59 protein-coding genes, 4 tRNA genes and 1 pseudogene (2 of these 64 only partly in view) are annotated in these 57671 nt (G+C 40.8%); 21 read left to right on the plus strand and 43 right to left on the minus strand.

Annotated features, from left to right (window positions below; genetic code table 11):
- The 3 genes from ACFWMP_RS19305 to ACFWMP_RS19315 form a co-directional block, all read right to left on the minus strand.
- Positions 1–702, minus strand: the 5' portion of a protein-coding gene (locus tag ACFWMP_RS19305; protein ID WP_379424504.1) for a helix-turn-helix domain-containing protein. The gene continues 1509 nt to the left of window position 1, outside the view; 702 of the gene's 2211 nt are visible here — the first part of the coding sequence; the start codon lies at positions 700–702; its stop codon lies beyond the left edge, outside the window.
- 280 nt (positions 703–982) lie between these two features.
- Positions 983–1828: an NAD-dependent epimerase/dehydratase family protein gene (locus ACFWMP_RS19310; RefSeq protein ID WP_379424505.1), complete on the minus strand. Its 846-nt coding sequence runs from the start codon at positions 1826–1828 to the stop codon at positions 983–985.
- Between the two features lie 84 nt (positions 1829–1912).
- Positions 1913–5806 carry a X2-like carbohydrate binding domain-containing protein gene (locus tag ACFWMP_RS19315; RefSeq protein WP_379424602.1) on the minus strand — a complete coding sequence of 1298 codons (3894 nt, stop codon included), beginning with the start codon at positions 5804–5806 and terminating at the stop codon, positions 1913–1915.
- Positions 5807–6137: 331 nt separating this feature from the next.
- Between ACFWMP_RS19315 and ACFWMP_RS19320 the strand changes: the two genes are divergently transcribed.
- Together ACFWMP_RS19320 and ACFWMP_RS19325 are read left to right on the plus strand one after the other, a co-directional pair.
- Positions 6138–6944, plus strand: coding sequence for a DNA-binding protein (locus ACFWMP_RS19320; RefSeq protein ID WP_379424506.1), 807 nt, complete (start codon positions 6138–6140; stop codon positions 6942–6944).
- Positions 6945–7268: 324 nt separating this feature from the next.
- Positions 7269–8342: a Gfo/Idh/MocA family oxidoreductase gene (locus tag ACFWMP_RS19325; protein WP_379424507.1), complete on the plus strand. Its 1074-nt coding sequence runs from the start codon at positions 7269–7271 to the stop codon at positions 8340–8342.
- A gap of 148 nt (positions 8343–8490) precedes the next feature.
- Here the strand turns inward: ACFWMP_RS19325 and ACFWMP_RS19330 are convergent, their stop codons facing one another.
- The gene (locus ACFWMP_RS19330; protein ID WP_076284726.1) at positions 8491–8913 is read right to left on the minus strand and encodes a hypothetical protein; all 423 of its coding nucleotides are present in this window, start codon (positions 8911–8913) and stop codon (positions 8491–8493) included.
- Between the two features lie 56 nt (positions 8914–8969).
- Between ACFWMP_RS19330 and ACFWMP_RS19335 the strand changes: the two genes are divergently transcribed.
- A complete protein-coding gene (locus ACFWMP_RS19335; RefSeq protein ID WP_339266494.1) occupies positions 8970–9092 on the plus strand; it encodes a hypothetical protein in 123 nt (40 codons plus the stop codon).
- A 259-nt stretch (positions 9093–9351) separates the two neighbouring features.
- Here ACFWMP_RS19335 and ACFWMP_RS19340 read toward each other — a convergent pair.
- The 12 genes from ACFWMP_RS19340 to ACFWMP_RS19395 form a co-directional block, all read right to left on the minus strand.
- Positions 9352–9426, minus strand: a tRNA-Leu gene (locus ACFWMP_RS19340).
- A 232-nt stretch (positions 9427–9658) separates the two neighbouring features.
- Positions 9659–10204: a hypothetical protein gene (locus ACFWMP_RS19345; RefSeq protein WP_379424508.1), complete on the minus strand. Its 546-nt coding sequence runs from the start codon at positions 10202–10204 to the stop codon at positions 9659–9661.
- A gap of 139 nt (positions 10205–10343) precedes the next feature.
- Entirely contained in the window at positions 10344–11177 is an 834-nt protein-coding gene (locus ACFWMP_RS19350) for a hypothetical protein (RefSeq protein ID WP_379424509.1), read from the minus strand.
- Complete coding sequence (locus tag ACFWMP_RS19355; protein WP_379424510.1) at positions 11174–12796, minus strand: AAA family ATPase; 1623 nt, start codon at positions 12794–12796, stop codon at positions 11174–11176. The genes ACFWMP_RS19350 and ACFWMP_RS19355 overlap by 4 nt, the downstream gene beginning before the upstream one ends.
- Positions 12797–13463: 667 nt before the next feature.
- Positions 13464–15515: a caspase family protein gene (locus tag ACFWMP_RS19360; RefSeq protein WP_379424511.1), complete on the minus strand. Its 2052-nt coding sequence runs from the start codon at positions 15513–15515 to the stop codon at positions 13464–13466.
- A gap of 61 nt (positions 15516–15576) precedes the next feature.
- Entirely contained in the window at positions 15577–16161 is a 585-nt protein-coding gene (locus tag ACFWMP_RS19365; protein ID WP_379424512.1) for a hypothetical protein, read from the minus strand.
- A 49-nt stretch (positions 16162–16210) separates the two neighbouring features.
- The gene (locus ACFWMP_RS19370) at positions 16211–17833 is read right to left on the minus strand and encodes a hypothetical protein (RefSeq protein ID WP_379424513.1); all 1623 of its coding nucleotides are present in this window, start codon (positions 17831–17833) and stop codon (positions 16211–16213) included.
- Positions 17834–17884: 51 nt separating this feature from the next.
- Positions 17885–19744 carry an ATP-dependent helicase gene (locus ACFWMP_RS19375; protein ID WP_379424514.1) on the minus strand — a complete coding sequence of 620 codons (1860 nt, stop codon included), beginning with the start codon at positions 19742–19744 and terminating at the stop codon, positions 17885–17887.
- A 2-nt stretch (positions 19745–19746) separates the two neighbouring features.
- Positions 19747–21675, minus strand: a complete 1929-nt coding sequence (locus tag ACFWMP_RS19380) for an ATP-dependent nuclease (RefSeq protein WP_379424515.1) — start codon at positions 21673–21675, stop codon at positions 19747–19749.
- Positions 21676–21943: 268 nt separating this feature from the next.
- On the minus strand, positions 21944–22942 hold the full coding sequence (locus tag ACFWMP_RS19385; protein WP_379424516.1) for an Ig-like domain-containing protein: 999 nt from the start codon (positions 22940–22942) through the stop codon (positions 21944–21946).
- A 42-nt stretch (positions 22943–22984) separates the two neighbouring features.
- On the minus strand, positions 22985–23626 hold the full coding sequence (locus ACFWMP_RS19390; protein WP_379424517.1) for a hypothetical protein: 642 nt from the start codon (positions 23624–23626) through the stop codon (positions 22985–22987).
- 18 nt (positions 23627–23644) lie between these two features.
- Positions 23645–23803 (minus strand): hypothetical protein, encoded by a 159-nt coding sequence (locus ACFWMP_RS19395; RefSeq protein ID WP_379424518.1) that lies wholly within the window; start codon positions 23801–23803, stop codon positions 23645–23647.
- Positions 23804–24088: 285 nt separating this feature from the next.
- On the opposite strand from ACFWMP_RS19395, the gene ACFWMP_RS19400 reads away from it, so the two are divergent.
- From ACFWMP_RS19400 to ACFWMP_RS19420, 5 genes are all read left to right on the plus strand, one after another.
- On the plus strand, positions 24089–24430 hold the full coding sequence (locus ACFWMP_RS19400; protein ID WP_379424519.1) for a helix-turn-helix domain-containing protein: 342 nt from the start codon (positions 24089–24091) through the stop codon (positions 24428–24430).
- 130 nt (positions 24431–24560) lie between these two features.
- Entirely contained in the window at positions 24561–24707 is a 147-nt protein-coding gene (gene sda / locus ACFWMP_RS19405; protein ID WP_379424520.1) for a sporulation histidine kinase inhibitor Sda, read from the plus strand.
- A 16-nt stretch (positions 24708–24723) separates the two neighbouring features.
- A complete protein-coding gene (locus ACFWMP_RS19410; protein WP_379424521.1) occupies positions 24724–25122 on the plus strand; it encodes a hypothetical protein in 399 nt (132 codons plus the stop codon).
- A gap of 95 nt (positions 25123–25217) precedes the next feature.
- Positions 25218–25352 carry a hypothetical protein gene (locus ACFWMP_RS19415; RefSeq protein ID WP_379424522.1) on the plus strand — a complete coding sequence of 45 codons (135 nt, stop codon included), beginning with the start codon at positions 25218–25220 and terminating at the stop codon, positions 25350–25352.
- Between the two features lie 223 nt (positions 25353–25575).
- Positions 25576–26175 carry a JAB domain-containing protein gene (locus tag ACFWMP_RS19420; RefSeq protein ID WP_379424523.1) on the plus strand — a complete coding sequence of 200 codons (600 nt, stop codon included), beginning with the start codon at positions 25576–25578 and terminating at the stop codon, positions 26173–26175.
- A 345-nt stretch (positions 26176–26520) separates the two neighbouring features.
- On the opposite strand, the gene ACFWMP_RS19425 is transcribed toward ACFWMP_RS19420, so the two are convergent.
- Complete coding sequence (locus ACFWMP_RS19425) at positions 26521–26757, minus strand: hypothetical protein (protein ID WP_379424524.1); 237 nt, start codon at positions 26755–26757, stop codon at positions 26521–26523.
- Between the two features lie 105 nt (positions 26758–26862).
- On the minus strand, positions 26863–27210 hold the full coding sequence (locus ACFWMP_RS19430; RefSeq protein ID WP_379424525.1) for a helix-turn-helix domain-containing protein: 348 nt from the start codon (positions 27208–27210) through the stop codon (positions 26863–26865).
- 413 nt (positions 27211–27623) lie between these two features.
- Between ACFWMP_RS19430 and ACFWMP_RS19435 the strand changes: the two genes are divergently transcribed.
- The 4 genes from ACFWMP_RS19435 (at position 27624) to ACFWMP_RS19450 (ending at position 32962) form a co-directional block, all read left to right on the plus strand.
- Positions 27624–27950, plus strand: coding sequence for a hypothetical protein (locus tag ACFWMP_RS19435; protein WP_379424526.1), 327 nt, complete (start codon positions 27624–27626; stop codon positions 27948–27950).
- Positions 27951–29350: 1400 nt separating this feature from the next.
- On the plus strand, positions 29351–30172 hold the full coding sequence (locus ACFWMP_RS19440) for a helix-turn-helix transcriptional regulator (RefSeq protein ID WP_379424527.1): 822 nt from the start codon (positions 29351–29353) through the stop codon (positions 30170–30172).
- A gap of 593 nt (positions 30173–30765) precedes the next feature.
- Positions 30766–31791: a hypothetical protein gene (locus ACFWMP_RS19445; RefSeq protein ID WP_379424528.1), complete on the plus strand. Its 1026-nt coding sequence runs from the start codon at positions 30766–30768 to the stop codon at positions 31789–31791.
- A gap of 853 nt (positions 31792–32644) precedes the next feature.
- On the plus strand, positions 32645–32962 hold the full coding sequence (locus ACFWMP_RS19450) for a hypothetical protein (RefSeq protein WP_379424529.1): 318 nt from the start codon (positions 32645–32647) through the stop codon (positions 32960–32962).
- A 132-nt stretch (positions 32963–33094) separates the two neighbouring features.
- Here ACFWMP_RS19450 and ACFWMP_RS19455 read toward each other — a convergent pair whose 3' ends face one another.
- The 4 genes from ACFWMP_RS19455 to ACFWMP_RS19470 all read right to left on the minus strand — a co-directional run bounded on the left by ACFWMP_RS19455 (position 33095) and on the right by ACFWMP_RS19470 (position 35690).
- Entirely contained in the window at positions 33095–34036 is a 942-nt protein-coding gene (locus tag ACFWMP_RS19455; RefSeq protein ID WP_379424530.1) for a tyrosine-type recombinase/integrase, read from the minus strand.
- 173 nt (positions 34037–34209) lie between these two features.
- Positions 34210–34295, minus strand: a tRNA-Leu gene (locus tag ACFWMP_RS19460).
- A gap of 161 nt (positions 34296–34456) precedes the next feature.
- Positions 34457–34927: a hypothetical protein gene (locus ACFWMP_RS19465; protein ID WP_042190773.1), complete on the minus strand. Its 471-nt coding sequence runs from the start codon at positions 34925–34927 to the stop codon at positions 34457–34459.
- Between the two features lie 76 nt (positions 34928–35003).
- Positions 35004–35690 carry a M15 family metallopeptidase gene (locus ACFWMP_RS19470; protein WP_379424531.1) on the minus strand — a complete coding sequence of 229 codons (687 nt, stop codon included), beginning with the start codon at positions 35688–35690 and terminating at the stop codon, positions 35004–35006.
- Positions 35691–35988: 298 nt separating this feature from the next.
- On the opposite strand from ACFWMP_RS19470, the gene ACFWMP_RS19475 reads away from it, so the two are divergent.
- The gene (locus ACFWMP_RS19475; RefSeq protein ID WP_197071245.1) at positions 35989–36153 is read left to right on the plus strand and encodes a hypothetical protein; all 165 of its coding nucleotides are present in this window, start codon (positions 35989–35991) and stop codon (positions 36151–36153) included.
- Here ACFWMP_RS19475 and ACFWMP_RS19480 read toward each other — a convergent pair.
- Positions 36150–36485 (minus strand): YolD-like family protein, encoded by a 336-nt coding sequence (locus tag ACFWMP_RS19480; RefSeq protein WP_042130171.1) that lies wholly within the window; start codon positions 36483–36485, stop codon positions 36150–36152. The genes ACFWMP_RS19475 and ACFWMP_RS19480 overlap by 4 nt on opposite strands.
- Positions 36486–36867: 382 nt before the next feature.
- Complete coding sequence (locus ACFWMP_RS19485) at positions 36868–37428, minus strand: hypothetical protein (protein ID WP_042190778.1); 561 nt, start codon at positions 37426–37428, stop codon at positions 36868–36870.
- A gap of 117 nt (positions 37429–37545) precedes the next feature.
- On the opposite strand from ACFWMP_RS19485, the gene ACFWMP_RS19490 reads away from it, so the two are divergent.
- A complete protein-coding gene (locus ACFWMP_RS19490; RefSeq protein WP_042190780.1) occupies positions 37546–38034 on the plus strand; it encodes a PH domain-containing protein in 489 nt (162 codons plus the stop codon).
- An 82-nt stretch (positions 38035–38116) separates the two neighbouring features.
- Here the strand turns inward: ACFWMP_RS19490 and ACFWMP_RS19495 are convergent, their stop codons facing one another.
- The gene (locus ACFWMP_RS19495; protein ID WP_379424532.1) at positions 38117–39592 is read right to left on the minus strand and encodes a glycosyl hydrolase; all 1476 of its coding nucleotides are present in this window, start codon (positions 39590–39592) and stop codon (positions 38117–38119) included.
- Positions 39593–39766: 174 nt separating this feature from the next.
- Positions 39767–40183 carry a cytidine deaminase gene (locus tag ACFWMP_RS19500; RefSeq protein WP_042194350.1) on the minus strand — a complete coding sequence of 139 codons (417 nt, stop codon included), beginning with the start codon at positions 40181–40183 and terminating at the stop codon, positions 39767–39769.
- 107 nt (positions 40184–40290) lie between these two features.
- On the opposite strand from ACFWMP_RS19500, the gene ACFWMP_RS19505 reads away from it, so the two are divergent.
- Positions 40291–40722, plus strand: coding sequence for a NucA/NucB deoxyribonuclease domain-containing protein (locus ACFWMP_RS19505; RefSeq protein ID WP_379424603.1), 432 nt, complete (start codon positions 40291–40293; stop codon positions 40720–40722).
- Between the two features lie 78 nt (positions 40723–40800).
- Here ACFWMP_RS19505 and ACFWMP_RS19510 read toward each other — a convergent pair whose 3' ends face one another.
- Positions 40801–40950 carry a hypothetical protein gene (locus tag ACFWMP_RS19510; RefSeq protein WP_179281775.1) on the minus strand — a complete coding sequence of 50 codons (150 nt, stop codon included), beginning with the start codon at positions 40948–40950 and terminating at the stop codon, positions 40801–40803.
- A 149-nt stretch (positions 40951–41099) separates the two neighbouring features.
- Here ACFWMP_RS19510 and ACFWMP_RS19515 point away from each other — a divergent pair, with 149 nt between their 5' ends.
- From ACFWMP_RS19515 to ACFWMP_RS19525, 3 genes are all read left to right on the plus strand, one after another.
- A complete protein-coding gene (locus ACFWMP_RS19515; RefSeq protein ID WP_283908573.1) occupies positions 41100–41276 on the plus strand; it encodes a YjfB family protein in 177 nt (58 codons plus the stop codon).
- A 149-nt stretch (positions 41277–41425) separates the two neighbouring features.
- Complete coding sequence (locus tag ACFWMP_RS19520; protein WP_379424604.1) at positions 41426–41959, plus strand: ImmA/IrrE family metallo-endopeptidase; 534 nt, start codon at positions 41426–41428, stop codon at positions 41957–41959.
- Between the two features lie 76 nt (positions 41960–42035).
- The gene (locus ACFWMP_RS19525) at positions 42036–42197 is read left to right on the plus strand and encodes a hypothetical protein (protein ID WP_170880221.1); all 162 of its coding nucleotides are present in this window, start codon (positions 42036–42038) and stop codon (positions 42195–42197) included.
- Positions 42198–42321: 124 nt separating this feature from the next.
- On the opposite strand, the gene ACFWMP_RS19530 is transcribed toward ACFWMP_RS19525, so the two are convergent.
- On the minus strand, positions 42322–42495 hold the full coding sequence (locus ACFWMP_RS19530; RefSeq protein ID WP_379424533.1) for a hypothetical protein: 174 nt from the start codon (positions 42493–42495) through the stop codon (positions 42322–42324).
- 108 nt (positions 42496–42603) lie between these two features.
- Between ACFWMP_RS19530 and ACFWMP_RS19535 the strand changes: the two genes are divergently transcribed.
- From ACFWMP_RS19535 to ACFWMP_RS19545, 3 genes are all read left to right on the plus strand, one after another.
- On the plus strand, positions 42604–42936 hold the full coding sequence (locus ACFWMP_RS19535; RefSeq protein ID WP_379424534.1) for a DUF3139 domain-containing protein: 333 nt from the start codon (positions 42604–42606) through the stop codon (positions 42934–42936).
- Positions 42937–43112: 176 nt separating this feature from the next.
- Positions 43113–43607: an RNA polymerase sigma factor gene (locus tag ACFWMP_RS19540; RefSeq protein ID WP_339243095.1), complete on the plus strand. Its 495-nt coding sequence runs from the start codon at positions 43113–43115 to the stop codon at positions 43605–43607.
- Positions 43604–44593 (plus strand): hypothetical protein, encoded by a 990-nt coding sequence (locus tag ACFWMP_RS19545; protein ID WP_379424535.1) that lies wholly within the window; start codon positions 43604–43606, stop codon positions 44591–44593. Before ACFWMP_RS19540 ends, ACFWMP_RS19545 begins: the two co-directional genes overlap by 4 nt.
- A gap of 335 nt (positions 44594–44928) precedes the next feature.
- Here the strand turns inward: ACFWMP_RS19545 and ACFWMP_RS19550 are convergent, their stop codons facing one another.
- From ACFWMP_RS19550 to carA, 15 genes and pseudogenes are all read right to left on the minus strand, one after another.
- The gene (locus tag ACFWMP_RS19550) at positions 44929–45432 is read right to left on the minus strand and encodes a DUF2798 domain-containing protein (RefSeq protein WP_379424536.1); all 504 of its coding nucleotides are present in this window, start codon (positions 45430–45432) and stop codon (positions 44929–44931) included.
- 549 nt (positions 45433–45981) lie between these two features.
- Positions 45982–46047: pseudogene (locus tag ACFWMP_RS19555) on the minus strand (YjcZ family sporulation protein); the annotation flags it as partial.
- Between the two features lie 223 nt (positions 46048–46270).
- On the minus strand, positions 46271–46375 hold the full coding sequence (locus ACFWMP_RS19560; RefSeq protein WP_231573505.1) for a YjcZ family sporulation protein: 105 nt from the start codon (positions 46373–46375) through the stop codon (positions 46271–46273).
- 30 nt (positions 46376–46405) lie between these two features.
- Positions 46406–46555 (minus strand): dihydroorotate dehydrogenase, encoded by a 150-nt coding sequence (locus ACFWMP_RS19565; protein ID WP_197071333.1) that lies wholly within the window; start codon positions 46553–46555, stop codon positions 46406–46408.
- A gap of 540 nt (positions 46556–47095) precedes the next feature.
- Positions 47096–47698, minus strand: a complete 603-nt coding sequence (locus ACFWMP_RS19570; RefSeq protein ID WP_379424605.1) for a restriction endonuclease — start codon at positions 47696–47698, stop codon at positions 47096–47098.
- 41 nt (positions 47699–47739) lie between these two features.
- Positions 47740–48216, minus strand: coding sequence for a GNAT family N-acetyltransferase (locus ACFWMP_RS19575; RefSeq protein ID WP_379424537.1), 477 nt, complete (start codon positions 48214–48216; stop codon positions 47740–47742).
- 76 nt (positions 48217–48292) lie between these two features.
- Positions 48293–48748, minus strand: coding sequence for a GNAT family N-acetyltransferase (locus tag ACFWMP_RS19580; protein ID WP_042190795.1), 456 nt, complete (start codon positions 48746–48748; stop codon positions 48293–48295).
- Between the two features lie 725 nt (positions 48749–49473).
- Positions 49474–49547, minus strand: a tRNA-Ile gene (locus ACFWMP_RS19585).
- Positions 49548–49591: 44 nt separating this feature from the next.
- A tRNA-Met gene (locus ACFWMP_RS19590) sits at positions 49592–49668 on the minus strand.
- Between the two features lie 82 nt (positions 49669–49750).
- Positions 49751–49915, minus strand: coding sequence for a hypothetical protein (locus ACFWMP_RS19595; protein ID WP_019909365.1), 165 nt, complete (start codon positions 49913–49915; stop codon positions 49751–49753).
- Between the two features lie 112 nt (positions 49916–50027).
- Entirely contained in the window at positions 50028–51515 is a 1488-nt protein-coding gene (locus tag ACFWMP_RS19600; protein ID WP_379424538.1) for an ABC transporter substrate-binding protein, read from the minus strand.
- A 564-nt stretch (positions 51516–52079) separates the two neighbouring features.
- Positions 52080–52718 (minus strand): orotate phosphoribosyltransferase, encoded by a 639-nt coding sequence (gene pyrE / locus ACFWMP_RS19605; RefSeq protein ID WP_042190802.1) that lies wholly within the window; start codon positions 52716–52718, stop codon positions 52080–52082.
- Positions 52715–53461, minus strand: a complete 747-nt coding sequence (gene pyrF, locus ACFWMP_RS19610) for an orotidine-5'-phosphate decarboxylase (RefSeq protein WP_379424539.1) — start codon at positions 53459–53461, stop codon at positions 52715–52717. The genes pyrE and pyrF overlap by 4 nt, the downstream gene beginning before the upstream one ends.
- Positions 53462–53571: 110 nt before the next feature.
- Positions 53572–56799, minus strand: a complete 3228-nt coding sequence (gene carB, locus ACFWMP_RS19615; RefSeq protein WP_379424540.1) for a carbamoyl-phosphate synthase large subunit — start codon at positions 56797–56799, stop codon at positions 53572–53574.
- A gap of 1 nt (position 56800) precedes the next feature.
- Positions 56801–57671 carry the 3' portion of a glutamine-hydrolyzing carbamoyl-phosphate synthase small subunit gene (gene carA, locus ACFWMP_RS19620; RefSeq protein ID WP_042190808.1) on the minus strand. It continues 308 nt past the right edge of the window, so 871 of the gene's 1179 nt are visible here — the last part of the coding sequence; its start codon lies off the right edge, out of view; the stop codon is at positions 56801–56803.

Consider the following 57671-nt stretch of genomic DNA (forward strand, 5'->3'; position numbering starts at 1 on the left):
ATCGTCTTCATAGAACTGACTAACCTTGTTTTTATCAAATTCCGAATCAGCGGTCATATGGGCCATTTTCTGCTCATCACTTCCCTGCAGGACAATCGTATTTCCTTCAGCATCGCTGATATGAACCCAGCCTCCGTAACGCTCAGTTAGACCAGATAACAGACTAGAAATGATTTTCTCGTCTATGATCACTACCGCGACAGCTGGTGAGGAATCGTTGAAACTATCCAGAGGGAGTGACTGCATATAGGTAATAACGGAGGTTTGCATGCCCCTGCTAACATAGTCACTGAGTGGCTTGATTTCACTGCGGTGGGTTTTCTCAAGCACTTCTTTGGTCCAATCCTGTAGCGAAAGATCCTTATAGTTGAAATTAGAGTAGTAATGTTCCGGTCGGTAAGAAGAACCTGGGGTTAGAATAAGATTATAATTGGCGAGGTAAATATAATAGTTTTGCAAAAAATCATTCGTCTGACCGAAAGTCAGGACATTCCGCATCGTTCTCCAAATGCCATACACGTTCGTCTCATTGTCTCTTTCATTCATCAGAACGTTTAGCTCTTGGTTGACTGCCAATTGCCTGGTAAACCCTTCTACTTCCGCCATGCGGCGCTCCAATATTTCCTGACTTTTCTGGAGCTGGGTGACCCCGTTCTCAATAGAGATAGACTCTGTCACAGAAATCGAAGTCAGATAGGACATATATCCGCCAATGCTGGGAATGACCAAAATGACTACATAGGAGATTAAGAATTTACGAAAGATATTGGAATATTTAAGCGTAGTGACCCCTCCCCTAATATCATTTCGATAGCGCTATCATTACCATAGATTAAAACATTTTACTTAATAGTCAAGTGTGCAAACCCAATTTTACAGGTGTTAAAACTTTCAGAACTGGATAAAAAGCAGCGATATACGCCGTTATCACTGCTTTTTATTCACCATCCGAATTTTTTATCTTTCCAGTATGTTAACCCTTCTAAGTTGTACCCATCGTATGGCGGGTAGAACGTGAAGGCACAAAACCGAATTCCTCCTTGAAACGATCCATAGCATACAAGGGCTTATATTCTTGACCGGAAAAATGATAATAATCCAAATGATAATCATTCCCCACCAACGGGGTAAGGAGCTCAGCCACTGGCAAATTGCTGCTAGCATCCGGCCCAACCAGATTGAGAGTTCTTACCCCCGGCTTAAGTGGAGATTCCAGTGCCGCAGTAATTCCCTCCACCACATCCTCAGCATGGACATGCCCCAGTGTGATGAACGGGAGCGTTGGCTTGGATCCTGTCTTCAAGATAGGAGGAATCCAGCCTGGGGAGGCTACAGCTCCAAAGCGAAGATTGATAAAGTCGGTATCTTTATGATTGCGATGAAAATACCGGGTCAACTCCTCGACCATAGCCTTGCTTAGCCCATAGGCATCCGCTGCCAAACAGGGATGATCATCTGGGATAGGCAGCTCAAGCGGAATAAAATCCTCAGTGAGTCCACCCACCACGGCAATGGAGCTCGCTGTGATGAACTTTTGGCAACCGTGGTCAAGCAGATATCGGTACAATCTCCTTGTTCCCAGCACATTAACAGCAAGGCTTTCCTCCTCAGTAGAGCCGCCAGTAACTGCGGCAAGATGAATCACCGCCTGAATATCATACGAGTCCAGCCTGCTCAAATCCTCCGCCGAATCAAAAGAACCCTGAACATACGCAAAAGCCCCTTCCGGAGCTTGGCGTGACAGACAAATCACTGTATGTTTATCTGCCAAATACTTGGCTAGAGCCGTTCCGATAAATCCACTTGCTCCGGTAATTAGAATATTCATGCTCATCTCCCCTTCTTTTTCTCATCGCATATCATTCAGAAAAAAGGGGCCAAAGAAGGCCCCTCCGTTCATTCATCGCTCAACTTATTCTGTCCACTGTTCTCCGCCTTGTGTACTAGGCTTCGAGATATGGTCGGTCGAAGCCTCCTCAATATCACCGAATGCCCAGTGGGAGACTGGAACATCGTTCCACCCTGGCTGCGTGACACCCATAAGCGGGCCCCTGCCCAAAACTCTGTTGATAGCTGTAACGGCTTCCGCACGAGTAAGCTTGGAATTCGGACGGAAAGTTCCGTCACTGTAGCCATTCATTATGCCTATATCTTGGGCTTTCTTTATCGCTGCCTGTGCCCAGTGACCGGTGATGTCAGAGAAGCCGCGGCCCGATGTTGTAGAATTCGGGCTCAGCATGGCTGTTAAACTAGCCATTTCTGCACGCGTCAATGGTTGATTAGGCTTAAAAGTACCATCAGTATAACCGTTCATTAGTCCCATCTTAGCTACTTTGGCAATAGCATCTGCCCCCCAATAGCTGGAGGGAACATCACTGAATGTTACGCCTGATCCAGTGGCCTCTTTCTCAGCAACCTTCGCTAGGATGGTTGCCATCTCAGCACGGGTAATGGGAGCATCGGGTTTAAAGAAGCCTCCCGGATATCCGTTGATATACGCCGAATGTCGCATCGTCTCGGCATCATCCTTCCCATCAGTTCCAGATGCCGGAGTTGGCGTCGGAGTCAGGGTAGGTGTGAATGAAGGCTGAGCTGGTATAGACGGACCCCCTGCATCAGTCGGTGTAGGTGTTGCCGTCGGCGTCGGCGTTGGTGTTGGAGGTTCTGTAGGGTTCGTTGTTCCGCCATCACTGGTTGGAACTGTGAATTTCAATCGATCTGTCAGCATGAGATTACCTGATTTCTTCACAGCTTTAAGTGTGTGTAAGCCGCTTGCCAATCCAGAAATACTATAAATCTCCTGTTGTGTCAGTCGACTCTGACTATAAGCATTCACGGTCTGAATCCATTGTCCGTCCACATAAATATCTACTTCACCTTGATCTGGACCCGTAGGTGTGATCAATCGGATTCCAGTGCCCTTGAAGGTATATTCAAAGGAATCGCCGTCCACTGTCGTTGAATGCACATCATTAAGATAATCGCCACCAATAGTAAAGCTGAGGTTCAGCTTTCCCACTGGTTGTGCTGCGAGATAAGATTTGTTCAGTGTAACACGGTCACCAGCTACCGTATAATCGGTCCCAGGAACCAGATGATATGATCCATTCGTAATGCCTATGAAGCTTTCCGGCTGTTGTAGAAGTGTAATCTCAATGTCCTGCTGAGCAGAAGGCGATTTATCAAAGCTCGCTGCGATCGGATTAATCATATTCGGAATCTCTACCTTGAGCATGTCAAGCAGCATGAATCTGCCTGATTTTTTCACAGCCTTGAGTGTGTGCTGTCCATCTGTAAGCCCAGAGATACTGTACAGAATCTGCTGTGATAATCGCCCGTTTCGATAAGCGCTTACCGTGCCCTTGAATTGATCGTCTACATAGATATCCATATCCCCTTGTGATTCGTCTACCTCAGTGAACAGTTGAATCCCTGTTCCTCTGAAGGTATATTCAAAAGAATCACCATTCTGCTCCGCATACTGCACATCGTCATTGTAGTCGCCCATTCCTCTTCCACTACTGCGGGACCAATTACCGTTATATTTGATTCCCGGATCGTCGTTATTAACCATCACATAACGGATGCCTGTAGAATCGCTAATGTGTACCGCTAGTGTCTGTGGATCACCGGCGTTAAAGATGATGTTAAGACTTGTTATGCCAGCAGATTGCCGTGCCAGATATTCCTTCTTAATGGTCAATTTGTCATTAGTCACCGTATAATCTTCTTCGCGGAGTGCCACTCCATTATTCTCAATACCACTCAGCGTATTACCATGCAAATTAAGCGTGACTGTGACATCCTTCTGTTGTTCCGTTGCTTTATCAAACCCAGCGGAAGTCGGAGTGATAGAACTGTTCTGACCCCCAGCCGGACTTTCTGTTGTCACTTTCAGCGCGTCGAGCAGCATATAATTTCCTGATCCCTTGTTCACCTTAAGCGTGTGAGGGCCGTTAGAAAGTCCTGATACACTATAAAGAGATTGTTGTACCTCTCTCGGTCCACTTGTATACGCATTTACAGTCTGTGCAACCCCATCGTCTAATGTAACAATCATTTCTCCTTGCGATTCATGCTTTTCCGTCAGCAGCTCAATGCCCGTTCCCGTAAAGGTGTACTCAAAAAAATCACCGTCCTTCTCGGTATAGTGCACATCGCCATTATAATCTCCATGTTCTCGGGCTGAGCTTACCTGCCATGTGCCGTTGTATTTAATGCCGCTGTCATTATCATTAATGTAAACCACATCCGTAACGGTGGTATTGCTTGCCGAAGCTGAATCCGCAGCAGGGGCAGCTCCAGAGCTAAGAGCATCCTCTTGAGGAGTACTGGTAGCAGCACTGGAATCCTTGATTGTAATGCTCAGATCCTGCTTTCCCTCTAACAGCTCCTTGCCTCCATTTCGCTTCCAAACTCCGCTGTAGCGCATCCCTGTATCATCGTTATTGACAGCTGATGTACCGCTTAGCGCGGTTACTTTAAGCATGCGAGAGGCATGGGGTTCAAGGATGCCACCGCTGAATTCCTTCTCAAAGGTTCCCAGCTCGGAATGGCTCCATAGGTCGCGCACTGAAGCCGGACCATCAAGGCCAAGATCACTCCATTTGACTTTAACCTCCGCACCCCGACTACCCAGATTGAACAAAGCAACGCTGTAAGTCCCATCTCCATTATTGGCGTACCAGACCTGCTGCTGGGTATCCATCGACACCGGATGTCCAGGCCGTCCAGCCTGATTTACGGCAATTACCTCATCATTGGTAAGCAGTTCTAGTCCATAACTATCCAGCCGTGTCATGTCATTCCCCGTATAGAGCGGTACGGAAGAAATGGACCAAAACGTCATCGCAGTCTTCCGCTCATCCTTGGTCAGACCATCCATGGAGCCGTTACCAACATTCAGGGAATCGAAGTCATTCCAGCCACCAGGGCCTGCGTCCCGCCACCAAAGTGCCGCTTTGGGGAATAATCGGGAAATACTCGGCCATGCTGTCAACCCACTTCCGTCATAAGATTCAACATCCCAATCAATTCGCCAACCGTTAGCATATTTTTTCCAGAATTCTACGTAATTGTGATCGAGCGCCCAGGACAGCTCAAACCAGATGTTATTTCTATCCAAAGCCTTGGACCATGCTTCTACATCGCCGCGTGCATCCCGGCTCAAGTTGTCAATCCCCGACCCAGGGGTTACGCTGTCGAATTTGACGAAATCGATCCCCCACTCGCCAAGCATATCTGCAATAGAATCCACATACTTCTGGGCACAGGGATTCGTGAAATCAATTTTATAGGTGTAGGAATTCCAATAATCCATAATGGTAAGCGGCTTGGCCGTAATATCCTGAATACGACATTCGCCGCCTGTCCCATACACCTCAAGATTTCGGTTATATGCATCGATAGATACCCCCGGGATCAGATAGATCCCAATCTTTTGTCCATTATTATGAACATAGTCAATGACCTCCTGAAATCCGTTCGGATAAAGGACTTCACTAGGAATAGGTCTCCCGTATTCATCCATATCGCCATTCCAGCCCGCATCAATATTAATATATTCATATCCATGGGCTTGCAGCTTCTCATGCATCGCATCCGATTGCTTCTTAACGCTCTCCGCCGATGTCCAGTTTCCTGCCCCATCATACACTTGCATACTGTAACTGCTCCAGCCCATATACGGCTTTTGAGCCATACTCTTTTCCGCCGCTTGCGCAACATTGCCTTTCATTCCTGTAAAACCGAACTGTACTGCTGCAATAATGAATACTAGCAGACTCATACCCAATCTTTTTCCCATTCGCTTCAAATCATCCTTACCCCCTCATGAAATGTGGTCAAAATTACTTTGATAGCGCTTTCTTTCGGGAAGATCATAATTGAATATGGATTCCCAAGATAGGTACATTTCGGTATTTTACGTACAAATAACCCCAAAATAGAGGGGCAAATAAACAGCCTAACAGACATAATTCCCTCGATTCGAAGAACTTAGTAAAAACACTGTACCCTAGTTATATTTGGACAATCATAAAACAAACTCTTGTTTCCTCGTTCCAGTGATGAAAATCACTTACTTTATTGGTAAAATAAAGAATAGTCTAGAGATACAACCTACATAGCTATAACAGATGAATGATATGCTTAAGGCATCTTTTTCATTGGAAAATTGGGGTGCTATGATTGAAATTGCAGATAGATTGATTACCCAGATTGCATTCATATATGAGACAAGCAGTGACACATTGAGAGAACAAAACTTGAAGCGAAGTATTCCCTATTATTTTGGATTTAGCTTATGTTCAAAAGGAATCGCACTGCAAAAGCTCGGTAAGTATCCTGAGGCTAGAATGTGTATTCAAAAATATGCTGAATTGGGCTGGATCAAAGGACTAGATGATGAAGGAATTAATGAAGTCAAATACTACTGTAATATTGCAAAAGCCAATACCTACGTGCTCGACCTTTTGGAAGGCCAGACAGGAGTCCTAAAGGAGTATGTTGAATTTATTAGAAACAGTGCTGAGGAAGAGTTACTGCCAGGACTAATTACCATCTTGGAATCCTCGATAAAATATAACTATTCCGTAGATTGGATTCTGAGTGATCTTAAAAACAACGTAAATGACATAGAAAAGTATGTGACTAATGTGGATATAAGATATTACGAGGAATACATTTATTTGCTGGTGATGTATTACTACGAACAAGAGAATATGAACGAAGCAATCAACACTATTCTAGAAACTCTGATTTTTAGTATCAAAATTGAAAACGATACAAACCTCAAGAAATCAGTAGCACTCTTTGAGCTCCTAAGAGAACATGCTCATCAATCACAACTTCAAATGTATCACAACATAATGGAAAAAATAATAGTCAAAGAGTTTACTAATGAAAAAGAAAATGTTCTTGCTTACAGTCGTAGTCTTGATTAGTTCCAGCTTAATGATCGCCTCTGCAAGTGCTTCCGCTGTCAATTTGGGTTCCACAATTTACACCGTTAACAATCACGGAAGGTCATTGATTGAAATTTTATAAGTGGATTATACAAAGGAGCGATCATCCGGCTATTGGATAATCGCTTCTTTGTATGTAAATGCAAAAGATAGCTTAGCTAAAGACAACAAAAAGTAATAGTTTCATATTATACATAATCCTATGTACTCTATCATTTTTTATATACAATAATAAGAGACAACTGATACCTGTGCTACGAAGGTGTTTACATACAAATCAACCATTAGAGGTGTATTTTAAAGATGAATAGACCAATTCGTTTTGGAATAATCGGAAGCGGCTGGCGGGCGGAAATGTATCTTAAGTTGGCTCAGCTGCTTCCGCAGCAATTTCAGGTAACCGGTGTATTGATCCGCAACCCTGCCAAATACCAGCAACTGATCGACAAATGGAAACTGACCGTATACAGCTCGATAGAACACCTTGCGGCCGAGAGCGATTTTGTGGTCCTGGCGGTGTCCAAGACCGCTGCCGCCTCACTGCTGTTGGAGCTTGCAGCGCTGCAAGTACCTGTGTTGGCCGAAACACCCACCGCCTCTACGCCGGCTGAATATGAACTGCTTCGATCCAGTGCCATTGATTTCCCTCTGATTCAAATAGCCGAGCAATATCCGCTGTTGCCTCATCATCAGGCAAGAACCGCCTATATTCAAACCGGACATTTGGGCGAGGTAGGTCATGTTCAAGTCTCTGTTGCGCATGGTTATCATGGAATCAGCCTGATCCGTAAATGGCTCTCGATCACTGGCACAGCATGTGAAATCACAGCTCGCCGGCTAGAGGTTCCAATCATGGACTTCTCTTATAGGGGGAGGGAGGCCGAAGATGACCTGAAGACAGAGCAGCAGGATATCGCAATTATGGTGTTTCCCTCCGGCAAAAGCGCTGTGCTTGACTTCACTCGCTCCCAATATTTCTCGCCCCTCCGTACCAACCGGGTACTCATCCGCGGATCACATGGAGAAATTCGCGATAATGAGATTATCCGTCGCCTGGGAACCGAAGAGACCGAGTATATGAACATTAGTCGGATTCAAGGCGGACAGGAAGGCAGTCTGGAAAGTCTCTCCTTGCATGAATTGCGTGCAGGACAGCTTAGTCTATTTCAGAACCCGTTTCATCCCTCTCCCCTTTCTGATGAAGAGATTGGGATAGGACAAGCCTTATTGAATATGTCCAGCTTCCTGCACACGGGAATTTCAGCATACTCATTAGCGGATGCCTTAACAGACATCAGACTGTCATTCGCGGTCGATGAAGCCATCACCCTTGGAAGTACTATAACTTTGCAAGATGAGATCAGGTCTGCCAAATAAAAACAAACACATGAGAAAGTTAAGAGCCTTCTCATGTGCCTGAACAATTGTATACGATTCAATGACTCGAACAAGTGTAGCATGCAAAACAGAAATCAATGACCGCCCGATTTCAATGCCATGCCCTCATGCTCCATATGAAATTTAATTAAACGAACAAATATCCGATTACAGGACCCATAAAAATAACCAAATATATAAGTGTAATCCATGGCTGATAATGAATATAGAATTCTTTGAAAGAAAGACTCCAAGGATGCTTAATGATCACCCAGCCCAAAACATCAATTATAATGCAAACTCCGGCCCATATTGCCCCTGTAATAAGAGCTTCTTCAAGGTTGGGTACAGATAACCCCCGCATATATAGCCAACCAAAGATAGAAAACAGAATGACATTATAAAGAGGATGCCAAGGCTTTGTTTTTTCATATCCCTCCCCCATACCTTTTTCGTCCATTGGACTCATTTTTAACACATAAATATTAAATACGGTATGTAAAACTCCAACAATAGTCACTATAAAATAGCAAATCCATAACCATAACATCGACATTGCAAAATCCTGCATAACTGCCTCCTTTTATTACCCCAGCGCATGCAACTGCTGCTTTTCCGGCTATGGAAATGAGACCATTCAAAACAGAGTTGTTGTTTGAATTGAAAACATCATATCTGACTCCGCTCAAGTTTGCGCTTGATAATACGATGGTTATTATGCTTGCATCCGGACTGTATCTAACCTGGTAACCCTTATAAATATGCGCCTTCATTGGATCTAATGAATTCAAATCTTTGTACACGCCCTTTTGCAGAAACCGAAAGAAACGAGTACGAAAAGGGAACATTGCATATTGTTGGCATCCGGCTCCTTTGACGGAAATTCAGTAAAGGAGGCTGCCGTTATAAAACCAGAATGAACCGGCGTTAGCAAAATGCCAGCAAACCCGCTTAAAATCAAACAAGGGTTCCAGCTCAAATGAGCTGAAACCCTTGTTTTTAGTGATGCCGAGGACGGGGGTCGAACCCGTACGGTTCTCACGTACCGCAGGATTTTAAGTCCTGTGCGTCTGCCTGTTCCGCCAAACCCTTGCTATGAGTACACTTTTAGCTATCTGTTCAATGTTAGCTTAACAGGATTCGTTGATTGTTAGTCATGATAAATCCTGTGAGCTTAGTATTATTTTATCATGATCAGAACAAGAACGCCAGTTCTTATTAGAATCAATCTATTAGCTCTTAATAATCTCAGGCTAGACTGCGTTCAACTAAATTGAACCTTCTACCCCATGAAACGTCATAAATACAAGTAGCTTCTACTCTGACTTTTTTTGAATCTTTCCTAACCAATCCATAACGTCATCCATGTTGGGCTCTTCAGCTACAATAGTAGTCGGAGGATCAAACAAGTCCTTTGCTTCACTCCTGATTCCCTCGTCAAAAGTGTCAGCATTCCTAAGGTTCATATCTATTTCATGACTATAGAAATCTTCATCTTCATCTTCATCTTCATCTTCAAGGGGATTAGAATGCTGTATTATCCCTTTCCTTATTGCTGCATTAAGAAACTTCGCGCCTTCTAAAGTAGGAAAATTCTCTGTATTGTCCTGAGGGTATATTATATTTTCAAAGGATTCTACTCCAAATTTAATCATTTCCAATCCTATTCCAGCTTTCTGATATCCTTCTTTTACATTCATTGAATAGAGTTCAGAAACTGTCAACGGGTTGTAATCATCCCCCTCTTCTCGTACATCATAAGAGAACTCCCCAACTTCCTCATGATTATATTTTGCTATAATTTGAAAATCTGTAGAATAGATCTCAATATTTCTACCCTTTTTGTCAAGAAAGTTTCCCATAGCGCCTTCATCTCCTAACTTATTTTAAGAACTCAAGTTACAAAACTACGCAACAATAATCTCCTCACTATTCCCATTATATAAAACATTCGAAAATTCCCCAGAAGTCCACCATACTTAATTTGCGCACAGATCCTAATCAAAATTTATTAAATCCTTCTTCGCAAAACCAACGACTTGCAGCTAAACCATCATACATTGCTACTTGCCATGAATTAGGATTTTTTTTCTCTCTACTTCGAGCTTGCTTTAAAAAAAACCCCCTTCTCTCTTTAGCATCTAAATCAAACCATACATCTACTTGAGCTGTGATTTCTTCAGCAGCATGAACACTATACAGTTCATTTAACTGAAAAAATGTAAAGTGGTTACGTACCCTTTTCTTTAATGATTCATCCCAATTGTTAGGTGGATCAACAAAGAATCGAATAACAGGAGGTACTGATTCTATCACTTCTGCAAACAAAAACCTCTCTGAAAGAAAATCATCAAAATAAGGATGAAGAGTACTATTTTCATACGTTAGAGCAACTTCATCTAACTTTTTTTTGTTACACTGATCACATGCAGGAATGAGATTAATCGGCGCTACGGCTAAAGAGGGAAAAAGTGATTTAGGCAAATAGTGATCAATAGAAGATACTCTTCTTTGAGAACATATAGGGCACATTGAATGTGGAGTATGAGATAGTAACTCATTGTAAATACTTCGGCCAGGTTGATCTTTATCTACCATCCTTGTAGTATAAACTCTGATTAAGTGCTTTTTGTCGATAGCCAGATTAACACATGTATTATCTTTAAGAGTGTAGAGTAATCCTTTCTCTCCAAGTAATTCATAACGATCAGAAACTTTAATTATTTCTGGAATACATGCTTCTAGTGTTTTTTTGAGTTGTTTTCTCTTTACTTCGCTTATACATGTTTTATATACAAATTCCGTTGTGTACGCTGGCTTATCGATAGACCTCATCTCTTCCCTCTATTCTCTTTGTTTATCAGTGCCTTTAAAATTGCCTGCGCTTGCATTCCTAGCTCATCATTAAAACTCTCTAAAGCTTCCTCATAGTTATCATACTCACTAGCAGCATCTGCTAATAGTTTATGAAAACCAGAATTGGTAAGTTCATAGGAGAACACTTCTCTGGTTAAAGTATTTATATTTTCACCAAAAGTCTCTATTTCAGGTTTTTCGAACTTTAAATTAGGTCCATATCTGTTGAATATCCAAACACACTTTCTTGGAATCTCTTGAATAACGACTGGTGAATGAGTAGCAATAATTCCAATTGCATTTCTTTTCACAAGAAGATTCGAAAGTATTCGTGTGAAGGTTGATAGAAGAGGGGGATGAAGGTGTGATTCTGGTTCATCTAGTAAGACTACTGTTGATTCTTCCAACTCATTGATTAAATTTGCAATTGTCAAAAGAACAATACTATGACCTGAACTAAACTTTTCACATATAAGATTTGCTTTATCTAAAAACTCATCAAATATCTCGCTCTTCTCCTCTGAGCTTAATGACGAATTTTTAGTCTTCGAATCCTTAATCTTTTTCTCCAGCTCACTTTCATTAAGTAAACTACTAATATCTGACTGTGAGAAGATCGGATCAGAACTCATCATTTCTATAGCATTTCGTAATCTTACACTTTTAGAAGGAATGCTTTTACACTTCCAAATACTATGACATAGTTCTTCACGTAATTCTTCTGTACTTTTAGTAACAATCTTCTCATTCACATTAGTTGAGCCAAGTTTTTTGCTCTTTCTAACTTTCTTTAATCCTATATAGGAGTACCCAATTTTGTTCTTTTTCTTCAACTGATTTTTAACAATTTCATTTTTATCAAAAGCGCTAAAGGAAATATATATTATGTTTTCAAATAGATTATCCTCCGAACCTAAAATGAGATCTTCAAAAGTTCCGATATTGGGATTGTTCTTACTATGACCAAGAAGGCTAGAAGCCATATTACGAAGTAATTGTGATTTCCCGACTCCATTTCTTCCTATAATCGCATAAAGATTAGTTGGAGGGTTAGAATTTGGTTTTGTGGTAAACTCAATATCATACGTAATTGAGTTATTAATTATATTAACCGCAGTATATTTAAAATGATATTTCTGCAGTCGTGATTCACCCAAAGCCAATTTTTGAAAGCTATTATTAATTTGCGCTAATGAGATATCTCTCATTAGCGACCGTGTAGTGACCCTTTCATTATATACCTTATTAAGTAGATCAGGATCTAAAGCAATGTCATTCATGCTTTTTAGATACTCATCTCTAAATTTATCCCCTAATCTATTTAAATTTTCATAGTAGTATTTGTCCTGTCCAAGCGAAAAAAGATTCTCATCTAAGAATCCAAAGACTTCGTCGGGTAGGTTTGGCCTATCTTCCATATCAAATTCACCAATTTTTACAGAACCTATATATGTTACTTCTTTTCTTTCGTCTTTAAAAAATACTTGATAAAGAGAACGGAACTCCCACCAATCGTTCCAATTATCCATAACTAAATAAATACGCTCTTCAGGATACAACGCAACATTAGAATTTACAGGCAACACACAAAATTCCAAAAAAAGTCCTCCTAGTGCATTTAATACAATATGATATATTGACCTAATGACAGTGCGACATTACTCTCAGCAGGTTCTACAGTATATAAAAAAAGGCCTAGGAATGCTTTCCCTAGACCTTCGCACGGTGCTTCCGATACTTCATAATTTTATGCCTCATTCCAATACTTGTCAATCAAATGTTTTTTTGTAAGTATATTGCCTCATACCTTATTAATGAATGCTCAAATCAATAGTTTTCGGACGACATTTATGAAAATTACCTATTGAGATCTCATTACCAAAGTCTTCCCTTATCAATCTATACTTTTTTAAACAATCTATATTCACATTAATTCTTAACTAAGTTGAAATAATTCCCACCCAAATATATACATACATTCTGTCTTAGGTACTGAGCTTCGGGCAATTTTATTACATTATCGTTATAATCTAAAAGTGTAGTCACGACTTCAAAGTCATTATCAATCCAAACTTCGATCTCAGTATTATTGTTTACACAATTTTCCAATTGTTCATTAGTTAGTACTTTAATTTGTCTTTTCAATTCAAATCCCCCTAAAAATAAAAAAATAAGCACACGCAAACAGAAAGGGGTTTTCCTAACTGTTTACGAGTGCTTCTCGTTATTTAATACATTACTACATCTACAAAAATGCTTCAACAATTATTTCCATATAACAATTGAATTCTTTTCAGTTTTGCATGCGATCGCTTTGCCAGAATGGCTAACCGACAATAAATGCGTTACAGATTCAGCGAACAAAAACTCACTGTAAGAATCGATTGGACTAGATATATAATTACATCTTATGGAACTAGTTTTTTCATAATTGTTATACTTTTTAGGTGGATTCACTATTATTCCAGGTTGATAGTAATGTGCATTTTCTTGTCTGCTACTATCGGTATTTACTGATACTAATTGAGTGTCACCTGTATCAATATTGTATATTTTGGAACCATCGTAAGCCTTTTGCAGCAATAAGTTTTCACTAATTACAAACAGCACCTCACTTGGAGCTTTAATCTTTTCAACTTCTAAGGATTTCTCTTTTATTTCAGCAGAGTATAACTGGTTTTCGAATGATAAGTATATTTTTGAAGCCGATACAAAATCATTAAATAAAGGATATGAACTAAAGATACCCCTTCTAAATTTGTATGAAGATAAACTTTCATTATCCTTAAAGGAAAATAAATTTATTGATTTATCACCGAGAATAAAATAGTAGTCAATATTAATAGGAATTATAACTTGTTTCTTTTTTATATTTGGTACTATATAAGTAACATTATCTTTTATCCAGTAAACGTATACTGAGTATACCCAACCACTATTTATGGTCTTAAATACACAAATATCAGAGTTTTTGTAATATACACCCTCTAATATTTCTTCGTCATTTTTTATTGAAAACTCATAATTAATTACTGGCTGATCATTATTAAGTGGTTGTGAAAACAACGAGTATGTATTGTTTTCAGATAATGTTAGTATAATAAAATTTGTTGAGTCCTTATTATAGCTAAACCATTCAATCCTGTTATTAAACTTCAATTCCATTATCGGTCTTCTAGATTTTATTCCCTCCAACTCTATCTCTGTTTCTCTGTATTTTAAAACTAGTTTACTAAAAAATGAATACTCCCCATTATTTTCAACAGTACCGTTAATATATACTTCATTACGCTTTGCAGCTTCATGGATTTCCTCTGCTTGCGGCCTTGAAGTAATAGGAAGTAGCAGTAAATTAGTAGGAGATTCAATACGCATTTGGGTTACCCAATCATAAAAATCCAATGAGATAAAATACCGCTGTTCATCTAATGGATTTATTATTAATTTCTTCAATTTCCCCACGGGTAATTCTGTGTTTAAATAGGGAGAAATCATTTTGAAATCATGGTTAGTATCTAATCCATCTCGTGCTTTCAATGCTAAATTAAGAGTTTCAAGAATCTCATGTTTTTTTTTATTTGTATTGTTCCGTCCTCGGGATATCCCAGGAAGAGACATTTTCAAATTATTAAAAGAGAGGTAGACCCTGCCTTGGATTGTAGCTTTCAAATTCGGTACCTGCTTTTTATTAGCATTCTCCATAGAAACTACAATTCTTGAATAGAGATCGGTTATGTCGATTTTTTGATATCCCTCTAGATGTACTAAATCATATAATTCATCAAGTAGAAACCTTGTGAAAACACCATTCGAACCTTCACTGAAGGCCTTTTCATCACTACTCGCTGATATTATAACTTTTCCCTTGCCATGTATCTGAAGCTCACCATGTTCCTTTCTACTCTTTGCTAAATGCCCACTGTAACAGCAGTCAACTATAACGACTACTGCCTTCGCTTTTGTATTATTAATTGTATTTGCTAATTCTTTCATACATATTTTGTCATCAATTACATCCTCAGCTATTGAATCAGAACAAACAAGATAACCTTCTTCATATATACGATCTCCATGTCCACTCCAATATAGGATGAGAGTATCTGTTTCATCACAATTGACAAAAAAGTTTTTAACTCCTGCTTCTAGATTGTCTTTCAATGTACGGTGACCCCTAAACGTGGTTAGTTGATCGTATTCAAAATGTTTTTGTACAAAAGTCTCCATTTCATTTAAGTCATTAGTGATACTTTCCATCGACTCATACCGTGGATCTGTATATTTGTCGACTCCTACAAGCATAAATTTATATTTCTCCATGTGTCTCACTACAATCCTTCTCTATTGAATCTTTTAATAGCTATACATGATTACTTTAAACTCATCTAATTGGCTTTTTAAAAAAATCTTTATAATTACAAAGGAAATCTTCAATTTGAAAGGCCTCTAGCTTTTGAACTTCTAATGGAAAACAATGATGATGGATATATATATGATCTCTATTATCTTTATACTTATTCTTCTTACCCTTAAAATCATCAGCTAATAATTGCTTGGCTCCTTTTAATGCCCCAGCATGAAGATAAACTACTTCTGGGAAAACACCACGCGACACAGCAACACGTAATGAGACATCGTAAACACTTAGTGGCCCAAATCCTGGAGCTAATTTTGCTTTACGTATGTTAGAGAAAACATCAAATACATCTTCAAATTTCTCTGGGTTATTAAGCGAACTAACAATATTGGGATTCGATAAAATAGTGTCTATGATCCTACGATATATTTCCTCTTTATTACTTATTCGGTACTGATGTGGGTCAAATTGGTATTCTCCGTCTGGATCTGCTCCTGGCAATGCATATTCTAGCAGTTCATTTAAGTTAGTTGTTTTTTTATATTTATTTAATCTATCCCTATACAAACTCTCCGTTTTTAGATACTTGTCCACAAGCTCTTCTAGCATAACTCATCCCCCTATTCTTAAGGTTGCCCCAAGGAATACTATTCTTCATTTATATCTCGTACGTTAAGATCCCTTTAGCTACCTCTGTCAAATTTACTGAAGTGATTTCATAATTTATTTCAAAAGTTTCTTCAGCTTGTATCATTAAAAAACAAGGGAAAGCCATATTTTCTTTTGGATTCAATTGGTCAAATTCAAAAATTAAAACCGTACTCTCATTTTCTTCATAATGCTTATAGTCAAATAACGCTTCAATATAATTTTTGAAGTCTTTTTTTAAGGTTTTCGTAGTAGGTTCATAGGCTATTTGCAAATAATGTTCCTTCACTAAGTGAGCGTACTGATAATCATTAATTTTACTATCAGAATCATGACTGAATAAAAGATGAATATATCCATCATATCCTGTAAACTCTTCAATTATCTCCTTTTTGGGCTTTATAAAATCATCACTTTTTAAGACCTCAATATTCTTATTAAATGAAAACTTTACTTTTATATTCTGATCTTGTTTACTTCCTACATTCCTTAGGACAACTGGGATAATATTGTAAGAAGCAAAAAAACTGAACAGCTCATAATATGAATTATACTTCTTAATTTCCTTTTCAAATAATAATAATGCATCATACTTTTCAATTTCTTCTTTTGTTCCATTTCTTATGTCATCCATAGGAAAATAATTGTGACCAATAAATTTAGCTTCTTTTAATTCTCCTAAATAAAAGAACTCAGGCTTAAGTATAATATCAAGTAATTTCAAGGCTTGTTGTTCCAATTTTTCTCGTCGAGTTCCTGAAAATTCACAATATTCTTCTTTACTAAACTGCGAAGATAAAAAGTCCCTGAGGCCTACAGCATCAAATTTTGATCTTTCTTCAGTTCTTTTAGCAACTTTCATATCTGATATTTTTTTTATCATTTCAATTAATGGTGTTTTTTTTCCAAGATAAAAGTTCGACTCCATTAGATTAATGCTATTTGAACTCATATTGTTGCAGAACTCTACTTTATCCTTTAAGTAAAATTGAATACTAAGGTCACTTTTTTTTTCTGTTCTTACCCCCAAGAAATGTTCAATCCAGCTTAACAATCGATTTTCAAAATCTATTCTTGCTTCCTTTTTCCCTTGAGTTGAATATAGCATATATGTATAAATTAATGATTTGGACATCAACTCAAGATCTGTATCATTAGCATGCTTTCCACTTCGAGACAGGAATTTCCCTAAGTTTCTGTAAATTATTGCTTCCAATGCTTCTTGATCATTCAGTCTTTGAGTTATGGTTATGTTTCCCTTTTTCGAAATCAATGTTGCGTTGTCTCCAAAATCTTTATCTGTAGCCTTCTGTTCATTAATTCGATTTATGATTTGTTTAGTCTCATCATTACAAGTCCCTATTAGGAATAGTTCATAGAAATCTGCTTCATGATAATCATTAATAAGTGATAATGTCCATTTTCGAATATTAGGCATTGTAAAGTTATTTTTTGACGTTTTAACCTGAACAACTCTTGGTTGCTTGTTAGGGTAATACCAAGCAATATCAACCTGATCTAATTCAGTATCAGGCTCAATTTGAACAAATTCCCATTCCTCGGTGATAAGAGTACTGATAACACATACAACAGCTTGAGCCAAATACCCCCAAGCACCTTCCTTCCCCCCCATTAGCCCCACCTCCTTATTTATTTTGGATCTTATACTTGGATCTTCATTCATTTAATCGAGCAAATCGTTAATGAATCGCGATGGGCTCGCTTTAACTCCGACCCCATTCCAATTCGACCTACGTCCAGCATAAGATAAATACAACTTATTCTGTGCCCGTGTCATTGCTACATAAAGTCCTCTTCTCTCTTCCTGTACCTTAGTTTTGTCATCACCGTTTCTTCCAGGAAGAAAGAACTCTTCTACAGCAACAATAAATACAACTTTATATTCCAATCCTTTGGCTGTATGGAAGGTAGATATACCAACTTTATTAATTAAAGGATCTATATGATTAGATTCATCTTGCAATTCAATTTCCGAGATTAATTCTGAAAAATTAGATGTAGCAGATCTAGAAATTCTGTCTTTTAGAAGTTCAATATGTCTTTGTTCTTCATCAGCGTTGTCGGCTGCTAACTCTTCTATAATAGTTTCAACCCCTAATAGATCACATACTCTATTGAAGATATTTAAATACGGCTGTCTTGCAGTACCATCAAGGCAAAATTTTGATATATCACGAATCATCTCATCAAATGAATCTTCAATAGCAATTTTAGATAAGGATTTAAGACTAACTTCTCCCATTTCCTCTAGATAATACTCATACAATTGATGATAATCATAACGTTTCTCTAAATCAGTTAATAAACTTAAAATAAGAAGTTCATTATTAGGATCGTCTTTTAGTTTCATAACATTCATAATTGTTTCGGTCAACAATAATTCCCTGTAGTTAAAATTTCTACCGAAATGTTGGAATGGTATGTTTCGTTCTGCTAGAGCTTCATCAATTATCTTCAAAGAAGGATGACGACTACGATATAAGATAATAATATCATTATATAGAATTCCACTTTGATGTAATTCATCAATTTTCTCTGCGACCCATTCAGCCTCTTCTTCCCAAGTATTAAAAACCTCAATTGCATATGAATCATTTTCATTAGAAACCCTACCAGTAAGTTCTTTACTTATTCTGTTATCATTATTTACTATCAATTTATTTGCAGCATCCAATATAATCTGAGGCGAACGATAGTTTGCCTTCAAAACAAATGTCTTTGCGTTTAAAACGCGGATGTAATCTTGTATCACTGTTGGCAATGCCCCCCTCCATCCGTAAATGGATTGGTCATCGTCTGCGACCGCCATAATATGTTTTGCTTTCATCCCTAATATTTGAATTAATTCAAGTTGCATGCGATTGGTATCCTGCATCTCATCTATTAGTACATAGGGAAATGCGTTATAGAAAAGATTTAATACATTAGGTTGAGTTTTTAAAAGCGTTACTGTAAGTAGAATAGCATCATCATAGTCTATAAAATTGTTATTCTTTAATTGTGAGCTGTACTCCTCTGCCGCTTTAGAAAAATTAAACACCTTACTTTGCTTGTAAGTTGCAATATAATCAAATACATCTGAAGAGGAGTTTTTCAATGAACTAATTCTAGATCTAAAATCTATAGCTTTCATCTGTAAAGATGTTTCACGAATGATTTGATCCATTAATACTAACTGTTGATTTCCAGTCAAAAAAGTAAACGAACGGTCTAATCCTATTTTGTCACCATAAGACTTTAGGACCCATAAACAAAAGTTGTGAAATGTTCCAATTCGGACTTGCTTATTATCAATCCCACTCGCTTTCACACGAGCTTTCATTTCATTTGCTGCTTTATTTGTAAAAGTAATAGCAAGAATCTTCTTATGTACTTCTAGTAGACCTGACTCAAATAGATACGAAATACGGCTTGTGATTACTCTCGTTTTTCCAGTGCCTGGTCCCGCAAATACCATTGAATGGCTGCTGAAAAATTCAACAGCACTACGTTGTTCAACGTTTAAGTCTTTAAGAGCTTTCATTATTAGAAGTCATCCTCTTCAAGTTCATAGTCTTCTTCTATGTCTTCGCCTTCACCATCATAAATTTCATAATTATCATAGTGTCTTTCGTAATAGTCAAAGTTTTCAAGACTCTTATCATCATCTTCTTCGATAATGTAGCCTGCTAATTTAATCACAGCTCTTAGTGTATTATCAATAAAGTCTCTAGGGAAATAATTAAAGAATGCTTCACCAATAAGCCTCCCTGTTGTTCTTCCTTTGATTTTCCGAAAGGAATCTGCAATGCATTTCCTAACTGCTTCTTCAGCGTCTGGAACACTTTCTAGAATGAGGAAGCACTCACTTATATCCGCGTTGGCTTTACGTAGCGCTCTGATCTCTAATCCTTTATCCTTGTTAAATTTAGATAGCGCACCTTTTAGACCTGAAAATAAATCTAACATTCTCTCGGATGGTAAAAGCTCCTTCAAGAATAGAAGTAATTCTTCAATAGGTACATGCAGACAAATCAGGCCCTCAATATCTCCCATATCAGTGTTTCTAGGTATTTCGTAAAATGCTGAACACTCCTCTTTAATCTCCTTGATAACTTTTTCGTGATTTTCATCTACCGAATCATAATCAATCATAGCAACACTTGGAATTTCAAAGTTATTCAATAATTGTACAAATGCTTTAAGATTATTTTTTCCTCCTGTATTAATTACAGATACACCAATACGATCCAAGTCATAGGTGCTAGATTCATTAGAATATGCAATTCCTAATGCAGGAAAAAGACCTTGCTCTGTAGGACCTTCTACCAAGAGTACAGCTTTCGCAAAGAAAGCATCTGCCTTACCAACATCTAGGTGTTTTTCGTATGAAGCAATATGAGCATTTGGGAATTTAGCAGGTAATTGAATGCAAGTAGATACATCTTCTTCAGGTTGCCTCCGAACCAAACAGAGTTGCTTTGGATTGATCCATTCTATTAGCGTAGGAGAATGAGTAGCTACCCAGACTTGTCTCAATTTAGAAAGTTCCAATACCTCTCTGTACATCGCTCTTTGAGAATGAGGATATAGATGAGATTCTGGCTCATCGATGGCAAAAATACCTTCACGCAACTTACCTATACCCGCAAAAGCTCGAAAAACACTCACAGTCAAAACGCTTTGTAAGCCTAAACCAAGCTGATCTATATTTAGGTATTTCTCTTCATTCCGATGTCTTAGTTGCAGTTGAATATTCTTTTTTATATCTGTAGCTGAAGAAGCTGCTACAGTTAGTCGAATAGCTCCATCTTTATCAGACAAATCAATGACTTGTCTTGTTATACTTCCCACACCTTTTATGAACTCACTGATGTCAGCATTTTCATTTAATGTTTCGCCTGCTTCATCAAGCTTACCTAATATTTCTGCTTCTTGATTAGATAAATCAATTTGATCAAGAATTCTTCCAAATAGGCTTCCCTTGTTAGATTTGATAGCTCTGTGATCACGAAGTGCATCTTGATAATAAAATGAGATTAATCTTTTTTCTGAAAATGAGACAGAACGCTCAGGTTGTCGTTTATATACAAGAGAGGGCTCCACTTCTTTTGTATCTTTATCGATGAAACATTTAAACGTGAACGGTAAAAAATAATGATCTTCACCGTTAATAATTTCAATATCAATCATTCCAATAAACGCTGCCTTTATTTCTTCACTTAAATCTGAGAATATAACATTAACTTCAATAGGTAATTCTGGATCATAAAAATCCGTTTCTTGAAGCTCTAAGGTTCGAATGGAACGTTCGGAATTAAAAAGACTATGTAATATAGTGAGGATACTGGTTTTCCCAACATTATTTTCGCCAATAAGAATAACAATGTCATACCCATTTATTTTGTGAGGGATAATTTTAACTTCTTCATCAAAATTCCTGAAGTTTTTAATCCGTAATTCTTGAATTCTCATTATGACTCCTCCAATAATTTCCCAGTATTATTTCCAATATCTACAACTCTAGAATTCTCATGCATATATTGAACTTATCATATTTTGTCTAAAAAAGATGTCGAATAGCACCATTAAATAGACTTCTTCAATACTTTTTATATTCATTTTAAGTTATCATTGATCATAATTGTGTTTTTGAGGATTTACACGAAGCTAATTCGAAGACCCTTGAAGTAAGATTTTCCCTCTAAATAAAAAACTGCACCACTCGGGTGCAGTCACTCAATCAATATTTTTTTAATGTTAGCTGATACCCGTCAGAAGTCGTGAGTATCATCATTTTTGAATCTACCAGCCTTAGGATATTCTTCTTGTCGCCGCCTTCATACTTAAAAGTGAGCTTATCTCCACTGTAAACGAATGTGACGTTATTGGGAACTTCCTCACCTTCGCTAAAGAAGGTAATCACACCTTTAGTATCGCTCTTAATGGTCAACCTAAATGCTAACTCATCTGAACCTGGAGTGCTCCACTGTCCTTCAAAGGATTTCACCCCCATATTTGAACCACTGTTAGCTTTATACAATGTGACGCTGAACGTTCCAAGATTCCACATTGCACTACTGTCTGACTTAGTTTCTTTGAAGGTGAACAAAATAGAACCCTCCTTGGTTTCTACAGTTCCTTTTCCGCTGTTTCCCCAACCGTCATCACCGTAGGTAAACGTTCCCTTCCCATTTTTGATTTCCGTTTTGATCTCAACGTCAGCTATCCTATTGGATGGAGGAGTACTAATAGAGAAAAAATGTCCAGTCAGTACATTGTTCTTTAAGCTTTTAAGTTCAAAATAAATTGCACCATCAGTTGATAATTGTTCTTCTGGCTTCTTAATGTTTTTCTTTTCTACCCATAGCCCCGAACTGAAGTTTACTGTATTAGAGGCCACATTTATTACTGCATATGTGCTTTTACCACCTGAGCTTGCATAAATGATTGCTTTTCCTGGATTAAGGGCTGTTACTAACCCACTAACACTCACCGTTGCTACCTTTGTATTTGTCGAAGAATATGTAATCTTTATATTTCCACCTTTTGGTGAGGTGACTACCGTTGGCTTCAATTGAAATGTCTCGTTTGCTTTTAACGCGTTTGATGGACCTTTGACAGATATTGAGGTTACTTTTACTGCTTGTTCTGCATGAATTAAGGTAATTGGACTTGTAACTAGCGTTAAGGAAAAGGTAGCTAAGGTAGCTGCTACTACAATTTTTTTTAATAATTTCATTTTCAGTCTCCTCTCAGAATCTTGTGTATTTCACGAATCTTATTAAGCCACTGTATCCATGCCTCCTTTCAGAAAGTGTTCCTCCAGAATCCTATAATCATTGATCAGACGGGCAGTCATTTGGTTATCTCCACCTTTATCAGGATGATGCTTTTGGACAAGCTGCCTGAATCTTGATTTGATTACTCCAAAATCGTCCGTTGTTATAGGTAATTCAAAAACCTTAAGTATTCTTACAATATGAATAGGATGTGCGGCTTCTTGCTTTTGTTTTTCTTTATTATGCATTTTCATTTCGGTTTCCTCTTGTTCAGGCTCAACAAACTCCTTTTCAGGGGTATCCTCAAATTTATCCTCTAATTCTTTAAGGAAGTCAACTATCTTCTCTATGCGTTTAATCCATTCGTCAGCCTTTGCTTTCCGCGCCTCAACCTTAGCTTCGTAATATCTCTTAAAGTATGGATATCCCAAATAACATTGTAGGACTGTATTCGATAAACAAATTGCAATAATCATTACTGGATTCAAATTTGTTGCAAAGTACAAACAAATTCCTAAGAACATACTATAGAATGGAGCATCTTTATAATAACTATAAATACACAGTTCTCTTTCATAGCCATTTATAAAGAAGTAATAGTACCAGAAGGACAAGGTTGATAAATCACCAATAAAAGATATCATATAAAACTCCTCTTCTCACTACATCATGGAGCTTAGTAATGCCACGAACAGAATTGCTACAATAACTACAACTACTACCGTAATCAAACAGCCAAACTGGAATTTTTCCCCTATGCCTTTTGCGCCAATTAGACCAAATATCAGGAAACCCAGACCTATGATTGCTGCTCCCAACACTTCGCGAACCCTCCCTCCAGTTAACATCGGAAATAATTTCGTGTTGCTATATCAAAATTTTGCAATAAATTGAACCACAAGCTATGTATATACGATAAAACGATACTATTCCTAACGCGCCCCCCCCTCTTTAGGAGAAGCTCCAAATATAGGTAATAAGACTCAATGTACTATTTATATCACAAATATATTCTATTGGGTATAATTCTTTTCATTTTGATTCAATTGAATGTTGGGAGTCATTTGGTACTGCGATATGTTTTGCATGAGGTGATGAATTACATTATGCAAAACATTAAGGAAGTAGTAGGAGCCCGCGTGCGGGAACTTAGGAAAGAAAAGGGCATGAGTCAAGAAGAACTGGCCCATGCAGCTAATTTGCATCCTACATATATTGGAAAATTAGAACGCGGAGAGCGCAACATGAGTGTTGAAAGCCTTGATAAGGCAACTCAAGCACTTGGAATTACCTTAGAACAGTTATTCAGATATATACAGCCCTCAAATCAAGATGAAGAGTCTATGGTTATGGAGCAGATCATTAATCGATTATACGGCAAGAGCCTTCAGGAAAAGCACACTATTCTGAAGCTTATTGATACAGCCTTTGAGCTGCAAGACAAATAGAAACATTCTGAGCAGGCTTGTATTCATTCCTTAGTGGAGTGAATGCAGGTCTTTTTTTTGCGCTAATAGCGGGACAGCGATAATTAGGAGCCTTTGAGATCAAGCTCCAATAAAAGGAGGTGATGAAACGATGTGTAGAGAAAATGAGAGTATGCTGGAAGTCAGTACAGAGCTACTTATTCAATCATATTGGAATGCTTTATATCTTGGGCTGGACAAGAACTTTGTTGAGATGCTTGTCTGTGAGCTTTTGCGGCGTGGAATTGTAATCAAATAATGAATGGGGAATCCACATGAGCAGAGAGGTACTATACGTCAAGAGCTGCGGTAATATTGAATATGAACATTTTTGTACCAAAACCCCATTTTCCACAGAATATTTTTGCAATCCACTTGGGAGATGGGTTAAACAAGAAGTAGATCTTACAACTTATGGTATATCGGTCCGACTTTCATATAAAAGAGAGAGCATTCAATATGACACTGGCCCATTAGCCGCTAGAAGCAATCAATCAGGTTACATCTTACAACAGTTATTGAGACTTAACCTAAGCAATTTAGAGGAAATCAGGTCACACATTCTTAAAGAACAAGCCGCACTGTTTAAGTACCATAAGGAATACCCTTTTAAGGAATATGCCAGGAAGCAATTAAAAAAACAACATAGAAAACAGCTGTATAAGGACTTCTAAACATTATCCTTCGTGGAAATGATTTAGGAGTCTTTTTTGTTGGACAGAGAATAAGATGGGCCCGTGAGATTAGCCCTACCTTGGAGGTGATATAGATGAAGGATAAACAAGGATTACCTGAGGAACTCACGGTGACTCTACGGCAACTTGTCATGAACGGACATTTTAGAATGGCAGGAACGGTATTATATGTGTACTTTAAACGCTGCTGGAAGCTGGAAGATGATTAGCGGGAAACTATGTCGTCCGCTACTTCGCCAAACACTTTCCCAAGCAATGGGGGAGATTTCAGGAGTTTCAAATTGCAGCATCTGAACTGAAATAAAGACCGCTTTGCAGAGCGGCCTTGGTAATCCTATTTCATAGCAATCATAACCCAATATATACACCCATTCAAGGGGAGTAACCCAATTCGGTTACTCCTCTATTTCTATTTCCTGGAGGTAATCCACAATGAATATCTACTCTATTAAAACTGCCTTGGCAGATGCTCTTTGCGTGAAAGAATCAAGCCCAATGATTCAGGAGCTATTTTCCCGTTTCGTAACACCATATGAACTACTTGATGCTAGCGAGTTGGAATTTACCCGCATTAAAGGCGTGGGGCCAGCCAAAGCCCGTCAAATCGTTTCTACACTTAAGCTAGCAAGAGCACTAAACACGCCGCTTGAGAGCCCCTATGTAATCCGTAAGCCAGAGGATGCGTTCCAGCTAATGCGATTTGTAGTAGGTCACCTGATGCACGAAGAATTCTGGATTCTTCCGCTTAACACGAAAAATCACGTCATCTGCAAAGAGAGGATCAGTGTCGGGACGCTAAATAGTGCAATTGTTCATCCTAGGGAAGTCTATCGTTCACTCATCCAGAGAGCTGCAGCAAGTTATATCGCAGTACACAACCACCCTACACAAATGACAGATGCCTCCCCAGAGGATATCCAGTTAACCAAACGATTAACAGATGCAGGAGAACTGCTCGGAATAGAACTGCTTGACCACGTCATCGTCTCAACGGACAACTATTGTTCACTCAAGGAAAGAGGTCTAATGTAAAACATTCTTTGGGGTTGGCCTTTATGGCTATCTCTCTAAGATTTGCCTTCGGCTATAGAAAGCGCGCTCCACTTCGATACGCGCATTACCTGTCTGTACGCTTCATACGCAGTTCTAATCCAAACTAATACTTATGGAGGTAATTCAAATGATTACTAACGCAGCAGCTATCGGGTACACTCTATTGGTAGGAAGAAACTAGGCTTATCCAGAGAGGATCTTAATCGCCTCGAAGCCAATGTGTAGCTAACTTGATCTTGTTACAGAAGATGAAGCAGAAGCAGTGTACCGTAGGAACTAAGTCGTTAAACGTGGGAAAGCCAGCCGTTATGGTTGGCTCCCTCATTATTCCTTTAACAAATCGCTGGCACAGAACCGATATGATGGATTAGCCATTCTATTAATATACATTTCTAGCTGAAGATCAGTTTTAATTGTCTCCGCATCGTTAGGCTTCTTATTCATGAACAATAAGTAAATGCGCTTTCTGTGGGCATTTGCCTCTTTCTGCGCCTCGGATGTCCCTGGTAGACTGTTCTCAAAATCAAGAGCACGTATAAAATCATCAATATTTTCATTCATCGTCATCGTCTCCTTCAGATTGGTTAAATCCAAATATGTATTCGAAACCGTAATCCTCTTCTCGCTCCATCGTTTCAAGGGTATTATTCATTGCATCTAATCTCCTCACAAAGTAGTGTATTCGCCGTCGTCATCTTCATCGCCAGTCATTCGAAATTCAAGACTGCCATTCATATAAAGTTGTCTATAAATGTAGTCTTCAACAGCCTTCTCCTTGCCGCGAGGAATGGTGCGCTTTGAGTTTTCGATTTCACTAAGAGTACCTGGTGTCATCTTAAGCAGTTTGCCTAACTGCCTTAATGTCATCCCATCAGCAACTCGCTTAATTCGCAGGATTTCACCGATCTCCCTGACTTCTTCATTAACGATCATCATCGGCTCGTTGTCCATATAGATCAATTGCATAACTAACTCAATTTGATCATCCGTTAGCTTTCTTGGTTTAATATCCATTCGTATTCACCTACCATTTGTATGTTAAGCTCCCCTCGGTGAAGACTGGAGCCATTGAGTAGACCCACATTGATCATGCGGATAACTCACATAACAGATATAACCATTTCAATTCTTAATAGCAATAGATTTCTGAAATATTTTCTGGAAATTTAGGTTCCTTTATGAATCTTCACACCAGTCAGAGTCAATAAAAATTACAAACCCATGCCAGTACTGGATTTCCAGGTATTCGTGGTAGAAGTACCAAAGAGGGAGATGTTACGTTGTCGCAGGGGGCTTAGGCACAAAATCAGCAATCACGTCTAATCATGGTAAGTTAAACACTGATTGTTAAGCAAGAAATCTCTAAGTGCTGGCTGCAAGATTTCGTGATATGATCGGTACTAAAATGAACCTTAGGAGGTAAGCATATGCGTAAACAATTGATCAATGAGGATGCATTCAGGAGTTATCTTGATAGGACCATAAGCAGCGAAAAGCAAGTTCGCGACTGCATATCCAGATGTAGAAGAGTCGAAGAATCTGAGGGAAACCTAATTAAGCACTACACCAATGATCGCGGAAGATTTCTAATGGAACGCCTTACCTATAGCAAGGAAGACGCAGATCGGGAACTGGAGCCAAAACATCATATTACATTCAAGGGAACTAAGGGGTATCATTCCATACTGGTAGGTACTGCATCGTTACGTAACGCGGTTCAACACTATTTCTACTTCCTCAGGGAACATGGCTAATGTTGACTTCGTGCTATGTTCAAGAAAGAGCCATCATTATATAAACCTGGTGGACTCTAATAATGGGTAATCCTTTATTGATCTCTTTAGCATAGATATCGAGTGGAGATATGCCGATTTCATGCTCAGTTGTTATGAACTCAATATCCGTACCAAGTTCGTATCCCAGTGTATTGATGTATTTTTTCCAGCAAATTCCAAAATCCTTGGTTATATCCTCAAACTGTGGAATATCATCAATATTAGGTACCTGTCCAATTTCCTCCAGCTACCCCACTCTATTTAGATTCCCAACCAAAGTCGGGATACTGTTGCTTTAGAATAGACAATTCATTCAGACGAGTGATGGAAAACCTCTGTATAGCTTCATTATGATCATCACCAGATAAGAAATCCAACAAATTTTTATCGTAATAGTATAGAAGCTTAGGCTATTGTCATCCATATCTTCAGTTAACAAACCTTCATTTTTTTCACCAAAAGCCCTCAACGCATTAATTTTTGCTATACGATTCGGACACTTAGGATCAACTTGAAATATTATAGAAGTTAGCGGGTACTCATCCTCCGTCAAATAGAAGTCAAGAGTTAACGGAGTAGTTGCCTTGGTCATTCTGCTTCATAATCAATTAAAGTTGCTCATGACTCTGATTAGTCATTTATCTTCAACATATCGCTTGCATTATCGGCCCTAATCCCCAAAACTCTTCAGTTCCTGATACCCCCCCTTTACAAGTCAGTACATCCAAAATAAGATCGTTCATTAGACGGCGAATTCCATATCATAATCAGATACCGTTCATACTCATCGTGGTCTTCGTCAATAAACTCGCCATATATAGCGCCAGCATCGTAGATTAAAAAGTAGACCGTTTTATAGTCAAATCATCAGATAATTCGAGAAAACTATCAGACAATATCTCCATTGAAAACCCCTCAAAACGTCACTTAAGAGTTGCTCAAGGGAACTCTTATCATAAGATATTTGAAATGAGGTAGCACCTTCGACCATGCATTGATTCATATTGACCTAATAACCTTTTAATAATTATCGAAATATTTTGAAATAGCATTTGACCTCAAGAGACAGCTCCCTAAGATCCTAAATAGATATAGGATGAACTACGCTACCAGAACTGCGTATTGAAACCATGGTTAGAATCATTTGACTTTCATAGCGATTAGCCATGATTATCCCTGCCTCAATTGCACTTACTACCTGCATAGTTCAGTAATTAATCAACTCATTCATTACCAGCTCATCTCTTATCGTGAGCCAACACTATCACACAAGTCAATAATTTATATAGTTATTATATTTTTGTTCATACTTATATATTATTTATTGAAAAACTAATATATACCATATTAATATGGTATAATAATGAAGAGGTGATAATATGCAATATAAAGGACGAGAGATAAGGCATGAAGAGCTCCTCGAACTCATGTCCAAAGATAACAACGCTCAGAAGCTTAAGTGGATAAGGGAGGAGCTAGACGAAATATACAGGAAAGAATTCACGAAGAAGAGAGTGGCAGAACAAGTCGAGGGCATATCATACCAAACCCTTTATTTCCTTGAGGAGCGTGGCAAAGAACCAAGAATAGATACCATTCGGAAGTTAGCCCAGCATTACAATGTGCCGTTGGACATCTTCGAAAAGGATAAGTCAGTACAGCCCTTCTTTCTTGGAAGAAAGGAAGATGAACAGCGTTGGATCGAAGAACAGAATGAAGTGTCTATGAATGGAAGAGATATATCGGAGGTCAATTACGACAAAGAAGACAATGATGAACTTCCCGATTACATCGAACCAGAATTTGCTTCCGATGAATTCAGCATCGAAATAGACATGAAAATATTTGTGGGAAATGACAGTAATCCCACTATGGCATATTTACTACAGGAACGGACAGCAATCGATGAGGAAGATATTGAGGACATTAGGAAGCAGATCAGCCAACTCATTCGCCTTCTGGGTCGCAAGCACTTGCATATAAAGACGAAAGAAGCTGCAATGAAGGAACTTCAGCGAAAGAAATCCACTCCAGAGGAAGCGCTCGCCTCCATCCAGAGCTACATAGCAAGCGGTAAGCTAGCCGATGATCAAGCCAGATTCAAAGAGCGAATGAGTACTCGCCTTCGACGTTCTGTACAGAGCAAAAACACAAAGTCGGCTGTCACTAAGGATATGGACGAGGATGAAGGTACGCATTAAGCCATGTATGTGGAGAGGTTCGAATCCTTGCTATGGCTCTAAATTGCGCAAATCACGGTAAGAATTTCAAGCGACTGCTGCGTAGAAGTTGACGGGGAAAGTCCCCCCCTCCGATGCATTCAACTTTCGAATGAAGCTGAACACTCAGAATCATTCATGTACTAGGCATCCGCAACAGATACTAACCAAAAACGATAAGTGGGTGCAGACACCGTATCATTCATGCATACCTTTCAAAACGGGCAGTTACGACCATGCAGTTTAGCAACTTTATCCGCAGTAAGGTTACACCGTTGCAATCCACGCATAAAAGAATCGAAATTAGCATCCTAGAACCGCAGATATGATGCATGATTAGTCCCCCCCTTAAAATGCAGGTTATTATATAATAGTGCATACAGCAACCAGTTCAAAATACTACTAACCTGCAAACCAAGGGAGTTAGCGTACAAAGTCACGATTCAGCACTCAATAGACAGTAACATGGATGCAGATGAGTAGCGGTCTACTCAGAACGTATATCTAGCAGGAAACAATCTACGGATGCAGCAGAAAGTAGCAGATTAGCACTACGAAAAGGAGAGTTACGATACATGGATACAGTTACATTGAATCATGAGCAGTACCTTAGCTTTACTGGATGGAGCGAAAGTCACTGCATGAAGCAGATAGCTAGTGCACGCAGACAGAAACTTGAGGATATGGGTGCAGAAGTCGTTACTGTAGATGGTAAAGGTAAGAGTGCTATTTACACCGTACGCATTCCCGCTGGATTCTACCGCATGTTATTAGTAGATGTGATGCGATATAGTCCCGTAGGTGCGGAGTACATCGACATGATAATGAGTGACCGAGACATTGTGCATTGTAGTGAGGGTAGCCATGTAAAGTTCAGTGTTGAACTTTATACCGAACTGGCTGCAATGTACGGGCTTGAGTACAAGGCCGTAGAAGCTACTTGCACTCGCATCCGTAACTTTCTGTATGACAATGGATATATAGCGTCAGACTCCCCTACAAAAACGCACCGAGTAAAAAGATCGAAGCTCTACGTTGATAAATTCATCGACGAGTGGGTGATTGGTGACGAAGCCGTAGCGTATGATCAAAAAGCTCGTGACATCTGGACGAGTTTCTTTAAGCAGAAGTTGCATGCCTACCACGAGATTGATCCAGATGCCAATTCCATCCCACAAAAACTTATTGCACGCGAAATGAAGCAACTGTACAGCTTTGGTATGAAGGATAAACTAAATGTTGAATACTACCGAGTTGCCAAGAAGACTCAGACCACCGAAGCACTCCTTGCTGACATTAATTACGCACAGGATACCTTTCTCAAGACATTGGATTTGCGCGCTGTTCATTCTGTACTTCGCCATCGCCAGTCAGATTATCGTAAACGCAAGCAGGAACAAAGGGAACAAGTTCAGAAGAACAAAACAGAATTCGAAGCGACCCAACCGACAAAGAAAGAACTGGAGGATTTACGTCAACGTATGAAGCTCATTGAGCTACAGCAGGAATCGTATTGCCCACCTGCGACCAAAGAACAACAGCAACGGTTGGCCTCTATAATCAATGACCTATTTCCACTCATTGAACAAGAGAGTGAATAAACATAAAACCCCTTCCGTCCCCGTGGAGAAACGCAGGATCACGAGCCCTACACCCAGTCACTCGGCTTGTCAGCCGAAGGTGCTGATGAGTGTAGACAAATAGTAACCGATCGCTTCGCGGCCTTGACGATCTGACTTTTCAAGTTCTAATCATAGGTTAAGCACCTTGTAGTAGCCATTCCCAATTCTTTCGAAATCATTAAATACAACTGCATGATTCCGCTTCATACTAGCACAGCATTTAGATACGATAATGCGTTCTTATCGTCGATTCAGCATAGAGCGTGTTATTACTCTTCATATACTCTATAACTTTCTTAGGCGTAAAGCGATTATCCCCTCGGCTTTAATAATCGCTCTTGTTACCGATAATAGTTCTTCCCTGCAACTCCCTGTGCTCATCATGTATCGCTCCAATCATGTTTTGCCCCATCTCCCATCGTATCAATGAATACCTCTCTTCAAACTAGTAAGCGTCTGTTATGATTAATAGTTATGATTGGAGTATACTTCCAAATTAATTTCAGTGTTCAACATCATTTTTCGGACGGGCTACAATCGGTTAAAGAGGTGAGAAAATGATTAAATAGGAACTGCTTGAACATGCACGGATACGCGGGATATCGCTAAGCAGTAATATGATCGAACGATATGTCGAATACGGCCTTATCGTTGGGAATAATATCAGCTTGGGCTAATCCCATGGTGTAGTTACCCACTATGAATGCCATTCCGTTAATCGATCAGCTAAAATCAAGCAAGATTTCCAAGCATCAAAAGGACTATATATTCATTTTCTATATTGGAATGGCTATCCCATCTGGCTCTTTGGATTGCTTGACGGCATTCCGTCATGTCTTCAACTGGAGCCAGTTGTTTGCATGCATCAGTATACCAAACTTGCTTGAGAAATGATGAGTGTATCACCATCCAGGCTTTCAAAGGTGTTGACTGGAAAACAATAAAAAAGCTATCTTCAGATATCCTGAATAAAATATCTATAAAAATATCAGTTACTCTTCAAGCATTTAATCCTGATTATTACCAGGAAGACCTGAAGACCTTTACCATTTGTGGTATTACTTCCAATGTTAATAATTTCGTTATTCTCGCTCCTTCTTACCGAATTCAGATGAATTTAAAAGTACTTTTACCAAAGAGTTCGAGTTGATATTTTGATTGATCACATCATAGAGTATGCATTTAAAAACATTAATCAATGTTTTTTGGAAGTTGTGGGTTTCTAATGAGCTATACAAGAAAAGGCAACCGTACCCAAAGTGAGTTACAGTTTCCCTTTTATTTACCGTACCTTCCCAATCCGTTTCTTATGTTGCACCAATCGATTAAGCGGTGAAGCCGTACTGTGTTGTTCCTTCATATCATTATCTGAGAGCCTCACATACCTCTTCGTCATGGTCATGTCCACATGTCCCAACATCCGTTGTAGGCTGAATGCATTACCACCGCCTCTCAGAAAGACGACCGAGAAAGCATGACGCAGTGCATAAGGCCAGATATGAATACCCAGTTTCTTGCCGTACATTTCTACACGATCACCCCAAGTGTGCCTTGTCAGAGGTTTACCTTCATTAGTACAGAAGATTGGTGCCTTGCCCTTCCACTCTTTGGGATGAATAGAGATCAACTCAGAGATTGCATCTACTGTGATTGGAGACAGCGGCAGTGTACGGGAAACTCTTGTCTTAGCTTTTGCTGCATCTATACGGATCTCATAGGCGCGGGGATGAAAATCATCCGTCATTAACCCAAAAGCTTCCTTCGGCCTTATGCCGCAATCCAGAAACATCAGGAACAGTGCATAGTCCCTCAATCCAGCGAAGGTTTCCTGATTGGGCAAAGAAATCAATCGGGCTAGCATCTCCTCATCAATGGTGACGGGCCTGCCTTCGTCCTTGCGCTTCTTGAATCCATCCAGAGGATTATCTTCCAGCACGCCATGCTCACAGCACCATTTGAAGAAGGTCCGCAGGTACACTAGCCGATTGTTATACGTTGCTGGCTTGATGCCCTCCTGGCTCAAATGCTCACAAACGGCGTTCTCCAACTCATCATAAGAGTCTTTGGCTTCTGGATACCGTTTATACAGCAGATTAATATGCGTGGTGTAATCCAGAAGTGTCTGCTCACTGATGCCATTTGCCTTCTTCCAGGTAATAAACCGATCCATAGCCTCTTCCATTGTTGCGGGGGTTTTCTTGATTTTGTTTACGCGTGACGCCATAAAAAAATCCTCCTTTGCCTCTATCTGTTTTTTGAAGAACAGATAGCTCAAAAGAGGACCTCTAGCAGCGAATCCTGTGCGGCTGTGGCAGCCCATTTGAAACACACAGGATTCACTATTTTTCTGGTTTACGGAAATTAATCCAAAGGGCCAAAACCCTTATAAATCAAGGATGCCGAGGACGGGGGTCGAACCCGTACGGTACTCACGTACCGCAGGATTTTAAGTCCTGTGCGTCTGCCTGTTCCGCCACCCCGGCATATTATGTGTTGTTGCTTCATACGATATTTACGTATAACGCGACAAGAAATATAATATCATGAATATCGATAACGCGCAATCCCTTTTTCAAAAAAAGTTTTATCACATTAAAAATAACCCGTTCCAGCGTGTGCCGACACGGGTTATTTGGCATGTCGATTATCTGCGTTCGTCACTTCTGCTTCTCATTCCGACAAGGCCCAAGAGTCCAAACAATCCGAGCCAGCCCCAGTTAGATCCTCTGCTGGTAGTCCCAGTATTTGTAGTTGTACTGGTTGCCCGATATCTACCGTCCGTTGTAGTGTTGGATAGTGGAGTTACCGTATTTCTGTTGTAGTTATCCCGGGTGTAATTTTCATTGTAGTTATTGGTGTTAGGTCTATAATTTTCCCCTGTGCGAATCTTATCTTTCATAATGCTCTCATGCTGATTCATCGTTCCCGTGGTGCCGTTCATTAGATTGCCTTCCGTATTCATCATCCGAGTGTTATTCACGGTACCATCCATGCCCGTATTCGCGTTCGGGATACCGCCTAAAGCGGCTGACCCGATTGGATTAGCGTAACTAGCTCCCATTATACTCATTGACAGTACAGTACCGCATGCAAGGCTTGTTATTAGCTTGTTCACAGTGTTATGCCTCCCTTTATGGTTAGTTATCACTGATAATTTCCCCTTGGGTGGCACTGTCTATACATGAATAGCTTTACTCTTTTACTACATTCACTGTCTTGCTTGCTGCGTCATACGTAACCTTTGCTCCAAGCGCCTCAGCCAGAGCACGCACGGGTACATACGTTACGCCGGTATCAAGAACACCATCCGTAAGTTTAGTGCCGTTTAAGGTTATCGTTACTTTAACGTCTTTGTTCACCTGGTCATCCTCCCCAGTAATTCTTTTTAAAGCTTCATTGACCTGATCCGTCGTAGGACGTTTACCTGCCCGAAGTTGAGTCGTGGTTAAGCCGAAGGCCATTTGCAGATGTGAATAATCTTTAAAAGACGTCCAGTCTCCTCCCCACTCAAGCCCTAGCTGTTTTCCCACCTGTACAACCTCTTGCCAGTCCGCTATTTTATCTTTATCACCATCACGATTCATATCCCAGGAAATACCATTTCCATCCGGCAGCAAAAGCGCAAAATCAAACGCAAGGCCATAATTGTGATAGCTGGTTCCACCCTTGGCGTTGGTAACTATAGGTCCAGGCTTACTTCTCCCCTGCGCATACAAGGCATTTTGTTCAGCAATCGACCGCAATCCCTGAGTAATAACGATGGGCACTCCTCTGGCATAGCTTTGCTGTATCAAAGCCTTCGCCCCTGCTGCCAAAACAGGATGAAGCCCAACAAGCCTCGCCGCCGATTTGTCCCTCACTTGATCTAAAGTCAGCATAGAATCACCCCTTGGTATAATCAATGATCCCGCTTCCCCATTCGCTTGTACTAATACCCCTGCTTGCCTTAGCATACAAGCATAAATGTCTTCGGCGTCCATATAAGGAAGGACGATAAGCGTTTAAGCGAGAAATATAAGACATAAAGGATAGGTGCATAACTTATACTTTCTTATATTTTAAAAAAAGACCCCGGTATCCCCGAGATCTCCCCTGAAAAGCACCTATTCATAGCTTCTTCACCTTGGATCATTTCTACAAAAAAGGGCAAAATATTAGCGAAAGGTGGGAACACATATGGACATTCATAGTGATAGCTATAAAGTTGCTGCCCTGAGCGAGCAGGAAGAAGCACTCGAAATTATTCGAAATGCTGAAGCTTCCATTGCACATCTGACCGGCAACCCAACGTTGACCCTAATTGCTTATGAAAAAAGTGAAGTCAGCAGTTCTCAGCATTAGACGATGTAAACCTCCACTAGATCATCTACATTGATCCACTTCCATTCCTCCGCCCACTGCAGCTTAAACTCACGCGAGTGGGTGTGAATGGAAGTCACAAAACCACTAATTGTCGTATTCTCAAAAGGATCAAACAGCACAACAGTGACGCGCACATGACTCCGTAACGATAAGGCCAGTGTACATTCGATCTCCTCCAGCTTCTGCTCATCCAGAATAGGCTTAATGCGGCGCAGGGTCTCCCGTTCATCCCTAATAATTCTTACCTTATGCTCCGGCAGCATCATGCGACTACTTTCCCACAGTCCGTTTTTCTCCAGCTTTTTGCCCATGGTAACCCCTCCCTAATTTCTATACTTATTCCGCTACACACGAACGTATGTTTGTATTATATCCACACCTTCGCTGAATAATCAATAATCAGGAAAAAGATCCCACTTTAAAATCCTCCTCTTTTATCTAAAAGTTGTATAATATTGAATATCTAATTGAGAGGAGCTTTCCACTTGAAAAAAAACAATGCCCTGCTCATCCTAATTCCCGTATTATTCCTGTGTCTATACCCCCTCGTATATCGAAGCAGTACCCTCTCAGGCCTAACAAAAGGAATCGTAGCCGGCTTATTTATAGGATTGGCAGTGTTACCTCTACTCAAGCTCAAAATCGCATCAAAAAGACGCTGACAGTTGAACTGTTCAGCGTCTAAATTTCGATCTATTCTTGAACTTTCTCTGATTCAGCGGTGGACTGACCATCAGCATCGATGAGTCCTGTTGCTTCTCTTGCTTCATTAAGCTTGGAAATGCCGTATAGCATCGCGACGTCAGCGTTCTGATTCAATTCCTCGAACTTCTCAGCAGTGACCTCTGCGGAATCAGCACCTTGAGAGGCCTGTTCTTTTAGAGAATAAGCACTTTGAAAAGCAATTTTGGACTCATCAAGCAGTTTACGAATGTCTTCGGGCAAGCTAGAGGAAATTTTCACTTTTTCAGCCTGATTGGATAGTTCTGTTGCGGTCTTCTGGAATTCGTTAATCTTCTTCTCCAACTGCCTGTCCGAAAGTTCTCCTGCTGAATAAGCAGCAATAGCTTCGTTGAACTCCGCTAAAGATGATTTTCCTAATTCATCAAGTTTAGACATTTCATTGTAGAAGTTTTGCACGGTTTCCTGCACTTCTTCTTCCGAGGCAGGTGCCGATGAAGTTGAATTATTATTGCTGCAGGCGCTAAGGATGACAGTCAGCATTAGCGTTCCTATTAGTAACACTTTTTTCATTATTTATCCCTCCACTTAACAGAATAATGTCGGTTTGTGTAAAGCGCAAATGAAATTTATGTAAAATGACTATTATGTTATAATTATTTCAATTGTAATCAGGGAAGGAGAGTATTTATGCCTTATTGCACAACCTGCGGATCAGAATATAAGCAGGGCGCTAAATTTTGTGGAGAATGCGGATCTAGCATTGACGGCACTGCTCCAGTGACCGCCCGCCGTCCATCAGCAAATCAAAATGCTACTCAAGAAGTCGTTCTCTGGAAAGGCAAACCAGCCAGTATCTCTGATCGCCTCAAAGGAATCGTACGCCTAAACACGACTACGTACACCATTACAAGCCAGCGCATTATGGTAAAGACCGGACTTATCGGTAAAAATGTCGAAGAAATCGAATTACTGCGTGTACGCGATTTATCCGTAGCACAATCTATCATGGACCGGATGCTCGGCATCGGTACATTAACTGTATTTTCTGATGATGCCTCAGCGCCGCAGCTTCTTTTCCGAAAAATCCATGATGCCCAAACCGTCAAGGATGTTCTGCGCAAAGCTGTTCGTGACGAGAAGATCGCCAACAACATTAGCTACCGTGAACAAATCTAAGATTCTTTCACATTAAAAAAAGCCCCGAAATCCGGGGCTTTTTCGCTAATATTCCAATGCTCGAATCAGTTCGGATATCGTCTTATGGAAGATAAAACGCTCCTGCTGGAATAATCCCTTTGGGTTGGCTAGGACTTTCCCACTGCAATACAATTCGCGCGTCCCCCTCATTCTCATAGTACTCCACTTTTATTTCATGTAGCTTGCCAGCAATCAGATTCACACTGCCTTTTCGCTCCTGTCCACTCTGATTCACCCAGCTATCAATGATCAGCCCTCCATCAATCCACACCCGTACCCCGTCATCAGAGGAGGAGTAAATGGTATAGGTTTCACTATAGGCTGCAGTCAGTTTTCCACTCCACCGTACAGAAAAAGCGTCGACACGAATGGCTGGATCAGGCGAACCCTGTTTCCACGAAAATTGGATGTTAGCATCGGTTCGCGTCAGCGCAGGTGCGCCGCTAAGAGTCATGTTATTGTAATATTGCCCCCATAGTCCACTCTGCAGCACACTGTCTCCCTCAGCGGCTACAATTGCCGCCTCAGCAGCATACTCTTCCCGCGTGAATACAAAGTTGTCATTCATATAGGCTCTAATTACCGCATCGGTATTCTTCTCATAAAGAAGCTTGCCCCAGGTCATCTGATAAGACCATTTGGGCTGTGATTTAGATAGTAGTGCAGGGGACGGTAGCTCTCCATTTTCTCCAATCGCTATCACTTTTCCACGACCCAGATCCCATAGACTATCATAATGACTCCCCTTAAAATCCCCATCATAGATATCTAGTGCCAGTACATCTACTTTGTCACCGCTTGGGTAGTATTCGGCAGGGTCATCACTCCACTGATTTTTGGCGTTTGGGCTCCAGACCCACAATAAATTATGCAGCTTATGATAGCTGGTGAAACGGTCAAACATAAGGTTCCACAGTCCCACGTAGTTGATCTTCTTCCCCCACCAGAACCATCCGCCATTCATTTCATGATACGGCCGCCAGAGCACAGGAACACCTGCATCATTTAGTTTTTTTAAAGAAAGGGCTATCTTATCCAGATCAGCGATCAGTGCGTTGTACTGAGAGGTACCCGGGGTTATATATTTGTCAAAATCAGCGTTGCTTATGCTCGTAGATACGTTATCCCAAGCTGGCGCAGTCCCTGGCAACTGTGCGTGATAGCTAATCGTTACGATTCCACCGGCTTTATACCAGCGAATAGCGCTGCTAACGACCCAATCCCGCTGATTGTCTATTAGTGCCGCCGTCTGATTATTGATTGCCCCCAGCTCATAGCCGTGAAGGGCGGCGAATTGCCCGCTAGTATTTTTCAGCTTACCATTGAACTCATCCGCGCTCTCCAAATAATCATGTTGTCCACTAATCCATCCTTTTCCTTGCAGAAAATAAAGGGTATTCAACAATTTCTGAGCAGAAGGTACCGTTTCCGAATCCGCCGGAGCCATTTGCAATTTACGATACGCGATTTGCCACTGAACATCGCTCACAAACCTCGATGCCGAATCAACCATATTTCGAAGATTGCGCTGTTCCATCCACTCTCACATCCTTTTAACTTTTTTAAGTTATAGTATGGGGACAATAGTGACATGAACTCAGCGAATGGACATGAAGTTGTAATTTAATTTAGGACAGTGTAAGGAACTGCTGAATAAATTCACGGCTCAATAAAAAAAAGGAGCCCGGCGGCTCCTGACTATATCTCCAATTTACCTCGTATATCTCAGCGGTAGTAATTCAGAAATATCATATTTAGCTAACCGGCCGTCCTCGGATACAATAACTTTGCAATCCTTCCCGTAATCAGCAATTAACTCACGGCACATCCCGCAGGGAGAAACTACTTTAATTTCTCTTTCCTCGCTGTCCGGATCAGAATGCCTTACCGCAACAATCGTATCAAATTCCTTGTAGCCTTCGGATATCGCTTTTCCAATCACCATCGCTTCTGCACAGACTGTAATTCGTCCCATGCTAGCTTCTACATGTACCGCTGTAAAGATTTCCCCCGTCTTAGTACGGAGCGCCGCCCCTACATGGTGTCTTCCCCATTCATAGCGTCTAGTAATAATATCTTCAGCAGAGGCAATAAGCGTCTGATCTTCAATCGTAATCAAATACTCCATATCCAATTCCGTCCTCCTCTTATTTTTCCTAAGTATATTAAATCGCACTGCATTATGATATAAGATATACTATTTTAAGTTCCAAAAAAGGAGGAGCAGATTTGAAAATACAGAAATTACTCACCGGTCTCATCATTGTTGTGTTACTTGCTTTGGGCGGTTACTGGTATGAACAGAACGGAGATCCGGCAGCCCCATCGTCCACATCCGATTCAGAAGTTGTTCAGCTGATCTTCCCATCAGATCGTTATCCTGAGACCGCTAAGCACATTCAGGACGCAATTGCTAAAGGGGAGTCCGCGACGTGCACGATTAACCGTGAGCAGGCTGAAGACAACCGCAAAGAATCCTTAAAAGGGATCCCCACCAAAAAAGGCTACGACCGCGATGAATGGCCCATGGCCATGTGTAATGAAGGCGGCAAAGGAGCCGACATTGAATACATAACCCCAAAAGATAACCGCGGCGCAGGAAGCTGGGTTGGCAATCAGTTAGAAGATTATGCGGATGGAACCCGCGTAGAATTTATGTTCAAATAATAAGCTAACGTGAACAGTGCTTCAAAAGAATAGCCCCATCCGGTATTCCGGATGGGGCTACAATGTGCATCATCTAACTTAGAATAAGCAAGCTTTAGTGATGATAACCAGCAAGATGAAGAGTACCAGAATAGCTCCTGTTGAAGTCCAAGGGCTACACACCGGACCTACTGCTGCTGGGCTTACTACCGGACCTACGTTACATCCACAACCATGTTCAAATCCCATGTTCAATTCCTCCTAATGATTAATGACTACAGCACAAGATATGTAAAAAGGAGATAAGCCGTTTGGGCGAATTGGCAAACAAATGCTATTCACCTAATGAATTAGGTAGGCACAGTCGATAAACAGGATATACACAAAGGAGGTGCAATATGGATATAGCCGCGTTATCAATAGCAATGAGCCAAGCATCCTTAGCTCAAAATGTAGGAATACAAGTCATGAATATTGCCAAAAATCAGGCTGAAACCCAGAGTCAAACGATGGTGGAAATGCTGGGCAAAAGCGTTGCTCCCAATTTAGGAAAAACACTTGATATTAGTGTTTAATTGATTTATGCTAAGGACACACAAGAACACTCGTTCTTATGTGTCCTTATATTTTTACCCTACACAGCCCCTCGGGCTTTTCTTTTGTCTTATTATACGAACATACGATCCTATAATTGATTCTGAATGAGGTGAATGATGTGAATAACATGAAATCCTATTATCAAATGACTGCGCTGGAGAAGTGGACAGAAGATTTATACAAGCGTCTGAACCTTACTCAGCCTTCGCAAATTTCGATTGCTTATATTGCAGAACGGCTTAATATTTGGGTTCATTATTTGGATGTAAGAAGCAAGAGCATCGAAGCGTCAGCGGGGATGTATACCATGTTTATTGACAACCGGCTTCCAGTCAGTCTGCAGCGGCTAGAGTTTCTCCATGAGCTCTGTCACCTGCTCCGCCATGGTACTGATCAAATATTAATGCCAGAACATTTTACGCGGGCACAGGAGGATGAATCTGAGCGATTTATTCTTTATGCAGCTATGCCCTACTCCATGATCTCCCGCATGACATTGCCTGAGCAACGGGAAGATGCAATCAGCTATCTTGCAGCAGAATTTCAAGTGCCAAGCGAGCTGGCTTTACAGCGGATTGATCAAATTCAAAGACGTGTTTTTCAGGGGCAATTATTGGCCGTGATGGGAAGAAACGAAGAACGATTAACACATATTCAATAATGACTGCGGAGATAATAAGAGTAGTCGCAATGAAGGACCATTAATTTTGGTGGAATTTCTCGCAAGGGGGATCGATATGGAAGCCATTAAAGTAATTGAATTATTGATGACTCATCCAGATTATAACGTAGATGCAGTACACCCCGAAATTCCGGATTTTGTTGGGATCGAGTCGATTGAAGTGGATCATGAAACGGGGACCTTCTCCATTTTATTGCAAGAACCCAAAGACGACTGAAGATGATTTGTGTAAGTTCATAATAAAAAGGCAGCAAGTATAGTATACCCAGGCAATTCTTTACCTACGCGGGTTACCTATCGGTAGTTAAATTGCTGCCTTATTTGTAATAGTAAGCTCTCTATTATGCGGATACAAACTGAATCACACCAATAAGAGTTAGAATGAGGAATATACCCACAACTCCCCAAATAATAAACCATAAGATTCTGAGACCTGGTAGCCTGGGACTAGTATGATTCTCCAATACCTTAATTCGCCGCTCCAGCTCCTGTATTTTTTCTTCTTGTTGCATCATTTTCTTCCTCCCTTCTAATGTGTAAATTACAAGATACAATAGATATGACATACCAGTCACAATATATTATCTTATAATATATACATTTTATCTAAATGGAGGGAATTAATGAAGAAAAGAACAAAAATAATTCTTACTACCTTCGCTATTGTATATGGAGTCGCTTCTTTAGCGCTTCAGGCCTTCCGAAATCATATGGATAATGAAGTGATTCATTATTTGGTAGCTACGAGAGATTATAAGAATGAAGATCTTTATAAAGTCTATACCCAGATTGGTAAGGCTCCCGTCGTAAGTACAACGGTGATTTTTGCAGATGAACCTAACGTAAGATACTTTTATCGAAAAGAGAAGGATCGGATATATCAATATAACATGTCTCCTGTAAAAGTTACTGATCCAAACTATACATATAAACATATTGAGGAGCCCCTCCCCTAAAGGGGAACTTCTATTATAAAGGTGCGATTGTCTCAGCAGTCATGATATGGCTGCTGGGGCAATCGCGCCTTTTTTAGATTCTAACCCTTGATCTAGACGCTAACAAATTTTCTCAGGAACATAATGTGACCAAATGCCGTCCTAAATGGTGTTATAGGTAAAGGGGGCATAGAATCATGCAACGATCCATGACCCGGCCGGGAAATCATGTGATAAAGAGTTACGAAATCTACGCAGATATGCTGTTCCGGATTGCTTTGGTCCATTTAGGCAGCCGCCAAGATGCCGAAGAAGCCACTCAGGATACCTTCATCAAACTGATAGAAAAAGCACCAAAGTTCATAGACGCTGAACATCAGAAAGCATGGCTGATCCGGGTAATCACCAATCATTGTAAAACATTACTGGGCAGAGGCTGGCGCAAGCGCGAGGTTAAACTGGAAAATGCTGAGCCGATTGCGGTAGACACACCCGAGGATTTGGCTCTACTGCAGTTAGTTATGGCGATGCCTATGAAGTATAAAACCGTAATCCATCTTTATTATTACGAGGACTATCCCATCCAGGAAATCAGCAAGATTCTGCAGATTAGTCAGTCTGCCGTGAAGATGAGACTTCAGCGGGGACGGCAACTGTTAAAACTGGAGCTGGAAGGAGTGGAATCACAATGAAAGAAGATCAGTTTCGAACATTATACAAGAAAGCGGTGGATTCTATGAAACCAGGTGAAGAGATGAAAAAAGAATTGATCGACAAACTGGAGCAACAGCAGGAGCGGAAACGTCCACGCAAGACGGTTTATATCGCGGCAAGTATCGTCCTCGCCGCCGGGATCGGCTTAGCTGCACCTAATATATGGCAGCAGCTAAATGGCCAGAGTACTCAAGGGCAAATCGCTCAGGTAACTCCAGGTCCAAGCCAACCAGACAATTCTGGCACAAATGCGTCCGGAAGCATTGTTATCCCCAAGCTGGAACTGCCGGATACCAAATCTGGCGTTATGGCAGATATGATCGCTCTAGTCGTATATAAAGATAACATTTATACACAGTCTGCGACTCGAATCAACGCAGCCGATGCTGCCGCTCTGCGCGGTGACAAGCTGGGACGTACTACAGGTGGCATCGATGAATGGAGCGGTAAAGACAAATATATTGAGTTAGCATCTAACATCGGCGAAACGGATATCTATTCCATAAAGGGATATGATTCCAATTTCCTGATTATGTCCTATTCGGAAATCAACGGCGAGGTATTCGCCGAACTGTATGAGCATACAAACGGGATCACCGTAAACAGCGGCGCTGATCTATTTGGCAAGCTAAATCTTGAAGGTCGAATTACTTCCGCACAGTGGGAAAGCTTCGACAGCTGGAACAACGGGCAGCAGCAGTACACACCGCTCGCTGACGACGAGGCACTTAATGGCTTCGTGAAGGCACTCCAAACGGCCAAACCTTTGGCAGCAGAGTCTCTTACCGCGCAAGGCATCTACGACAGCGAAGACCGCAAGGTTCTCTATCTCCAGCTGGAAGACAACGCCAGGGTAGAGCTGACGCTGTTTGGTGAAGGGCTAGTACATTACGGTCAGGCACCTGTATTCTTCGAGGTCGAGTCCGGGGCATTCCAGCAGCTATGGGATAGTATGAAACCATAAGAATGATGGTCGAAAACCGAGAGTACAGCGATTGGAATAACGATTGGGACAACTTTTCGGGCACCATCCCTATCAGAAAAGTCTAACTGGATACAAAAAAAGGCGCTGCTTCAAAACCATTTCATGGCTTGCGACAGCGCCCTTTTTGTGTTGGCTGCATGGTTTGCATTGCGTCATGTCAGAATATCAGATTCTAAGTATAAAAGAGCCGTTGTAGATTAATCCTATGATGGCTCTTTTACATGTTCAATACTGCTATGATAACGGGACTCAAAAAAAGAACGCCCACCATGGACGTTCCTGAGATTCTTATTCGTATACAACGTTCCAGCTAGTTAAGCATTTACACTTTCTGTTTTACGATCCTGTCTTGTGTGTAATGTTTTCATCGCAAATCTTGCTATCGGCTGAGCAACCAACAGTTCAATCCAAAATGCTATACCAAAGTTTCTTGGCCAGATATGAAGGAAGTTTTTAAGTGGCTCTAGACTTATTTGTTTTGTCCCAACCCATGTGCCGATAATCGATAGTAAAATAGATAACACTGTAACATTCAATAAAGTATTCAACAGCACCCTAGCATTAAATCCATCGGTTTGTCCCATGTATTTCGGCATCACTTTCCCAACAATCGGCCCAGCAACTAATTTTACGGAAAAAACTACGATCATCCACATAAACGGAATAACCTTTAGTGTATCTATATACACTTCCTTACTGAAGCCACGTTCCAACCCCACAATAATAGGGGCAATAGTGTTTACTGAAATGATTGAAATAATGAGTGAAAATAATATACCTTCTTTTCCGTTTCTGGGCAGTCTTGTGTCTCCATGCATGTTTGTCATCTCCGTGAATCATATTTCAGATGGCAGACGTATCATGAGACATATATTTTTGGCCCAATAAAAAGACCAATATCTCTACACACTGATTTAATAATTATATTACTTTTTTCAAATGAATGTCAGACCTCTATTTAAAATTTATTAAATTCCTCTGCTCTTTAGTGCATTCAAAAGATTTAAACTATCCCTGAGGTAAGCGCATGGCGATAAATCTTGCATCAGTAAATCCGTTAGCAAACTCGAAATTCGGGCCTTCCTAATTCTCTTCCCTTTGAATTTTTGTGCCTATAGACAGCAAAAAAACCTTACAAAGTAAGGGTTTTTGATAAGTGGGCCCTGAGGGACTCGATCCCCCGACCAATCGGTTATGAGCATATGATAACCGTTTCAGTGGCATATCCACTTCAATCTTCCGCTGAGTAATTTCACCTGTTTTATCGAGATATATCATTTCAATTGTTTGGGCGATACTCATTCCCATATGTAAAAAATCCGTCAGTTGTGCTGACGGATTAAACGATTGAGAGTTCGGCTAACATTTTATAACAAGATAGTCTTAGAAATAATCACAAGGAGGATAAACAGTACCAAGATTGCACCTGTACTATCCATTTAAAGCCCCGACTGTGGGCAAAGGTTAGAATGAGGATCTGGACCAAATCAGTCATGCTGCGTAGTCCAGTATTTACAGAGTTTATCGTATAAACATAAACTACCCCCAACGACTTAATGTTGATGGGGGCAACTTTCATTATCTTCATTACAAATCCGCAAGTATCTACTGGCAGATATCCACTATGGGTGCTGGTCATAGTGGGAGGTTTGAAACTTAAATCAAGAAAGTTTTAGATATGATTACCAACAATATAAACAGAACCAGAATTGCAGTCGTAGAAGTAAAACCTCCGCCAAACCCTCCAGCAAATTCACCCATCATAATTCCTCCTTTGTAAATTAATGCCACTTAAAATATACAGGCTTTTGTAATGATGACCAGCAGGATAAAGAGCACCAAGATTGCACCTGTGGATGTAAAAGCTCCACCAACAAAACGTTCAGGTTCACGTTCACGTTCACGTTCTCCAATACCGCATCCACCAACAAATTCGCCCATTCGTGAATTCCTCCTTTGTAATTGAATACAAATGTAGGATATGCCAGTTTTCTGATCATGCTTGGGTATATGAGAGATGAAATTAACCCCGCTAACCAATTAAGGTAGACGGGGTATTTGATATACACATTTATGCTAAAACTAAATTCAAATTCATTTCTGATGTAATAAACATCAGCAACCTTAACGCTCCCATTCCTGGACTGGACCCTCACAATTAATTACGCAGTTGGCCAGAAACACCTTTTCTGTTTTTCAAATAGTTATATCCGCCAATAGATATGAGGGCTCCACACAACATTACAACCATCAAAGATTGTCGTTCCTCATTCGCAACATCATAAACAATAATGAAAAACCTGGTTTCATTTTCTCTGCTTTATGTATTTCTTAATCAAATAAAACAATACAAATCCTAACAACACCAAGCCAAGTATGGTGATCCATAGAATCGTTGGATTCCCTACGAAAAAGTATGTATTTCTGTATTGAAAATCTTCATTGTTCATCTGTATAAAAGCTCCTTGTTCTACGAACTATCTATTTCTTCGCAGCCCATCGTTTTTCAACTTTGAAGTCCTTCTTAATTGCTTTATTATCCCATGAATCCAGTATAATCCTGGGCTCTGACTCAAGGATATCCTTTGCTTTATCAATCTGCCCTGACTTGAAAAAGTTTATAATTTCTATAAGGTCACTTCTACTATGTAATCTTACGGCGTTATAACTAGCAAGTTCTTCACACGCTGAGGTATATTGGTTTGAGGATATTACCATGGACTTTTTTGCCCTGTAATATCTCATGGAACTATAGATCTCTTGAACAGCTCCTAACTCTACTGGATAGGAATAACGCTTTGCCTGAACGACATTTCGAACCCCCTCCCCGTCTGTAAACACTAAGTCAGATCCAAAATCTCTGCTTCCTCTCGTTTTATATGCATCACTATAACCCATGGCCAAAAATAAACGATACAGATATTCTACAAAGCCAGTTCCGTCTTCCATTCGGTCTATGTCCTGGATCGTAATCTTAAGTGGATCAATTACTATACTTTGGGGAGGGTAACTCTTCTTTCTAGATAAAACTCTGAATACAAAAACAGCAGTAATGATAGCAAGAATAACCAACAAAATTATCATTTTTGTCAACCAGCAACCCCCATTAATATAAGAACCTCGCATTAACTAATGAATACTTGTGTTCTTCTTCCTACTTCAATTCGTTCAGTAAATTTTCCTCCTGTATATTCTTCTATTGCCTTTTCCCAAAAGAGTTGAGCGGGCTTGTTGTTATCTATTTGGTAAACTTCCCATTTTCCCTGGTGCAAATCAAATATATCTTTAGCAACCAATCTCCCTAATCCCAGCCTACGATACTTCTTCGCAATAAAAAATTCAGCAATAGAAAAATATGCGTCATCTTCTTCCCGATTTTTTAATTTGACTAAGACAAATCCAACAATTTTCCCATTGAGACTGATTAAATATGGATAATTGGGGTCTTTAGACCAATATTCATCAATTGGATAATTACCATATTTTCCGTTTTCCTCAAACTGCAACTCCATAAATTCTGAGAAATCATAAATATAGAATTGTAACAGGTTGCTGAGTATTTCTTTATGTTCCAAGGTTGCTATTTTGATTTCATAGTCCATGTTTGATACCATCCCTCTGTAGATTTAACTATCGTTTCCCGTTAGTTAAGTCCCAAACAAACCATGTTGCGATAAATTACTTTATAGTGTCGTGTTCATAGATTTTGGTGGGTCGTCCCCATTCAAAATTATCCAAACCGATTTCTCTGAATCCATATTTCTCATAGTAACGAATATGATCAGTCGTTATATAAACCTTCGTATATCCCAATTGCCCCACCATTTTTCTGGCATGCTCCAACAATACTGAACCTAAACCTTGCCCTCGCTCATTCTCGTCAATGAACAAAGGAGCAATCCATGGCGATAAATCTTTTCGAATTATATATTCCTGCTCAATCAATTGATAAAATCCAATTATTTTGTCGTTTTTTAATAGCAGAAATGTTAATGGCAAACCATCTTCAGCCGATAAACTTTCGTCAATTTTAGGGAGTACCACCTTCTGAACGTTTGGCCATTTTTCTTTAACATATTCAGCAAACTCTATATGACGCTCTGGACACTCTATTATAGATTTAATAGCTTGCATTAAGTCACTCCTTCATAAATACGGTTCTTGATGAGTATCACCTTCAAAAATAGGTGCTTTCAGATTACACCTTAAGTTAACTGCGGGAAACGGAAAGTTTATTTTAAGTTAAACTTTACTACCTGTTAGCTTGATGAGGCGCCCGCCAGTCTATTGTGTTTCATTGACAATTTATACGGGAATAAGACGTGGTGAGATCCTTGGACTTCGCTTGGGTGATATCGACTTCGAAAAGAAATAAATCAAGGTGATCCAGACGGCCAACTGGACACGTGATGGTTTAGTCATTCAACGTCCGAAAACGAATGATTCCATACGACGGGTAAAACTTTATCAGAATATTATTGATGACCTTAAGGAACGCTACAAGCAAATCGAGGCTTATAAAAAAGAATATGGAGACTCATATGAGGATAATGACTTAGTATGTTGCTAGCTGGTGGAGGCTATATAGATCCAAGGTAGCTGAACGACTGGGTATGACTCCAGCGATGTTAAACGAACGATAATCACCTACTCCCAATCAAACTGGAAGAGGCCGTTGACAAAATTGAAGCAGGACTGAATAAACACGCTGAAAAACAGCTCGAAACTGCAGAAAAATAATTCACGTTAGCAAATCCGTTAGCAAACTTAAAATCCCGGCCTTTCCCCATCCTATTTTCTTTATATCACTAACCCTATAGACAGCAAAAAACCCTTACAAAGTAAGGGTTTTTGATAAGTGGGCCCTGAGGGACTCGAACCCCCGACCAATCGGTTATGAGCCGACCGCTCTAACCAACTGAGCTAAGGGCCCGGATCTAAAAATATCCGAATGTACAATTGCTGTTGTAAATAAATTGGTTGCGGGGGCAGGATTTGAACCTGCGGCCTTCGGGTTATGAGCCCGACGAGCTACCGGGCTGCTCCACCCCGCGTCAGAAAAAATATTCAAACAGCGACAATAAATAATATACATTACAAATTGGGTCTACGTCAAGGAAGAATTTATAAAAGTTCTCAAGGCAGAAATCTAACCCCGTACCTTCCCTTACGGGATCGATAAATTTCTACAAAACGCGGGTCATGATAACCGTAAATCCAGCCATCTTGCTCCAATCTTTTAGCCAAACAACCTGCTTGAAATCTGGTCCTGAACAGTTTCGCGAAGTATATCCAATTCATGATGCCCTCTTCTCCTTTTCGCAAATTTATGATACACCGCTCTGAACTTATCATGCCCAAGTTCCACAAAATAAGCCACCAGAAAACTGGTGGCTTAGGGCATATTCCAGAGTCATTCACCGATCGAGTCAAAATAGACCGTGGGATCTTTTTCAAGTGTATCCAGCATGGTATTCCCTTGCTTCTCCCAAGCTTTGAGTGCATTCTCGACGGTTTTCTTCCCCTGATAAACATCAATGAATAGTTGACGTCCAACATCGCTAATCCGGCTAATCCCAGGCTTCTGCATCTGTAAACTGATCAATAAAGGATCCGTTGCAGGTAAAGGCTTAAGTGTATAAAAAGCTTCCAAATTTACAGAAGGGGTCTGAGCGGTAATATAATCCTTACGGGAAGTCAGTTCACTCTTGTTATGAGCTTTAATTTTCGCAACCTCATTACTGTTGACGAACTTAATCAAATCCCAGGCATCTTCCTTATTAGTAGCCGTAGAACTAATAGCCATCATATTACCAAGCCATGTTCCAATGGCAACATCCGGTTTTTCCTGAAAGGTAGGTACAGTAACCACACCCCATTTGATGGGACTGTAATTTTTGATCTTAGCAGCATTACGGGCCACTCCCGCCAGTTCATTGAGATAACCATATTCTCCAACGACCATTGCTGCTTTTCCTGTGAGGAACAGATCGCCTTGGATTGGACTGTAGGCATTCCCTTCTGTTCCTGCAAAATCCAACCCATTTAGCTCAGGTACAATTTGTTTCTTAACCAACTGGCTGTAAGTAGTCCAAGCCTGATTCCACTGTGTGGTATTTACAGTCATGTGCTGACCCTTATTATCGTACATCGTAAGTTCTAGCGGTGCGACATAGCTCTGCATATCCCAGAATGGATCACTTAAGTAACGGTTCATCGAGAACCCGTATATCCGAGTTTCTTTATTAGATGACTTCTTCGTCACCTTATCTGCCAGTGTAAACAGTTCATTCCAAGTCATCTTGTCCGTTGGATAGCTCACACCAGCAGCATCAAAGATTCCCTTGTTATAAAAAAGCGCACTAGACGAGAAGATCGGCGCCAACGCAAAAAGACTTCCTCTACCCAGCTCACGAACTCCATTCAGCATTGTAGGCGCCATATTGCTTAAATCATACTGATCACGCGCTATAAGCGGCTCCAGCGATTGGACAAGATTATGATCTACCAAACTCTTCACTAATGCGCTATCACCGACGATCACATCAACAGGCTTATCCCCGCCCATAATCGCTCGGATATTTTCCAAATTGTCAGAGCTTGCGTCTGAGGAGGTGTTATTGTACCGAAGGTCATTCGTATCTATAGCCGGAATAATCTCCAATTTGATTTCTGGATGCTGCAATTCATACATATCTGTAAACTGCTGACGAAAAAACGAATCGTCCTCCCCAGACCATAGACTCCCAATACGCAATACACGTTGCTCCACTGAAGCCTTAGAAGGCTCAGCCCAAGCCGTATTCCACCCATCAGAGATTAGTGGTAGTATCAGCGCAGCGCATACCCCAAAGCTTAACCAGCGGCGCCAGAGCCGTTTATTGTTGTTTATATGATTCATTATTATATCCTCCCATAAAATACTTGATTCTTCTACATCTTATGGATAAATAATCCATAATCCTAGTAACAGTATAAAGCTTTAATCAAGAAGGGAAGTTACAGGACGTTTAAAGTTATACTACGATTTCTTCATATTATTCTCATAAAAATCTTACTAGGAGCTTTTGCAGATACACGATCTCCACTTTCCCACTCACACTTGCTCACTTGCTACATTCCCGCTGACCGACACAATCCTACCCTCTACGACTGGATAATTGCACTTTCTGCAACTATTAGAGCCGAGTTTATTTTGGTTCTCCTTTTAATTGCACTCTGTACAATTAAAAACCGTTACTAGAAGGTTTCGACAGATACTAGGCTGATAATAATTGCGCAAAGTGCAACTATAGTGCCAATTCCACTAAGGAGAGTTAGTTTAAGTGTACAAAATACAACTATTCGTGTCTTGGATGACAGTTGAGAATGTTGTGTCCCTCTTTTTATTCGCACTCCTCACAATAATAAAAGCCCCTCACTGAAAAGTGAGAGGCTCGCCTAAACTATACTCATTTATTTAAGCTTAAACACCAAATGATGAAGGATCTTTTCTCCAAGACTTCAGTACTTCTACGTCCGTCGATTCAATTTTACCTTGTGCAAGAGCCACATCAATCAATGTGCTGTAGTTGGACAAGCTTTGTAATGGCATTTCAGCTGCAGCAAAAGCATCCACTGCACGGTCCAGCTCATAGCTGAAGATTGCGAGTACAGCCAGCACTTCTGCACCAGCTTCTTGCACGGCCTGAGCAGCTTTGATGGAGCTTCCACCTGTGGAGATCAGATCTTCAATAACAACAACCTTTTGTCCCGGCTTAATCAGACCTTCGATCTGATTCTGCTTGCCGTGGCCTTTAGCTTTATCACGGATATAAGCCATAGGCAGATTGAGCTTATCTGCTACCCAAGCTGCGTGTGGAATACCCGCGGTTGCTGTACCTGCGATCACTTCAGCGTCCGGATACTCGCTCTTAATAAGCTGAGCGAAGGCATCTGCAATATAGTTACGAACTTCTGGGTAAGCCATAGTCAGACGATTGTCGCAATAGATCGGCGATTTGATACCAGAGGTCCATGTAAAAGGCTCCTGTGGACGCAGCGCTACTGCTCCAATCTCCAGCAAATAACTTGCTACTTGTTCACTTCTATTTAATGAGCTCATGCTAGGGTCATCTCCTCAATAATGTTTAGTGCTGCGTGACGTGGATCTGGTGAAGCTGTAATCGGCCGTCCTACAACAAGGTAGTGACTACCCTGACGAATGGCTTTTCCAGGCGTCATAACCCGGGACTGATCGTCCAAGGAAGCACCTGCTGGCCGGATACCTGGTGTAACCGTGCAAAATGCTGGGCCGCAAGCTTCTGCGATAGCTGCGGACTCTTGTGGCGATGCTACTACACCACCTAGACCCGCATCGGCAGCCAGCTTGGCGTATCTTACCACAGTATCCGCTACCTCTCCAGCGATCCCAATTTCGTTATTCATCACTTCTTGACTCGTACTGGTTAGCTGGGTAACTGCAATAATCAAAGGCATCTTAAGGGCAGCATTAGCACTAACTGCTGAAGCCGCTCCTTCGCGTGCTGCAGCCATCATGGCTGAGCCTCCTGCTGCGTGTACGTTAAACATATCAGCGCCAAGATTCGTAAGACTTTGAGCGCCACCTTTTACCGTGTTAGGGATATCATGCATTTTCACGTCAACGAACACAGAATAGCCACGAGATTTCAGCTCTTGAATAAATTCTGGTCCTGCCGCATAGAACAACTGCATGCCTACCTTCATATAGCAAGGAATTCCTGCCAGCTTATCGATCAAGGCTCTTGCTCCAGTCACATCAGGATAATCCAAAGCGATCATCAGACGGTTCGCCATCGCTTTCCACTCTACTTCTCCTACTCCCATAACCATGCTCCTATCCAGTGCAGACTACATCCACACCCTTTATTTATTAGACCCTAGGCATAGCGGAACGGTCTGCGTAAACGCAAACCGCCCTATGCATCTTTATGAGATTAGTTCAATTGTCCGACAAAAGCAGGCATGGACTGTGACGAGAAGTTAATCGTCTGCAGCATTCTGAGAAGTGCCGTCACTGTATCCAGTGAAGTCATACATACGACGCCATTCTCAACCGCTTCACGGCGGATTCGGAATCCGTCACGTTCTGGCGTTTTACCTTTAGTCAGTGTATTAAAGACGAAGTTAGCTTGCCCACCACGAATCAAGTCGAGAATGTTTGGCGCACCTTCATCCAGCTTATTTACATTCATTACGTTGAGGCCTGCTTCTTCAAGCGCTTGTGCCGTGCCTCCAGTAGCAATGATTTTGTAACCCATGGAGTGGAAGCCTTTCATAAGTTCTACAGCTTCTGCTTTATCTTTATCTGCCACCGTAACGATGATAGCGCCAGTAGCTGGAATTTTCATCCCTGCTCCGATCAGACCTTTGTATAAAGCTTTTGCATACAACTTATCACGGCCCATAACTTCACCGGTCGATTTCATTTCAGGTCCGAGTGTAGGTTCTACTCTGCGTAGTTTCGCAAAAGAGAACACTGGTACTTTAACCGATACATAATCGCTTTCCGGCCACAAACCTTCTGTATAACCGTCATCCTTCAGCTTGCTGCCGAGAATGATTTTGGTTGCCAAATGCGCCATTGGAATTCCTGTCACCTTACTCAGGAAAGGAACCGTACGCGAGGAGCGTGGATTTACTTCGATTACGTATACTTCGTTCTGATAGATAACAAACTGGATGTTGACCAGTCCAATCGTCTTCAGTTCCTTAGCGATTTTAATTGTGATCTCAGCGATTTTCTCTTTTAGACCTTCATCCAGATATTGCGGAGGATATACGGCGATAGAGTCACCGGAGTGAACCCCTGCGCGTTCGACATGTTCCATGATGCCCGGAATAACTACTGTCTCACCATCACAAATCGCGTCTACCTCAACCTCTTTACCTAGCATGTAACGGTCAATCAATACCGGATGCTCCGGATTCACTTTCACCGCTTCTACCATGTAGCTAAGCAGTTCAGTATCGTTATATACGATTTCCATTGCACGTCCACCTAGTACGTAGGAAGGACGTACCAGCACCGGATACCCAAGGGATTGTGCAGTTTCTACAGCTTGATCCACGTCGGTAACCGTCTTGCCTTTCGGTTGAGCGATATCAAGGCGTGCCAGCAAAGCTTCGAATTTCTTACGGTTCTCAGCTTCATCAATGCTATCAAGGCTAGTTCCAAGAATCTTCACACCAGCAGCACTTAGAGGTGCCGCAAGGTTAATCGCTGTTTGACCTCCGAATTGAACAATAACTCCAATCGGCTTCTCTTGCGCAATTACGTTCATGACATCTTCGAAGAATAATGGTTCAAAGTACAACCGGTCCGAAGTATTAAAGTCTGTAGATACAGTCTCAGGGTTATTATTGATGATAACCGCTTCATATCCAGCCTTTTGAATGGCCCATACCGCATGGACTGTGGAGTAATCGAACTCAATCCCTTGACCGATCCGGATTGGACCAGATCCCAGCACGATAACCTTTTGCTTATCAGAATGAATGACCTCGTTCTCAGTCTCATAAGTCGAGTAGTAATAAGGTGTAGAAGCTTCGAACTCAGCCGCACAAGTATCTACCATTTTGAACACAGGTGTTAAACCTTGCTCCAAACGTAGCGCGCGCACATCAGCTTCTTTGGTGAATTTCCCATTCGCTTGTCCTTCTGCACGAATCTCAGCAATCGCACGGTCTGTAAAGCCTTTACGTTTCGCTTGGTATAGAGTTTCCGCAGACAAAGTTTCTTCGCCGCGAATAACCTCTTCAAAGTTAATCAAACCTTCAATTTTGGAGAGGAACCACCAGTCCACGTTCGTAATATCCTGGATTTCTTGCAAACCGTAACCACGGCGGAAAGCTTCAGCAATCAGGAACAGACGCTCATCGTCAGGCTTCGCAAGACGTTCACGCAGCACGCTCTCTTCCAGTGACTCTGCACCTGGCAGACGGAACCGGTGAACACCAATTTCCAAGGAACGGATCGCTTTATGAATCGATTCTTCAAAAGTACGGCCGATCGCCATTACTTCGCCTGTCGCTTTCATTTGCGTACCTAGCTTACGGTTCGCATGAATGAACTTGTCGAACGGCCAGCGTGGAATTTTACTTACGATATAGTCAAGTGTAGGCTCGAAGCATGCATAAGTCTGTCCGGTAACCGGATTGACGATTTCATCCAGCGTGTAACCCATCGCGATTTTGGCAGCCATTTTGGCAATCGGATATCCAGTTGCTTTGGACGCCAAAGCCGAGGAACGGCTGACACGCGGGTTTACTTCGATTACATAATATTGATAACTTTGCGGATCAAGTGCGAATTGTACGTTACATCCACCCTCAATATTCAGGGCGCGGATGATTTTGAGCGAAGCTGTGCGCAGCATTTGGTATTCACGATCCGATAACGTCTGGCTAGGTGCCACAACGATACTGTCACCTGTATGTACGCCTACAGGATCAAAGTTCTCCATGTTGCAGACAACGATACAGTTGTCATTAGCATCACGCATAACCTCGTATTCAACTTCCTTCATGCCGGCAATACTCTTCTCAACCAGACATTGTCCGATCGGGCTGTAACGAATTCCTGCTTTGACAGTTTCACGCAGCTCTTCTTCGTTATCGCAGATCCCGCCGCCTGTGCCGCCAAGCGTATAAGCTGGACGTACAATCAGAGGGAATCCAATTTCCTCAGCGAATTTCATTGCTTCATCTACAGTAGTGATAATGGTGCTGTCCGGTACAGGTTGATCCAATTCACGCATTAGATCACGGAACAAATCGCGATCTTCTGCTTTCTCAATGGAATCAAGCTGTGTACCGAGAAGCTTAACATTCTCTTGCTCAAGCACACCTGCACGAGCCAATTCTACAGCCATATTTAGGCCAGTTTGACCGCCCAGCGTTGGAAGCAATCCATCTGGACGCTCTTGGCGAATAATTGCAGTTACGAATTCAAGCGTAATAGGCTCGATGTATACTTTATCTGCAATATTTGTATCTGTCATAATCGTTGCTGGATTGCTGTTAATCAGTACGACTTCCACGCCTTCTTCTTTAAGAGCTTGGCAAGCCTGAGTTCCTGCGTAGTCAAACTCCGCTGCTTGGCCGATGACGATCGGTCCGGAACCGATCACTAGTATTTTTTTAAGTTTATCGTTCTTTGGCATGTTATAGAGCTCCTTTCACGGCTTCAAGCTGTAAGTTAGTTTTTGGCGCCGTGATTCTGGCGTTTGCCGCAAGTTGTGCCTGACGTGAAACAACAGGTGTCTTTGCTTTATGATCGGCAATCAATTGAAGGAAGCGATCGAACAAGTAGCTGCTGTCATGTGGTCCTGGCGCCGCTTCTGGATGATATTGCACCGAAAATGCTGGGTAACGAGTATGTTTAATACCTTCAACAGTCTTATCATTATTATTAATATGAGTAACTTCTAGTTCAGTGTTCTTCACAGATTCCTCATTCACGGTATAACCATGGTTCTGGGAAGTGATGAAGCAGCGTCCACTTTCCAGTTCCTTCACAGGGTGATTCCCACCGCGGTGACCGAATTTCAGCTTCTCTGTATCCGCTCCACAAGCAAGTGCAAACAACTGATGACCAAGGCAGATGCCGAAGATCGGATATTCACCAAGCAATTCGGAAATCGTCTTGACAGCGTGAGGCACATCTTTAGGGTCCCCAGGGCCGTTGGACAGTAGGATACCATCTGGGTTCAGACGGCGAACTTCTTCCGCTTTTACATCATGTGGCACTACAACAACATCACAACCACGTTCGTTAAGCTCACGTAGGATACCAGCCTTCGCACCGTAATCCACAAGCACAATTCTTTCTTTGTTGCCTGGGCTGCTGTACGAACTTGCAGTTGATGTACGAGCTACCTGATTGCGCAATTCCTCAATCGTAGTATTTCCCATCATTTCCATCAGTTCCTCTACACGTTTGTTAGAGGTGGTCAAGATCGCTTTCATTGTTCCGTAGTGGCGAATAATCCGAGTCAACATCCGAGTATCAATCTCGCTGATCCCTGGAATATCG

The organism is Paenibacillus sp. NPDC058367 (genome assembly GCF_042723305.1).
GTDB lineage: Bacteria > Bacillota > Bacilli > Paenibacillales > Paenibacillaceae > Paenibacillus_AQ.

Excerpts from the sequence above, each read along its gene's own strand:
- ACFWMP_RS19440 (WP_379424527.1), top strand. The coding sequence starts at position 29,351 with ATGCAATATAAAGGACGAGAGATAAGGCATGAAGAGCTCCTCGAACTC.
- ACFWMP_RS19380 (WP_379424515.1), bottom strand. The coding sequence starts at position 21,675 with ATGAGAATTCAAGAATTACGGATTAAAAACTTCAGGAATTTTGATGAA.
- ACFWMP_RS19365 (WP_379424512.1), bottom strand. The coding sequence starts at position 16,161 with ATGCTAGAAGAGCTTGTGGACAAGTATCTAAAAACGGAGAGTTTGTAT.
- pyrF (WP_379424539.1), bottom strand. The coding sequence starts at position 53,461 with ATGGGAGTAGGAGAAGTAGAGTGGAAAGCGATGGCGAACCGTCTGATG.
- ACFWMP_RS19535 (WP_379424534.1), top strand. The coding sequence starts at position 42,604 with ATGAAGAAAAGAACAAAAATAATTCTTACTACCTTCGCTATTGTATAT.
- ACFWMP_RS19600 (WP_379424538.1), bottom strand. The coding sequence starts at position 51,515 with ATGAATCATATAAACAACAATAAACGGCTCTGGCGCCGCTGGTTAAGC.
- ACFWMP_RS19390 (WP_379424517.1), bottom strand. The coding sequence starts at position 23,626 with ATGATATCTTTTATTGGTGATTTATCAACCTTGTCCTTCTGGTACTAT.
- ACFWMP_RS19320 (WP_379424506.1), top strand. The coding sequence starts at position 6,138 with ATGAATGATATGCTTAAGGCATCTTTTTCATTGGAAAATTGGGGTGCT.
- ACFWMP_RS19570 (WP_379424605.1), bottom strand. The coding sequence starts at position 47,698 with ATGATAATTTTGTTGGTTATTCTTGCTATCATTACTGCTGTTTTTGTA.
- ACFWMP_RS19435 (WP_379424526.1), top strand. The coding sequence starts at position 27,624 with ATGCGTAAACAATTGATCAATGAGGATGCATTCAGGAGTTATCTTGAT.
- ACFWMP_RS19350 (WP_379424509.1), bottom strand. The coding sequence starts at position 11,177 with ATGAGGTCTATCGATAAGCCAGCGTACACAACGGAATTTGTATATAAA.
- ACFWMP_RS19455 (WP_379424530.1), bottom strand. The coding sequence starts at position 34,036 with ATGGCGTCACGCGTAAACAAAATCAAGAAAACCCCCGCAACAATGGAA.
- ACFWMP_RS19490 (WP_042190780.1), top strand. The coding sequence starts at position 37,546 with ATGCCTTATTGCACAACCTGCGGATCAGAATATAAGCAGGGCGCTAAA.
- ACFWMP_RS19345 (WP_379424508.1), bottom strand. The coding sequence starts at position 10,204 with ATGGGAAACTTTCTTGACAAAAAGGGTAGAAATATTGAGATCTATTCT.
- ACFWMP_RS19385 (WP_379424516.1), bottom strand. The coding sequence starts at position 22,942 with ATGAAATTATTAAAAAAAATTGTAGTAGCAGCTACCTTAGCTACCTTT.
- ACFWMP_RS19520 (WP_379424604.1), top strand. The coding sequence starts at position 41,426 with ATGAAATCCTATTATCAAATGACTGCGCTGGAGAAGTGGACAGAAGAT.
- ACFWMP_RS19450 (WP_379424529.1), top strand. The coding sequence starts at position 32,645 with ATGTCTTCAACTGGAGCCAGTTGTTTGCATGCATCAGTATACCAAACT.
- ACFWMP_RS19470 (WP_379424531.1), bottom strand. The coding sequence starts at position 35,690 with ATGCTGACTTTAGATCAAGTGAGGGACAAATCGGCGGCGAGGCTTGTT.
- ACFWMP_RS19420 (WP_379424523.1), top strand. The coding sequence starts at position 25,576 with ATGAATATCTACTCTATTAAAACTGCCTTGGCAGATGCTCTTTGCGTG.
- ACFWMP_RS19525 (WP_170880221.1), top strand. The coding sequence starts at position 42,036 with ATGGAAGCCATTAAAGTAATTGAATTATTGATGACTCATCCAGATTAT.
- ACFWMP_RS19375 (WP_379424514.1), bottom strand. The coding sequence starts at position 19,744 with ATGAAAGCTCTTAAAGACTTAAACGTTGAACAACGTAGTGCTGTTGAA.
- ACFWMP_RS19335 (WP_339266494.1), top strand. The coding sequence starts at position 8,970 with ATGAGACCATTCAAAACAGAGTTGTTGTTTGAATTGAAAACATCATAT.
- ACFWMP_RS19550 (WP_379424536.1), bottom strand. The coding sequence starts at position 45,432 with ATGCATGGAGACACAAGACTGCCCAGAAACGGAAAAGAAGGTATATTA.
- ACFWMP_RS19580 (WP_042190795.1), bottom strand. The coding sequence starts at position 48,748 with ATGCAAGCTATTAAATCTATAATAGAGTGTCCAGAGCGTCATATAGAG.
- ACFWMP_RS19330 (WP_076284726.1), bottom strand. The coding sequence starts at position 8,913 with ATGCAGGATTTTGCAATGTCGATGTTATGGTTATGGATTTGCTATTTT.
- ACFWMP_RS19515 (WP_283908573.1), top strand. The coding sequence starts at position 41,100 with ATGGATATAGCCGCGTTATCAATAGCAATGAGCCAAGCATCCTTAGCT.
- sda (WP_379424520.1), top strand. The coding sequence starts at position 24,561 with ATGTGTAGAGAAAATGAGAGTATGCTGGAAGTCAGTACAGAGCTACTT.
- ACFWMP_RS19500 (WP_042194350.1), bottom strand. The coding sequence starts at position 40,183 with ATGGAGTATTTGATTACGATTGAAGATCAGACGCTTATTGCCTCTGCT.
- ACFWMP_RS19410 (WP_379424521.1), top strand. The coding sequence starts at position 24,724 with ATGAGCAGAGAGGTACTATACGTCAAGAGCTGCGGTAATATTGAATAT.
- ACFWMP_RS19510 (WP_179281775.1), bottom strand. The coding sequence starts at position 40,950 with ATGGGATTTGAACATGGTTGTGGATGTAACGTAGGTCCGGTAGTAAGC.
- ACFWMP_RS19530 (WP_379424533.1), bottom strand. The coding sequence starts at position 42,495 with ATGATGCAACAAGAAGAAAAAATACAGGAGCTGGAGCGGCGAATTAAG.
- ACFWMP_RS19575 (WP_379424537.1), bottom strand. The coding sequence starts at position 48,216 with ATGGACTATGAAATCAAAATAGCAACCTTGGAACATAAAGAAATACTC.
- pyrE (WP_042190802.1), bottom strand. The coding sequence starts at position 52,718 with ATGAGCTCATTAAATAGAAGTGAACAAGTAGCAAGTTATTTGCTGGAG.
- ACFWMP_RS19480 (WP_042130171.1), bottom strand. The coding sequence starts at position 36,485 with ATGGGCAAAAAGCTGGAGAAAAACGGACTGTGGGAAAGTAGTCGCATG.
- ACFWMP_RS19545 (WP_379424535.1), top strand. The coding sequence starts at position 43,604 with ATGAAAGAAGATCAGTTTCGAACATTATACAAGAAAGCGGTGGATTCT.
- ACFWMP_RS19310 (WP_379424505.1), bottom strand. The coding sequence starts at position 1,828 with ATGAATATTCTAATTACCGGAGCAAGTGGATTTATCGGAACGGCTCTA.
- ACFWMP_RS19370 (WP_379424513.1), bottom strand. The coding sequence starts at position 17,833 with ATGGGGGGGAAGGAAGGTGCTTGGGGGTATTTGGCTCAAGCTGTTGTA.
- ACFWMP_RS19425 (WP_379424524.1), bottom strand. The coding sequence starts at position 26,757 with ATGAATGAAAATATTGATGATTTTATACGTGCTCTTGATTTTGAGAAC.
- ACFWMP_RS19485 (WP_042190778.1), bottom strand. The coding sequence starts at position 37,428 with ATGAAAAAAGTGTTACTAATAGGAACGCTAATGCTGACTGTCATCCTT.
- ACFWMP_RS19400 (WP_379424519.1), top strand. The coding sequence starts at position 24,089 with ATGCAAAACATTAAGGAAGTAGTAGGAGCCCGCGTGCGGGAACTTAGG.
- carB (WP_379424540.1), bottom strand. The coding sequence starts at position 56,799 with ATGCCAAAGAACGATAAACTTAAAAAAATACTAGTGATCGGTTCCGGA.
- ACFWMP_RS19445 (WP_379424528.1), top strand. The coding sequence starts at position 30,766 with ATGGATACAGTTACATTGAATCATGAGCAGTACCTTAGCTTTACTGGA.
- ACFWMP_RS19315 (WP_379424602.1), bottom strand. The coding sequence starts at position 5,806 with ATGGGAAAAAGATTGGGTATGAGTCTGCTAGTATTCATTATTGCAGCA.
- ACFWMP_RS19565 (WP_197071333.1), bottom strand. The coding sequence starts at position 46,555 with ATGGGCGAATTTGTTGGTGGATGCGGTATTGGAGAACGTGAACGTGAA.
- ACFWMP_RS19415 (WP_379424522.1), top strand. The coding sequence starts at position 25,218 with ATGAAGGATAAACAAGGATTACCTGAGGAACTCACGGTGACTCTACGG.
- ACFWMP_RS19560 (WP_231573505.1), bottom strand. The coding sequence starts at position 46,375 with ATGGGTGAATTTGCTGGAGGGTTTGGCGGAGGTTTTACTTCTACGACT.
- ACFWMP_RS19360 (WP_379424511.1), bottom strand. The coding sequence starts at position 15,515 with ATGGAGAAATATAAATTTATGCTTGTAGGAGTCGACAAATATACAGAT.
- ACFWMP_RS19595 (WP_019909365.1), bottom strand. The coding sequence starts at position 49,915 with ATGAATTGGATATACTTCGCGAAACTGTTCAGGACCAGATTTCAAGCA.
- ACFWMP_RS19475 (WP_197071245.1), top strand. The coding sequence starts at position 35,989 with ATGGACATTCATAGTGATAGCTATAAAGTTGCTGCCCTGAGCGAGCAG.
- ACFWMP_RS19430 (WP_379424525.1), bottom strand. The coding sequence starts at position 27,210 with ATGGATATTAAACCAAGAAAGCTAACGGATGATCAAATTGAGTTAGTT.
- ACFWMP_RS19495 (WP_379424532.1), bottom strand. The coding sequence starts at position 39,592 with ATGGAACAGCGCAATCTTCGAAATATGGTTGATTCGGCATCGAGGTTT.
- ACFWMP_RS19325 (WP_379424507.1), top strand. The coding sequence starts at position 7,269 with ATGAATAGACCAATTCGTTTTGGAATAATCGGAAGCGGCTGGCGGGCG.
- ACFWMP_RS19540 (WP_339243095.1), top strand. The coding sequence starts at position 43,113 with ATGCAACGATCCATGACCCGGCCGGGAAATCATGTGATAAAGAGTTAC.